Annotated in this window: 52 protein-coding genes, 1 tRNA gene and 1 pseudogene (2 of these 54 cut by a window edge); 16 read left to right on the top strand and 38 right to left on the bottom strand. The window is 55.1% G+C overall.

Features of this window, described 5'->3' with window-relative positions; all coding sequences use genetic code 11:
• Window positions 1-697, top strand: the 3' portion of a protein-coding gene (nac, locus tag SK58_RS10425; RefSeq protein ID WP_003859531.1) for a nitrogen assimilation transcriptional regulator NAC. 221 nt of this gene lie to the left of the window's left edge; the window shows 697 of its 918 coding nt (coding positions 222-918); its start codon lies beyond the left edge, outside the window; the stop codon is at window positions 695-697.
• A gap of 96 nt (window positions 698-793) precedes the next feature.
• Window positions 794-1,744 carry an HTH-type transcriptional regulator Cbl gene (gene cbl / locus SK58_RS10430; RefSeq protein WP_045142649.1) on the top strand — a complete coding sequence of 317 codons (951 nt, stop codon included), beginning with the start codon at window positions 794-796 and terminating at the stop codon, window positions 1,742-1,744.
• 154 nt (window positions 1,745-1,898) lie between these two features.
• Here the strand turns inward: cbl and SK58_RS10435 are convergent, their stop codons facing one another.
• From SK58_RS10435 to SK58_RS10445, 3 genes are all read right to left on the bottom strand, one after another.
• Entirely contained in the window at window positions 1,899-2,780 is an 882-nt protein-coding gene (locus tag SK58_RS10435; protein WP_048219826.1) for a nucleoside-specific channel-forming protein Tsx, read from the bottom strand.
• 84 nt (window positions 2,781-2,864) lie between these two features.
• Window positions 2,865-4,427 (bottom strand): bifunctional metallophosphatase/5'-nucleotidase, encoded by a 1,563-nt coding sequence (locus tag SK58_RS10440; protein ID WP_048219828.1) that lies wholly within the window; start codon window positions 4,425-4,427, stop codon window positions 2,865-2,867.
• 128 nt (window positions 4,428-4,555) lie between these two features.
• A complete protein-coding gene (locus SK58_RS10445; RefSeq protein ID WP_032648835.1) occupies window positions 4,556-6,109 on the bottom strand; it encodes a bifunctional metallophosphatase/5'-nucleotidase in 1,554 nt (517 codons plus the stop codon).
• 132 nt (window positions 6,110-6,241) lie between these two features.
• On the opposite strand from SK58_RS10445, the gene SK58_RS10450 reads away from it, so the two are divergent.
• Window positions 6,242-7,417: a cytoplasmic protein gene (locus tag SK58_RS10450; RefSeq protein ID WP_096159905.1), complete on the top strand. Its 1,176-nt coding sequence runs from the start codon at window positions 6,242-6,244 to the stop codon at window positions 7,415-7,417.
• Window positions 7,418-7,522: 105 nt separating this feature from the next.
• On the opposite strand, the gene SK58_RS10455 is transcribed toward SK58_RS10450, so the two are convergent.
• The 9 genes from SK58_RS10455 to SK58_RS10490 all read right to left on the bottom strand — a co-directional run bounded on the left by SK58_RS10455 (window position 7,523) and on the right by SK58_RS10490 (window position 18,534).
• Window positions 7,523-9,049, bottom strand: coding sequence for an aryl-sulfate sulfotransferase (locus SK58_RS10455; protein WP_017693119.1), 1,527 nt, complete (start codon window positions 9,047-9,049; stop codon window positions 7,523-7,525).
• 247 nt (window positions 9,050-9,296) lie between these two features.
• Window positions 9,297-9,686 (bottom strand): M15 family metallopeptidase, encoded by a 390-nt coding sequence (locus SK58_RS10460; RefSeq protein WP_048219830.1) that lies wholly within the window; start codon window positions 9,684-9,686, stop codon window positions 9,297-9,299.
• Window positions 9,673-9,999 carry a phage holin family protein gene (locus tag SK58_RS22290; protein ID WP_017693121.1) on the bottom strand — a complete coding sequence of 109 codons (327 nt, stop codon included), beginning with the start codon at window positions 9,997-9,999 and terminating at the stop codon, window positions 9,673-9,675. The genes SK58_RS10460 and SK58_RS22290 overlap by 14 nt, the downstream gene beginning before the upstream one ends.
• A 329-nt stretch (window positions 10,000-10,328) precedes the next feature.
• Window positions 10,329-10,404: transfer RNA gene (locus SK58_RS10465), tRNA-Asn, on the bottom strand.
• 163 nt (window positions 10,405-10,567) lie between these two features.
• Window positions 10,568-12,757, bottom strand: a complete 2,190-nt coding sequence (locus SK58_RS10470) for a TonB-dependent siderophore receptor (RefSeq protein ID WP_032654151.1) — start codon at window positions 12,755-12,757, stop codon at window positions 10,568-10,570.
• A gap of 26 nt (window positions 12,758-12,783) precedes the next feature.
• Window positions 12,784-14,109 (bottom strand): lysine N(6)-hydroxylase/L-ornithine N(5)-oxygenase family protein, encoded by a 1,326-nt coding sequence (locus SK58_RS10475; protein WP_048219832.1) that lies wholly within the window; start codon window positions 14,107-14,109, stop codon window positions 12,784-12,786.
• Window positions 14,106-15,848 (bottom strand): IucA/IucC family protein, encoded by a 1,743-nt coding sequence (gene iucC / locus SK58_RS10480; protein WP_048219835.1) that lies wholly within the window; start codon window positions 15,846-15,848, stop codon window positions 14,106-14,108. Before iucC ends, SK58_RS10475 begins: the two co-directional genes overlap by 4 nt.
• Window positions 15,845-16,792 carry a GNAT family N-acetyltransferase gene (locus SK58_RS10485; RefSeq protein WP_047728033.1) on the bottom strand — a complete coding sequence of 316 codons (948 nt, stop codon included), beginning with the start codon at window positions 16,790-16,792 and terminating at the stop codon, window positions 15,845-15,847. The genes iucC and SK58_RS10485 overlap by 4 nt, the downstream gene beginning before the upstream one ends.
• Window positions 16,792-18,534: an IucA/IucC family protein gene (locus SK58_RS10490; RefSeq protein WP_047728034.1), complete on the bottom strand. Its 1,743-nt coding sequence runs from the start codon at window positions 18,532-18,534 to the stop codon at window positions 16,792-16,794. The genes SK58_RS10485 and SK58_RS10490 overlap by 1 nt, the downstream gene beginning before the upstream one ends.
• A 138-nt stretch (window positions 18,535-18,672) precedes the next feature.
• Here SK58_RS10490 and SK58_RS10495 point away from each other — a divergent pair, with 138 nt between their 5' ends.
• On the top strand, window positions 18,673-19,881 hold the full coding sequence (locus tag SK58_RS10495) for an MFS transporter (protein ID WP_048219836.1): 1,209 nt from the start codon (window positions 18,673-18,675) through the stop codon (window positions 19,879-19,881).
• Here SK58_RS10495 and mtfA read toward each other — a convergent pair.
• Entirely contained in the window at window positions 19,878-20,675 is a 798-nt protein-coding gene (mtfA, locus tag SK58_RS10500; RefSeq protein ID WP_048219838.1) for a DgsA anti-repressor MtfA, read from the bottom strand. The genes SK58_RS10495 and mtfA overlap by 4 nt on opposite strands.
• 266 nt (window positions 20,676-20,941) lie before the next feature.
• Here mtfA and SK58_RS10505 point away from each other — a divergent pair, with 266 nt between their 5' ends.
• Window positions 20,942-21,844 carry an L-proline-binding transcription factor PsrA gene (locus SK58_RS10505; protein ID WP_048219840.1) on the top strand — a complete coding sequence of 301 codons (903 nt, stop codon included), beginning with the start codon at window positions 20,942-20,944 and terminating at the stop codon, window positions 21,842-21,844.
• Here SK58_RS10505 and SK58_RS10510 read toward each other — a convergent pair.
• From SK58_RS10510 to SK58_RS10520, 3 genes are all read right to left on the bottom strand, one after another.
• Window positions 21,816-22,604, bottom strand: coding sequence for a substrate-binding domain-containing protein (locus SK58_RS10510; RefSeq protein ID WP_048219842.1), 789 nt, complete (start codon window positions 22,602-22,604; stop codon window positions 21,816-21,818). The genes SK58_RS10505 and SK58_RS10510 overlap by 29 nt on opposite strands.
• Window positions 22,605-22,610: 6 nt before the next feature.
• Window positions 22,611-23,912, bottom strand: coding sequence for an MFS transporter (locus SK58_RS10515; protein WP_032654136.1), 1,302 nt, complete (start codon window positions 23,910-23,912; stop codon window positions 22,611-22,613).
• A gap of 260 nt (window positions 23,913-24,172) precedes the next feature.
• Window positions 24,173-25,468, bottom strand: a complete 1,296-nt coding sequence (locus tag SK58_RS10520; protein WP_048219844.1) for a serine hydrolase domain-containing protein — start codon at window positions 25,466-25,468, stop codon at window positions 24,173-24,175.
• Window positions 25,469-25,563: 95 nt separating this feature from the next.
• Between SK58_RS10520 and SK58_RS10525 the strand changes: the two genes are divergently transcribed.
• Entirely contained in the window at window positions 25,564-26,469 is a 906-nt protein-coding gene (locus SK58_RS10525) for a LysR family transcriptional regulator (protein ID WP_048219846.1), read from the top strand.
• Here SK58_RS10525 and fumA read toward each other — a convergent pair.
• Entirely contained in the window at window positions 26,458-28,107 is a 1,650-nt protein-coding gene (gene fumA, locus SK58_RS10530; RefSeq protein WP_047056229.1) for a class I fumarate hydratase FumA, read from the bottom strand. The genes SK58_RS10525 and fumA overlap by 12 nt on opposite strands.
• 52 nt (window positions 28,108-28,159) lie before the next feature.
• Window positions 28,160-29,668, bottom strand: a complete 1,509-nt coding sequence (locus SK58_RS10535; protein ID WP_017383327.1) for an anion permease — start codon at window positions 29,666-29,668, stop codon at window positions 28,160-28,162.
• Window positions 29,669-30,277: 609 nt separating this feature from the next.
• Between SK58_RS10535 and SK58_RS10540 the strand changes: the two genes are divergently transcribed.
• Together SK58_RS10540 and SK58_RS10545 are read left to right on the top strand one after the other, a co-directional pair.
• The gene (locus SK58_RS10540) at window positions 30,278-33,058 is read left to right on the top strand and encodes a flavocytochrome c (RefSeq protein ID WP_048219847.1); all 2,781 of its coding nucleotides are present in this window, start codon (window positions 30,278-30,280) and stop codon (window positions 33,056-33,058) included.
• Window positions 33,059-33,116: 58 nt separating this feature from the next.
• A complete protein-coding gene (locus SK58_RS10545; protein ID WP_045333372.1) occupies window positions 33,117-34,079 on the top strand; it encodes an FAD:protein FMN transferase in 963 nt (320 codons plus the stop codon).
• On the opposite strand, the gene dcuR is transcribed toward SK58_RS10545, so the two are convergent.
• Together dcuR and SK58_RS10555 are read right to left on the bottom strand one after the other, a co-directional pair.
• The gene (dcuR, locus tag SK58_RS10550; protein WP_003859556.1) at window positions 34,060-34,779 is read right to left on the bottom strand and encodes a two-component system response regulator DcuR; all 720 of its coding nucleotides are present in this window, start codon (window positions 34,777-34,779) and stop codon (window positions 34,060-34,062) included. The two genes, SK58_RS10545 and dcuR, sit on opposite strands and share 20 nt — an antisense overlap.
• The gene (locus SK58_RS10555) at window positions 34,776-36,392 is read right to left on the bottom strand and encodes a sensor histidine kinase (protein WP_023294962.1); all 1,617 of its coding nucleotides are present in this window, start codon (window positions 36,390-36,392) and stop codon (window positions 34,776-34,778) included. The genes dcuR and SK58_RS10555 overlap by 4 nt, the downstream gene beginning before the upstream one ends.
• A gap of 153 nt (window positions 36,393-36,545) precedes the next feature.
• Here SK58_RS10555 and SK58_RS10560 point away from each other — a divergent pair, with 153 nt between their 5' ends.
• A complete protein-coding gene (locus SK58_RS10560; protein WP_040117816.1) occupies window positions 36,546-37,409 on the top strand; it encodes an N-acetylmuramic acid 6-phosphate etherase in 864 nt (287 codons plus the stop codon).
• A 55-nt stretch (window positions 37,410-37,464) separates the two neighbouring features.
• Here SK58_RS10560 and ompC read toward each other — a convergent pair whose 3' ends face one another.
• On the bottom strand, window positions 37,465-38,628 hold the full coding sequence (gene ompC / locus SK58_RS10565) for a porin OmpC (RefSeq protein ID WP_040117815.1): 1,164 nt from the start codon (window positions 38,626-38,628) through the stop codon (window positions 37,465-37,467).
• 284 nt (window positions 38,629-38,912) lie between these two features.
• On the opposite strand from ompC, the gene SK58_RS10570 reads away from it, so the two are divergent.
• The 3 genes from SK58_RS10570 to SK58_RS10580 are packed head-to-tail and all read left to right on the top strand — an operon-like array spanning window position 38,913 to window position 41,563.
• A complete protein-coding gene (locus tag SK58_RS10570) occupies window positions 38,913-39,614 on the top strand; it encodes a phosphohydrolase (protein ID WP_047731043.1) in 702 nt (233 codons plus the stop codon).
• A 43-nt stretch (window positions 39,615-39,657) separates the two neighbouring features.
• Complete coding sequence (locus SK58_RS10575; protein WP_086524581.1) at window positions 39,658-41,091, top strand: DNA cytosine methyltransferase; 1,434 nt, start codon at window positions 39,658-39,660, stop codon at window positions 41,089-41,091.
• Window positions 41,072-41,563 carry a very short patch repair endonuclease gene (locus SK58_RS10580; RefSeq protein WP_047063130.1) on the top strand — a complete coding sequence of 164 codons (492 nt, stop codon included), beginning with the start codon at window positions 41,072-41,074 and terminating at the stop codon, window positions 41,561-41,563. Before SK58_RS10575 ends, SK58_RS10580 begins: the two co-directional genes overlap by 20 nt.
• On the opposite strand, the gene yedA is transcribed toward SK58_RS10580, so the two are convergent.
• Window positions 41,535-42,449 (bottom strand): drug/metabolite exporter YedA, encoded by a 915-nt coding sequence (gene yedA / locus SK58_RS10585; RefSeq protein WP_015572432.1) that lies wholly within the window; start codon window positions 42,447-42,449, stop codon window positions 41,535-41,537. The genes SK58_RS10580 and yedA overlap by 29 nt on opposite strands.
• Window positions 42,450-42,627: 178 nt before the next feature.
• Here yedA and SK58_RS10590 point away from each other — a divergent pair, with 178 nt between their 5' ends.
• The 3 genes from SK58_RS10590 to dgcQ all read left to right on the top strand — a co-directional run bounded on the left by SK58_RS10590 (window position 42,628) and on the right by dgcQ (window position 45,584).
• Window positions 42,628-43,539 carry a DUF808 domain-containing protein gene (locus tag SK58_RS10590; protein ID WP_017383336.1) on the top strand — a complete coding sequence of 304 codons (912 nt, stop codon included), beginning with the start codon at window positions 42,628-42,630 and terminating at the stop codon, window positions 43,537-43,539.
• A gap of 77 nt (window positions 43,540-43,616) precedes the next feature.
• Entirely contained in the window at window positions 43,617-43,799 is a 183-nt protein-coding gene (locus tag SK58_RS10595; RefSeq protein ID WP_003859574.1) for a YodC family protein, read from the top strand.
• 84 nt (window positions 43,800-43,883) lie between these two features.
• Window positions 43,884-45,584, top strand: a complete 1,701-nt coding sequence (dgcQ, locus tag SK58_RS10600) for a cellulose biosynthesis regulator diguanylate cyclase DgcQ (RefSeq protein ID WP_048219850.1) — start codon at window positions 43,884-43,886, stop codon at window positions 45,582-45,584.
• Here dgcQ and SK58_RS10605 read toward each other — a convergent pair.
• Together SK58_RS10605 and yodD are read right to left on the bottom strand one after the other, a co-directional pair.
• Window positions 45,569-46,369 (bottom strand): mannosyl-3-phosphoglycerate phosphatase-related protein, encoded by an 801-nt coding sequence (locus tag SK58_RS10605; RefSeq protein WP_023303925.1) that lies wholly within the window; start codon window positions 46,367-46,369, stop codon window positions 45,569-45,571. The genes dgcQ and SK58_RS10605 overlap by 16 nt on opposite strands.
• Window positions 46,370-46,663: 294 nt before the next feature.
• Window positions 46,664-46,891, bottom strand: a complete 228-nt coding sequence (gene yodD / locus SK58_RS10610; RefSeq protein ID WP_017383339.1) for a YodD family peroxide/acid resistance protein — start codon at window positions 46,889-46,891, stop codon at window positions 46,664-46,666.
• A gap of 128 nt (window positions 46,892-47,019) precedes the next feature.
• Here yodD and dsrB point away from each other — a divergent pair, with 128 nt between their 5' ends.
• The gene (gene dsrB / locus SK58_RS10615) at window positions 47,020-47,208 is read left to right on the top strand and encodes a protein DsrB (protein ID WP_003859583.1); all 189 of its coding nucleotides are present in this window, start codon (window positions 47,020-47,022) and stop codon (window positions 47,206-47,208) included.
• A gap of 99 nt (window positions 47,209-47,307) precedes the next feature.
• On the opposite strand, the gene rcsA is transcribed toward dsrB, so the two are convergent.
• The 14 genes and pseudogenes from rcsA to fliF all read right to left on the bottom strand — a co-directional run.
• The gene (gene rcsA, locus SK58_RS10620; RefSeq protein WP_017383340.1) at window positions 47,308-47,931 is read right to left on the bottom strand and encodes a transcriptional regulator RcsA; all 624 of its coding nucleotides are present in this window, start codon (window positions 47,929-47,931) and stop codon (window positions 47,308-47,310) included.
• A 290-nt stretch (window positions 47,932-48,221) separates the two neighbouring features.
• A pseudogene (gene fliR / locus SK58_RS10625) lies at window positions 48,222-49,014 on the bottom strand (flagellar biosynthetic protein FliR); the annotation flags it as partial.
• A 6-nt stretch (window positions 49,015-49,020) separates the two neighbouring features.
• Window positions 49,021-49,290 carry a flagellar biosynthesis protein FliQ gene (fliQ, locus tag SK58_RS10630; RefSeq protein ID WP_003859587.1) on the bottom strand — a complete coding sequence of 90 codons (270 nt, stop codon included), beginning with the start codon at window positions 49,288-49,290 and terminating at the stop codon, window positions 49,021-49,023.
• A gap of 10 nt (window positions 49,291-49,300) precedes the next feature.
• Entirely contained in the window at window positions 49,301-50,038 is a 738-nt protein-coding gene (gene fliP, locus SK58_RS10635) for a flagellar type III secretion system pore protein FliP (RefSeq protein WP_048219852.1), read from the bottom strand.
• Window positions 50,038-50,412: a flagellar biosynthetic protein FliO gene (gene fliO / locus SK58_RS10640; RefSeq protein ID WP_015572438.1), complete on the bottom strand. Its 375-nt coding sequence runs from the start codon at window positions 50,410-50,412 to the stop codon at window positions 50,038-50,040. Before fliO ends, fliP begins: the two co-directional genes overlap by 1 nt.
• Before the next feature lie 2 nt (window positions 50,413-50,414).
• Complete coding sequence (gene fliN / locus SK58_RS10645) at window positions 50,415-50,828, bottom strand: flagellar motor switch protein FliN (RefSeq protein ID WP_003859592.1); 414 nt, start codon at window positions 50,826-50,828, stop codon at window positions 50,415-50,417.
• Window positions 50,825-51,829: a flagellar motor switch protein FliM gene (gene fliM / locus SK58_RS10650; protein ID WP_003859594.1), complete on the bottom strand. Its 1,005-nt coding sequence runs from the start codon at window positions 51,827-51,829 to the stop codon at window positions 50,825-50,827. The genes fliN and fliM overlap by 4 nt, the downstream gene beginning before the upstream one ends.
• 4 nt (window positions 51,830-51,833) lie before the next feature.
• Window positions 51,834-52,304 carry a flagellar basal body-associated protein FliL gene (gene fliL / locus SK58_RS10655; RefSeq protein ID WP_003859598.1) on the bottom strand — a complete coding sequence of 157 codons (471 nt, stop codon included), beginning with the start codon at window positions 52,302-52,304 and terminating at the stop codon, window positions 51,834-51,836.
• Window positions 52,305-52,410: 106 nt separating this feature from the next.
• Window positions 52,411-53,625 (bottom strand): flagellar hook length control protein FliK, encoded by a 1,215-nt coding sequence (gene fliK, locus SK58_RS10660; RefSeq protein WP_048219854.1) that lies wholly within the window; start codon window positions 53,623-53,625, stop codon window positions 52,411-52,413.
• The gene (gene fliJ / locus SK58_RS10665) at window positions 53,622-54,065 is read right to left on the bottom strand and encodes a flagellar export protein FliJ (RefSeq protein WP_006811155.1); all 444 of its coding nucleotides are present in this window, start codon (window positions 54,063-54,065) and stop codon (window positions 53,622-53,624) included. Before fliJ ends, fliK begins: the two co-directional genes overlap by 4 nt.
• Window positions 54,066-54,086: 21 nt before the next feature.
• A complete protein-coding gene (gene fliI / locus SK58_RS10670; protein WP_017693144.1) occupies window positions 54,087-55,457 on the bottom strand; it encodes a flagellar protein export ATPase FliI in 1,371 nt (456 codons plus the stop codon).
• Complete coding sequence (fliH, locus tag SK58_RS10675; protein ID WP_032619386.1) at window positions 55,457-56,164, bottom strand: flagellar assembly protein FliH; 708 nt, start codon at window positions 56,162-56,164, stop codon at window positions 55,457-55,459. The genes fliI and fliH overlap by 1 nt, the downstream gene beginning before the upstream one ends.
• Entirely contained in the window at window positions 56,157-57,155 is a 999-nt protein-coding gene (fliG, locus tag SK58_RS10680) for a flagellar motor switch protein FliG (RefSeq protein ID WP_003859608.1), read from the bottom strand. The genes fliH and fliG overlap by 8 nt, the downstream gene beginning before the upstream one ends.
• A protein-coding gene (gene fliF, locus SK58_RS10685) for a flagellar basal-body MS-ring/collar protein FliF (protein WP_017383346.1) crosses the window boundary here: on the bottom strand, window positions 57,148-57,671 show its 3' end. Its footprint extends 1,159 nt past the window's final position; only the last 524 of its 1,683 coding nucleotides appear in the window; the start codon falls outside the window, past its right edge; its stop codon occupies window positions 57,148-57,150. Before fliF ends, fliG begins: the two co-directional genes overlap by 8 nt.

A 57,671-nucleotide genomic window follows, 5' to 3' on the forward strand; every position in this document is an offset into this window, starting at 1 on the left:
GTGTGAACAGGCGCAGCTGGCCGTGCACAATGTGGGTCAGACCCTGAGCGGCCATGTCTCCATTGGCCTGGCGCCGGGAACGGCCGCATCGTCTGTCACCATGCCGCTGCTTCAGGCGGTGCGCGCGGAGCTACCGGAAGTGCTGGTTTATCTGCATGAGAACAGTGGTTCCGTGCTCAATGACAAACTGCTCAACGGTCAGCTGGATATGGCGGTGCTGTACGATCGCTCCCCGGTTGCCGGGATCACCAGCCAGCCGCTGCTGAAGGAAGATCTTTACCTGGTCGGTACCCGTGATTGCCCCGGCCAGAGCATTGATTTAACCGCTGTGGCAGAGATGAATCTGTTCCTGCCGCGCGACTACAGTGCCGTGCGCGTGCGCGTTGACGAAGCGTTCTCGCTGCGCCGTCTGACGGCGAAGATCATCGGCGAGATTGATTCCATCTCCACGCTGACTGCCGCCATTGCCAGCGGCATGGGTGTAACGGTTCTGCCCGAGTCTGCCGCACGTTCACTGTGCAGCGCGGCGAACGGCTGGATGGCCCGCATCACCACGCCATCCATGAGCTTACCGCTGTCGTTGAATATGTCCGCGCGCGGCTCCCTGTCACCGCAGGCGCAGGCGGTGAAAGAGATCCTGATGTCTCTGGTCAGTAAGCCGTCGCTGGAAAATCGCGAGCTGCAACTCGTCAGCTGATATTCCAAATAAGCATAAGATGCTGGTTTTTATTATTTGTTCTCCCGCCCGCCTGACTCTAACAATAGCCTTATGTCAGATGCGCCGGAGTGAATTGTGAATTTCCAGCAACTTAAAATTATTCGTGAGGCGGCCAGGCGGGATTACAACCTGACCGAAGTCGCCAATATGCTTTACACCTCTCAGTCGGGCGTCAGCCGACATATCCGCGAGCTGGAGGAGGAGTTAGGCATTGAGATTTTTATCCGTCGCGGCAAGCGCCTGCTGGGTATGACCGAGCCAGGCAAAGCATTGCTGACCATCGCTGAGCGCATTCTCAACGAGGCCAGCAACGTTCGTCGGCTGGCGGATCTCTTTACCAACGACGCTTCCGGTGTGCTGACTATCGCCACCACCCATACACAGGCGCGTTACAGCCTTCCGACGGTTATCAAAGCATTTCGTGAGATCTTCCCGGACGTACGTCTCGAACTGATCCAGGGCACGCCGCAGGAAATTGAAGTGCTGCTGCATAACGGTGGGGCCGATATCGGTATCGCCAGTGAACGGCTGAGCAATGACCCGCTGCTGGTGGCGTTCCCGTGGTTCCGCTGGCACCACAGCCTGCTATTACCCGCCGAACACCCGCTGAACCAGGTTTCACCGTTGACGCTGGAAGAGATCGTCAAATGGCCGCTTATCACCTACCGGCAGGGCATTACCGGGCGTTCGCGCATAGATGAAGCGTTCAAGCGTAAAGGGCTCACGCCGGACGTGGTGCTGAGCGCGCAGGATTCCGACGTGATCAAAACCTACGTCGAGTTAGGGCTGGGGATTGGCCTGGTGGCCGAGCAGTCTGGCGGAGAATATGAGGACGGTAATCTGGTGCGTCTGGATACGCGTCATCTGTTCGATGCGAACACCGTCTGGCTGGGGCTGAAGCGCGGGCAGCTTCAGCGTAACTATGTGTGGCGTTTTATCGAGCTGTGCAATGCGGGGCTCTCCGTGGATGAGATCAAACGCCAGGTGATGGAGCCGGAAGAGGTGGCGATCGATTATCAGATTTAGTTTTTGCCCGGCGGCGCATTGTCTGCCGGGAACGGTAAGAGTGGCTCTAAGTCTTCCTGGGTGATGCGTGTACCGAGTTAAATAAAATAATGCCATCCATAAATGAATGGCATTATTATTTTATTCCTTAATGGCTAATTCCTTTTAGACATATTTAAAAAGTGTATCCGGCAGTTAAATAGTAGGCCCACCCCGTAGAGTCTATACGGGTAATCTGCCCTTTGCTATTATATGCTTTACTGCCTTCTTCAAATTGCCCACCATGATAGAAATAACGAAGGGTGGCGCCATAGCTCCAGTGAGAGTAAACTAAGCTGAGGATATGGGTAGAAACTATTGAGTCATTAGTACGGGAGTAAAAGGGTTGCTCGCCACCTGATTCGTCTTTTAAGTCTGAGCCAAAATCAAAATTGGTGAAACCGATGTAATTTAGCTTCCCGCCAAACAGTGTAGTTAAAGGAATAGCATATTTTAATTTAAAGCGATATCCATCCCATTCGTTTTCGTTGGCGGCGTTATAATTATTCCCCTGGTATTTAGCGTAGATGTTTGCAGATAAAGTTATCGGTAATCCCGTATCAATATCCGTCCCAATTCCCATATACCAGGTACTTTGACGCTGTCCTTCGTTAGTACCCGCATCATAAATATAGTTGTGAGCAAAATACCATTCTTTAAATGGACCAACGCTCAAATCAAGTCCCGTTAATTTGTCGATGCTAAAACGTGGCTCTATTTCTGTAAAGAATGGCGAGCCATTGTCCCAAATACCAATGTCGTTGTCATTTCCCAAACCAAGAAATTTAGGTAAATCCGCATAGCCGTAAAAATCAAACCAATCCACATGTGCCCACGCACGGTATTCTGGATAGAGATCGGACCTTTTTTGTGGCCCAAAGCGAGTAGAGTTGCTGCCGACTATATTAATGCTTTGATGCCACCAGTCTGATAGATATTCATTATTACCAGAGTCCGCAAACGCAATCAAGGGGAGCATTATCAATGCGCCTGGTAAAAGATATTTCATTTTTTTCATGCGTGTATTTCCTTTAATGGGAGTATGTTGAAAAGCGAGTGGTATTTAAAATACATGTCAGTATTTAATCACTTCTTGTTTAATTCATTTTGCTGCGCTTACATCAGTCACCCTCATTTCATGATCGGGTTTAACTGGGCTATGCGCCTTCACATAATCAATAATTGAATCGGCAGAGGTAGTGCTGTTAATAGTTTTAATATTTTTCCCTTTTAAAAATGCTTCAAATCCATCGCCACCTGTCGCACAAAATGAGTGTGTAGCAACCCGATATATCCTGGTCGGATCTATGGGTTGATTATTGACAGTGAATTTAATGAGACGTTTGCCCAGCGGTTTTGTACTGTCATAGACAACATGAACGCTTTTTGATACTTGCAAAATACCATTGGTGAGATTAGTCGCATGGATCATTAAATCGGTGAGATCTTTTCCGGTAAGATCCATTTCAACCAGGTCATTATTAAACGGGAAGGTGGTAATAACATCGCCGTAGGTTAAATTTCCCTGTGGGAAATCAGCACGTATCCCTCCGCTGTTTTGTAATCCAACGACGGCATCCGGCACTTTTGCCATCATGGCATCAATTATCAAATTACCGACGGGTGATGATTCCCCATATGAACGCGTAAAGTGCGCCGTTGTCGAACCAATAACCTGGCCAGTGATTTTTTTCAGACTGGCATTCCACTCATCAATTTTAAGCTGTACTTTTGGATCAGGTTTATATTCATCAGAAAATACAGTGATTAATTCACCTTTGTAACGCTCAATTTTCTTCGTCTGAGGGTTAAAATCCAATACTAATTTACCAATGTCAGTACCATAGGCATCCGTTGAAACAATGAGAGTGTCATTAACTTTAATCGGTTCTGGCGTCCCTACATGGGCATGGCCTGTGATTAATACATCAATACCCTTAAATTTCTTCGCGGTATCGATATCAGCTTGTAGCATTCTGGCTACGTCTTTGTTTCCATAGCTTGACTGGCGCGCTGGCGTACCTTCATGAATAAGCAGCACGATGATATCCACTTTACCTTTTAAGGCATCAAGCCCTTTTTGAATATAAGGCTCTTCATCACGCGCCTCTGAACCAGCGTAAGCCTTAGTTGCAATCGTGTCATAAAATGCAAATTTCTGATGTACCCCGATTACGCCAATTTTGATGCCATCTTTTTCGACAACCGTCCAGGGGGTATTCCAGACGGGCTTTTCACTGTTGGTATAAAAAACATTACCTAACAAAATGGGGAAGTGTGCTCTTGATAACTGCTTAACCATGTTATCAACGCCATAGTCAAATTCGTGGTTTCCCACTGACACAGCATCAAAGGGCATGGTGTTCATGATATCAATAATGGCTTCGCCTTTGGTCAGGGTACTTATATAGGGCCCGGTAAAGTAATCACCTGCATCAAAGAAAAAAACATCTTTACTTATTTTCTTAGCATCATTGACGATGGTCGCTATATTCGCAAAACCTCCTACCAGACGTTCTTTGTCAACGGTGGGTAGTTTCCCAGGAGAGACATGAGCATGTAGATCGTTGGTATAGTAAATTGTTACATCTTTTGCATGAACTGAGGCGGTTAACGTTGCGAAACAACATAACGTAATCAGGCTCAGCTTTATATTTTTCTTCATAATCAATTCCCTTGAAAAAAATAATAGCTTGAAAAGGGTCCATGTAGAGGTATGAACCCTTAAACGTTTATTTTATTTCAATGCATTCATCACCAATGCGGCGCCAAAAGCCTGTATGGTAAGAACCTTTACTTTTTCACATCAGCAACGCGCATGCCGTTGAGCTGCTCATCCGTAATAGTGTTGCCCGCTTTGAAGTAATCGATCACGGCATTAGAAACGTAGTAACCGCCTGTTGTATTACGCGCTTTACCCTCGGTAAAGGTGGTAAAACCATCGCCGCCGTCAGCAAGGAAGCTCTGAGTGGCAATGTGGTAGACTGTCGCATCCTCAATCGGCTTGCCATTAAGGGTAAATACGACGACCCGCTGACCGATTGGTTTACTGCTGTCATACTTCACCTCCAGGCCTTTTGAAACCTGCAAGACGCCATTACTTAAACTTGCGGCATGTTCCATCAACGTGCGTAATTGTTTACCCGTAAGATCCATCGTGGCCAGCTCGTTAGGGAAGGGGAACGTACTGATGACGTCACCCATCGTAATCGCGCCCGACGGGATCTCATTGCGAATGCCGCCCGAGTTGGTCAAGGCTAGCTGAGTATTTTTACCCGCAGCCACCAGTAGAGCGTCCGCAGCCAGATTACCCAGCGGGGCTGATTCACCATACGCGCGCGTCAACTCAACCGGCGACTGCGCCACCGTTTGTTGAACTACTTTATCCAGTTTCTTATTCCAGCCGTCTATAACCTGTTTCGTTTGCGGATCGGGCTTCCACTCATCGGCGTAAATGGTTTTAAGCTCAAAATTTTTCATCGTAAACTGATGCGGCTTCGTGTAGTCCAGTACCAGTTTCCCCACATCAATGCCGCCGCTGTCGGTCGAGAGGATCAGCGTATTGCCAACTTTAATCGGTTCCGGCGTACCGACATGCGCATGTCCCGTAATCAGAATATCCAGACCTTTCACCTGGCTTGCAGTTTGAATATCTTTATCCAGTGCACGTCGTACGTCGGTCCCTCCCATACTGGACTGACGCGCCGGTGTACCTTCATGGACCAGCAATACGGTCAGGTCGACTTTGCCTTTCAGTTCATCCAGATAGCGCTGTAACCACTTAATTTCATCCCGCGCTTCAATGCCTACGCGCGTTGCCGCGGAGACGGTATCATTGAAGGCAAACACGCCGTGCAAACCAATGACGCCAATTTTCACGCCATCTTTTTCGACGATGGTATAAGGTTTATCCCAGAATAATTTGCTGCTGTTCTCATAGAATATGTTGCCCTGTACGACAGGGAATTTCGCCTGGCTTAGCTGTAATAATGTATTATCCCAGCCATGATCAAATTCATGATTACCTATCGTTACAACATCAAACGACATGGTATTCATAATATCAATAATTGCTTTTCCCTTCGTTAAGCTACTAATATAAGGGCCAGTGAAATAGTCACCTGCATCAAAAAACCATGTCGCTTTACTTTTGGATTTTTCCTCTTTTACCAGAGTAGTGATATTCGCCCAGCCACCAATATCCCGTTTGCCGTCAGCAATCCATGGTACTTTATAAGGTTCTACATGAGCATGGAGATCATTGGTATAAAGGATGGTGACATCCTTAGCGCAGGCCCAAAATGGTAATGTCGTCAGAATACCCGCAGCGATTAACTTTATCTTCATAAGTCGTTCCTTTCAGTCATATAAAGATTCGCTACTTTACGTTCTGAAAGGGTTTTTTATGCGAACCTGCTCACACACTTATGCAAGAGTTATGCGGCAAAATCACCGACCCATTCAAATCGTTGGTGATTAATATTGATTCTGTTTACGATTAATACCTGTAAATCGTTTGGTTGCCGTAATTTAGGGCTGCCAGTATCAGCATCCGAAGATTACAGTTGGCCAGACTACAGGCTAGGATATCCAGCATTGCACTGCCGGGCATGTGGGAGTTATCCCCCTCTGTTTAATGAACAACAATTTAATGAATGGCTTTTTTCTTGCTTAAGCGCCTATGCCTTAGAAAACGGTTATTTTTGCCCTGAATGTTATTGCGCGAAAACTATTTGTTATGGTTATAACCCACGGGGGACACAGCGCGTTCAGTGCCGCGCCTGCAAAAAAGTCTGGACACCCAAACAGCAAAAGCAAAGAAAAATAGTGTATCCAGAACGTATTGAAACTGTGTCACTGGTTGTACCGTTCCAGGGGAGAATTGCAGAACAGAAATTGTATGTCCTGATCAGTTTTGATGCCATCCGCGGTAATATTATTCATCTCTCTACTAATTTTACTGAGCATCAAAGTGGGGAAACATTACGTTATCACTGGAAGGGAAATATCGAGCCTGATTTGCATCACGCTGATATTGTAAAACGCGTTGATATGCGAGAGACACAGTTTCTGCGTCGGAGCCAGTTCGATGAAATACAGTATGGAAGCGCGGCTCTGAAATGTAACGCCAGAGGTTCGATTGTGCGCCCGGTGATAGCGGCTCACGGGCATTTTCGAATACTGAATCTCCTCTTTCCTGAGGTAAAGATGCATGTTATTTCACACGAATGCTTTCTTCGGGGAGCAGTCATTACCGCCTGGGCAAATTTGTTTCGCCTGGGGCAAGGTGAAATGTGGTTTATAGAAGAAGAAATCAACGATAATGATAGTGATATACCCTGGAATTTTCAGAGAACGTCACAGCATGGCTGGTGGCAAAGTCAGTGGCAGCTTTGGGAGCAGGGAAGAAACCGTAAGATGGTTTGCCCATTAACAGGGGGGGATAGCAGTAACGCTAAAAGGCTCTCTTTAACGGCCAGCAGGTGCTTTATCAACTGGCTATATAAACAAACGCATTTTAGTCGCAGCGCGCAACTATCCGCAGGGCGGGTGACGCAAATACTACTTTCCCTGGCGCAAGACTATAACGATAAATTTACATTAGCGCCTTCAGGTATGAATAATGGCTCAATCTTTTCGGCGATGAAGTCATGACCTGTGCGCTTCGTATATAGCATCAAGGGGTCATGGCTCGACATGACCCCCTATTAACATATGCAGTGATCAATTGCATCTGTTCCAGATTGTTACATCATTTGATTAATTTGCATAAATAGATGCCGCAGTGATGACGTCAGTAAGCTCCGTTTCATTAAATAATCTTGCACGGTAGGCCTCCCCTGGGTATTGAGGAGCGCCATCAGATAAAGAAATCACATCATAGATAGAGGCAACCATATTACCGTCTACGTCACTGATAAAGAATGAGCGCGCATGGCAGGTAAAAATAGTGAAATAATCACCATGATCAAACACGCCTCCCATAAAGTCGGTCCATTGGAGGATAGGCGTCGTTGGGAGTTCAACAGGCGCATGAATCTCAACAGCGGTGCCTGCTGCTAAGTCGACCGCATAGAACAGAATGCGGGCTGGATCTGTTTGATAGGGGTCCGACGTCGCTGCGTCATTTATCGGACGAATAACGGGGTTGCCATTTTCATCTACGCAAGATCGGTTATCGAACACTGATAAGACAAATTTTCCTGCGGTAGGATCGATACTGGCAGAAAAAGCACTATTATTCGTAATGCACACCGTATGGGCACCATTTTCAAAATGAGTAATACCCGAATTATCAATATGAATAGTCGCTTGTTTTGCCGGGAACTGAGGGTTGAAATTACCTGTGTCGATTGCCCACAAGATACTGCCATCAACGATAGAGATACCAAAAGTTGTACTCGTTGTGCGAGAATGGACAATAATGGCTTCTTCGTTATTTGGGCTGCTTGCAATCCATGTAAGAGAGTTAAAATGGACATCATTAGGCGTATTGTTATTCAGAATTTGAGAACCACTATATTCGCTGGTATAGTTTTTCGCCCAAATCATTTTCCCTGTCTGATCGTTAAATTTCAGAACCAGCGCATCTTGCGCCATCGTGTTGGTTAGTCGGTTAGGGCTATCGGTGCCAAACATATAAATGTCGCCCGCGGAGTCCCAGACTACATCATGAGTATTTGCATAGTGATTGCCATCAGCATCACGCATGTCGAATTCAAGGACGACATTGCCCATGATATCAATTTTGAAAAAGCTACGGCCGTACCACGCCATATCTTCGTCGCTGCCGGTATAGAGGTAGCCATTGTGGATCCGCAGCGGTTGGAGATGATAAACCGATAAGAAGTTAAAACGCAGGTCACCATTTTGGTCATAACCTCGGCCAGTGGATTCCATTAACCAACTGTTTCCCCATACAGAGGTAAATAGTGCAGGATCGGTTTGCTCAATATCGAGGTGGAAGATGACAGATGTATCATATTCCTGATCTTCTGTACTGATGATAAATGGCTGATTGAAAACTTCAGTACCCGTGTCATCCTTAAATACGACCTGCACACTGTTTGCATATTGCGCATAAAGACCAATAACAGGGATTTTAATGGTTTGAGTAACACCATAAATGAGATCCGATGTATAGGTAAAATCTACGCTGGTTGGACTGGTCGTCCTTTTTGTAACAGTGTAAGAATAACTTACCGGGGTATCTGAGGTAAAATAAAGGTATGCAGCGAGCTGGTTGTCGGCTGGTGCAAGTTCAGTTTTAATATAAGTAATTGTCATGATGGTATTCCTTTTATTTCATTCAATAAGATATATGGTTTTTTTGTCAGCGCAATTAAGCATCGCCTGTATAAATAACGAGTAAATAAACGCCTGACGGATAATTTTGTGCTGTGATAATTAAAAGCGATTTTGTATTCTCATTCTCCTATTATAAAATTTATGTAAAAAGAACATGGTTAATCATCCGGAAAATAACGATGCGCTGTATTCTCTGCGGAAATATACATGTCAAAAGTGTTAGGTTCTATTCAGGATACATCTTTCGTGATAGCTGAAAATGAACGCCATCCTTTATTTCCGTCCAGTTGCCACCCCACTCAATATCAACTGATAACTCCTTAGCGGCCTGAAAAACAGCCGTTGCAATTATCTGATAATGTTTAAAATCCCATGAAACGGTACCGTTGATGACCGCGAATACATCGACGGCGTGCCCCGTTAAATGCCTGCTTTTAGACGTTAAGGATTTCCCTGATGCTAATAGCTCAAGCTGTCGTTTTTGGTTTCTTACCCCTTCAGAAATACCGAAGTCAACAGGCGATAATTTCAATGCTTTTCTCATCACCTCCGAAAGATCTTTATGTACTCCTTTAAGGTTCTTTTCAGTCTTTCTACTAAATTCATGATTTATCATTACTATCTCCAGAGATTTTCTTCCAGTAATAATTAAGAGCAACAACACCCATTGCACCTGATATACCGCTGACTGCAAGTGAAGTATGAAATACTGAACCAAGGCTTTGTGACATCAACCCAGCAAGTACACCGGTAAATCCTGATACAATAATTTGTGCTAACGCAGAAAATAAACTTCTTCCCGACTGGCCAGACTTAACGTCAAGGAGATATCTGACAAGTCCTCCCCACGCGCCAAATAATATTATGTAAAGCCAGCTAAAAAATGCATTTGATGATGGGTCTTTCCATGGCAAAGCAATTACCTCCATAGGGTATATAAGTAAAAAACTTTAGCTCTTGATGAGATTATTTTTCCTGGTCTAACGATTTGCTTTTGCTATGCGGTAAATAATAAACGTTGAGCAATCCCGTTTTGTGATGAATATCACACGGAATGTAATTAATAGTTTTTGCCGATCGATATTTGATGAATGATAGTTATGTGTTATTAATATTAATGATTCTATTTATTAGTGGAATATATAACAGGGACAGGTGAGGAGGTGGGGGTAAACACTAAAACGGCAACGGGCGCCGTCCTGCATTTCTCATGCGCTGAAAAGCAAAAAGCCTGCTTTAAAAGCAGGCTTTTCAAATTTGGCTCCTCTGACTGGACTCGAACCAGTGACATACGGATTAACAGTCCGCCGTTCTACCGACTGAACTACAGAGGAATCGTGTGAACGAGGCGCATATTATCGACCTGCGTGCGCCTTGTCAAAGGGGAAAACATCGTTTTTGTTCGTTTGCCGAGAATTTCAGCAAACCGATGATTTAATAGCAAATTTGCTTTCAAATTGCACAGCAAAATGCGCCGCCCGCAGGCGGCGCGCAGGATCAGAACAGAACGGAGTAGTTCAGGCCAAACGTACGTCCACGGCCTTTATAAGTATAAAGACCCGGTGAGCCATAGGTTGGGCTATACAGCCCCGGTGCGCGCTGGCCCCAGGCGGTGGTGTAGTCTTTGTCCAGCAGGTTTTCCACGCTGAAGCTGACTTTGCCCACCGGCAGGGCGTAGCTGCCCAGGAAATCAACGGTATTATAGCCATCAATCTTCTTACCGTCGGCGTCAGACACGTCGAAGGTTTGTGTGCTCTGCACGCGCAGGGCCCAGTCGCCCGGCGCCCAGTTAACCCATGCGCTGGCTTTAGACGGGCTGGCGCTGTCGACCGTCAGCTTCTCCCATTTCCCGTTTTCACGCGTTTCGGACTTGATGGCGTTAAAGTTCGCCCCGGTGCTCCAGTCGCTGTCGGTGAAGAAATAGTCCACCTGGCCTTCAACCCCGTAGATACGACGTTTGTCGTCCTCCAGGTTGATGGTCATGTCGCTCTTGTTGATGGTGATGGTTTTATCCGAGAGCGAGTAGTACGCCGCCACCTGGGTACGCAGGTTATCGCCGGTGAAGCGCCAGCCCAGCTCGTAGGCATTGACCTTAATACCGTCCAGCGTTGAGTCGTTCACGTTGACGCTGTTTTGCAGGCGATAGTGACCATCGACCAGCTGATAGGTGCCGGAGCCGTAGTACTTCGCCAGGTCCGGGATCTCGAAGCCCTGGGAGAAGTTAAACCACAGCTGCTGCTGTTCGGTAAGACGTCCAAGGATCCCGGCGTTAAACAGGAAGTTGTTGTAGTCGGTTTTCCCGCCCGGCACCGCGTCAGCGGAGGTCGCTTTGCCCGTGGCGATTGCCTGCTGCTGGGCGTAGCCGACAAAATCGTCCACCTTGTTTTCGGTGTACTGGTAACGCACGCCGCCGCTCAGGGTGATGGCGTCAATGTCATAGCTGGCTTGCAGGAACGGCGCGAGGTTGGTAATGCTGTAACCCGGATAACGGCCCACGTTGTAGGCATTGTCCAGCTCCATGCCGCCGCTCGCCGCCGCTTTGCTCAAGTCAAAGAACTGCTGGTTGGCATCGAATGTTTCGTGGTCGGCATCCACACCCCAGGTGAGGGTCAGGTCGTCCATCGGCTTGCTGTTTAGCGTCAGCTTGCCGCCGTAAAAATCGGTTTTCTGCTGGGACGCGCCAATGCTGGTCACCGCGCCTTTGCTCAGCGTCGGGAACGGGTAGTAGGTCAGGCTCTCGTCACGGTAGTAAATCTGCGCAACCAGATCCTGACCCCAGAAATCGGTGTTCGAGTATTGCAGGTTGATCAGGTGACGCTCTGTGCCCGGGATACGGTCAGAGTTCAGGTTATCTTTATTATAGGCTTTGGCATCGCCCGTGACCGCAGCGAAATTCTCCCCAAGGAACAGGCCGTGCTTGCCGTCGGATTCGCTCTTGTAGTACTGCGTGGTTAACTGGAGCTGCTGATGATCGTCGATGTTGATGGTGCCTGTCCCCATCACGTCGATACGGTCGGAATACTGCAAGCCGGTCTGGGTGTTATCGATAATCACCTCGTCGCCGTTGCCGTCATACCAGCCGCCGTAGCGCTGATAGGAGACCGACAGACGGCCAGAGGCGTTGTCATTGCCGCCGCTCACGGCTGCGGAGACGTTCTCATCATGGTCGTTATGGCTGTTAAACCCGCTTTTTGCCCCGGTCTGGAATTCCACTTCGGTCTCCGGCTGGCCTTTTTTGGTGACGATGTTCACCAGACCGCCGGTACTGCCGCCGCCGTACAGCGAGGTGGCGCCGGAGATCACTTCGATGCGGTCAATGTTGAACGGATCGATAGAGTCGAGCTGGCGGCTGTCGCTGCGGGAAGAGTTCAGACGTACGCCGTCCACCATCACCATCATGGAGCGACCGCGCAGGTTCATGCCGTAGTTGGTACGTCCCTGGCTGCTGACGTCCATGCCGGGGATCAGCTGGGCCAGCACGTCTTTAATCTCTTTCCCGCCCTGAACCTGCTGCTCAATTTCCGCCCGCTCAATAACCCAAGTGGTTTGCGCCATCTCTGCCACGCTGCGATGTGCCCGGCTGGCGGAGACCACAATATCTTCTTCCTTTTGTTCTTCCGCCCACGCAGAGGTAGAAAGCATGGCAAGCAAGCACGGATTTAAAACCCAAAGATGAGAACGTTTCATTGTTATGTTGATCCTGAATGTGTGTGTCAGTACTCGGTGGTCTTCATTAATGTTTTAAAAACCTGGCTGCTCTCCGGGCTGGTGGTGCTCCGCCAGTGGATCACGCCGGGGGTGGTTGCCAGCTCAAACGGCTCGTCATCGTGAGCGCGATTCAAAATTCGCGCCGCGCGCCAGGCCATCAGGCTGAGCTGGGGTTCGGCAATACCGAGACGGTGCATCCCGGCATTGACGGCAAACAGGCGGTTGCTCTGCGGGCCGTCCCATTCAAGGGTGAAATCGTTGTTGATGCAGAAGGCTTCATTCTCACCCAGACGCAGTCGGGAAGAGAGCGGGGCGAGAAACGCGGGCTGCACGGCGCGGTAGCCGGTGGCGAAAATCACCACGTCGCTCTCCAGCTGTTCGCGCCCGCCGTCCAGGTGATGCTGGATGCTGAGGCGATGTCCGGTTTCCTGGCGCGTCAGCGCCGTCACCGAGCGGGACGGCATCAGATGCGCCCAGGGTTTTTCGCGCAGCACTTCGAAGCGGTGATACATGGCGCGATAGATGGCCAGCAGCGACTCCGTGGTGATCCCGTCGGAGGTCATCTTCTGCTCCTGCAACATCTGACGTCGGGCGTCGTCACCAAAGGTCGAGAAGCTGTCCACGTACTCCGGCGTGAAATACTCGTTAGCAAACGCGGCTTCATCCAGCGCGTTGTAGTTGTTGCGGCGCGACACCCAGTTGAGGCTCAGCGGCTGCCCCCATTCCCCACGGAAGATATTTAAAAACAGATCCGCACCGCTCTGGCCGCCGCCGACGACGGTGACGCGCTTGCCCGCTAAATCCGGCGTGCGCAGCATCATTTCGCTGGCGTGGAAGCAGGTGTCGTCCTGCGCGGTGACGCAGTCTGGGAGATTGATCTGCTTCCCAATCCCCACGCAGACGTGGCGCGCCAGGAAGCGATCCCGCTGGGTCACGACCTCAAACAGGCCGTTTTGCTCATCAAAGCTGACCTGCTGTACCTGCTGGCTGAAGGCCAGGTTAGTGAGGTTATCCGCCGCCCAGCACAGGTAGTCGGCAAACTCCTCGCGCGACACGGTGCGCTGCTCGGTGGTGAGGAAACGGTAGAACTTTTTGCGCTGTACCAGATAGTTCAGAAAGCTGTGGCGGTTGGTAGGCTCCACGGCGCTGACCAGATCCTTCAGGAAGCTGGTCTGCATATGGCAGTCCGGCACCATCATCCCCGGGTGCCAGGAGAAGTGCGGCTTGCGTTCAAGAAACAGCGAGCTAAAACCGTCCAGCCCCTCTGCCAGCGCGGCAATACTGAGGTTGAACGGACCGATACCAATGCCGATGAAATCATAGGTTTTCATTGCGCTGACTCCTGGGAGACCAGAAAAAGAGGGTTATCAAGATCGCAGACGTAGTTCGGCAGCATGCGGCTGCCGCCGTCGTGTTCAGAGAAGGTCAGTTTGACCGGGTTGAGGATCACGCGAATAATCTGCGGCTTAAACAGGTCGAATTTGGCGAAGCGCGCCGCAAGATCCGGATGGGCGGCCATATAGCGACGTAACACCAGCGCCAGGATCTGATAGAAGCGGGTTTCGCTCACGCCGCATTGCAGGGTGAGGCGGGATATAAAGCGCAGTACCGTGACAAAGTTGCCGGTTTGCAGGTCGTGGATGATGTAATCCGCGCTGAGGCGCGCCGTCACCGCTTTTACCTGCTCCGGCAGGCTCTGCATCTGCGGGAAATCTTCATCCACCAGGCGCATGTCGCCCTGGAAATCCTTCAGCAAAATGCGCTGCGGAACGTAATCTTTCATCACCAGCGTGACGTTCTGGCCGTGGGCGATGAGCGCCACCCCGTAGCGGCAGAGCAGGTGGTAGAAGGGGATCACCGTCGCCTCAAACAGCTTTTCCAGCCATGCGTCAGCGGTTAACCCCGAGCGTTTTATCCACGCGTCAATCAGCGGGCGCCCCTGGTTATCGGTTTCCATCAGCGCCGCCATCAGCACCGCCTGTTCGCCATCCTGTAAATAGCAGGATGGGTTCTCGCGCCAGATCACCCCCAGCATCTCCTGATAGCGGTACGGCGCCTCAGGCAATGCGGCATAACCCGGATGCGACAGATATCCGGCTGCGGGTTCGCCAAGCACCTGCGCCCCGGAGTGAATCAGCGTGGCATCGCTGGCGAACTGCTGCTGTAGCCAGCGCGAGGCCAGCGGACCGGCGGCGATATACTTGCCCGGAATACCGCGATAGCAGGAGGTGTTGTAGATAGTCAGCGGCAGCTTGATGTCATACGGCGCGCGACGGCTGGCGTTGGTCAGCGTGCGCAGGGACTGCTGCGCCAGATACTCATCGCCGAACTCACCCAGCTCTACCATCTCACCGCGCGCGAGCTGCGCCAGGAAATGAATGGCAATTTTTTGCTGCCACTGCCACGGGTGCAGCGGCACCGGCAGCCAGCTGTCGTCCAGATCCAGCTCCTGCCAGCGGGCGTCGAACCGCTCGCGCTCGGCATCGTCCATGGCGCTGGAGAGCAGGGCGTTAATATCGCAATCGGCGTCGCTGCTCCAGACCAGACGCTCGCGCTGCACGGCGACCCAGTGCAGGCGGAAACGCCCGCGATATTCCGGCGCGTACAGGCGCAGGGCATCCAGCCCCCAGCCGCGGCGTCCCTTGTTGAAAATAAACTTCGGGTGACCGCGCATCAGGCACTGTAGTTCGTCCGGGTCGAGGTGGATCAGCGCATCGGCATCCAGCGTTTCACGCGCCTGCAACAGCTGCATGTCACCCCGCAGCGTGGCGTAGAGATCTTCCATGTGCTCCGCCGTTTGCGCGTCGCTCATCTCCAGCACGGTGGCCAGTTGCAGCAGCGCGTTTTCCGCTTCGACCGCCGCGCCGCTGGTGGTGGTCAGGGTATCAGGGTCAATATGCAGCCAGCCCCATATCCCACGCGTGGCGCGAAACTGCCAGCACGCGTTGCCTATACTGATGCGCCAGTTGTCCGCCGAAACCGGCTCGGCGCGCAGGGTGCGTTCATATTCCAGTTCGGCGAGGATCTTCGCCACCATCTCGCGGTTCACTTTCTGCCAGAGTGCGTTCACAGTTCCACCTCGTGGAAGAAGTGATGACGCTCGCTCATGATCAGACGGGAGCGTTTGTGCGGGAAGTCGAACTCTTTCACCGTGTCGAAACCGGCGGACGCCAGATGGCGGAACAGACGCTGGTTGTCGAAGCGCGGCTCGGCGACAATGCGCGTGGTGCGCGGTTCATCGAGATACAGATAGTGGCTCAGGCCGCGCAGCCAGCTGCGGATGTATTGCGCGCCGCGCCAGTTTTCTTCACCCACCAGCATGTGCAGCCCGCGGTCAAACGGCTGCCAGCGGTAGTGGCGGCCAATGCGATCTTCTGCCGCCCAGTAGAGTTCAAAATAGCCGAACGGCTGATCGTCAAAGCAGCCGATCACCGGGTAACAATAGGTCGAGTCGAGCTGGCGACGCAGGTAGTTCTCCTGCTCGGCCTGCGGTCCCGCCATCTCCCAGAAAGCGTTCACGCGCGGGTTATTCATCCAGCGGGTAAAGCGCTCGCCGTCCTGGGCCACATCGGCCACGCGGAAGCTCAGGGTGCGTTTAATTTGCGGATCGTAACGGCGATACACCTCACCCTGCGGGCGGCGAGGGCGCAGCGGGAAGTACAGCTGACGGCTTTCGTCAAACTGCATTCCGCCGCTCGCCTGCGGACGTTCGCCTTTCAGCCACAGCGGCAGCTGCCAGAAGTTTTCACGCGCCAGATAATCCCCGTGAACGAGGCTAAACAGTGCCTGCGCCTGAGGTTCATCCTGCCAGGCTGCCCACGGCAGGGTAATGCCGGTCAGGGCGGGCGCGGCAACAAACAGCTGGTCGAGGGCGTCCACCAGCCAGCCGTCCGGGAGCCCGGTCAGCCGCTCCAGCACCGCGCTGCCGTCGAGACCCAGCGTCAGCGGCAGGTTTTGTTCCGTGACCGTGCAGCGAAAGCCGTAGCCGGAATGGACGATATTCGCGTTTGCCATCACGCCTTCTCCTTATAAAACGGGTTGCTAAAGTCGAAATAGATCACCGCCGGATCGACGATGGTGTTTTCGTTGCGATCGTGCAGGTAGCAGAAGAAGTTGCCTTTGCAGTTCCAGGTCGGGCTGTCGAGCACGTAATCGAGGCAGCGGGTCTGCTTCGCCGTGGTGCGCAGTTCGGCCAGCGCGTCACGCACGCGGGACATCAGGTTCTCTTCGCTGTCGAAACCGGCGGCGGCGAGCGCGGCGGTGACGGCAAGGGTAGAGTTCAGCAGCAGGTAATAAGGGAAGTAGCGCAGCAGCTGGCTCTCACCGAAGCGGTTTTCCACCTCGGTTTCACCTGCCTCTTTCAGCCACGCGTCGGCCCCTTCGGTCCAGGCGCTGCCCTGGCAGTCGCGGTAGATCAGCCCAACGGGGAAATCCTGCTGCATCTCAACGAGGATATTTTGCTGGTGCGCCAGCAGGACCAGACCGTAGTCCGCCTCGGCGCTGAACAGCGGAAGCAATACCCGGTCGCAGTAAGCGTCCAGCCAGCAGCGCGCGGCCTGGGCGAGCGGGAGATCCAGACGCTGGCTCAGACGACGCACCGCCGCGGCGAGCAGGCTGTCGCCGCCGTCCGGCGCGGCCTGGGTCAGGCTCACCAGCACGTTGGTTTGCGTTTCAGGGGTATCGAACAGCAGGTTGACGCGCAGGGCCATCAGGCTCTCTTCCTGAATGACGCCGTGCTCATCGCGCAGCCCCGCCCAGCCATCCTCCTGCATCACGCGCATGGTCGGGTAGCGCGCCTGGAGTTCCTGCCAGCGTGCCGTTTTCGCCAGCCGTGCCAGGCGCATGCCGCGCTTAACCTCTTTCACCGACAGCGTGCGCACGGAGTTGGTCAGCCGCACGCTCAGGGAAAACTTAATCATGTCGCTGTTGGTTTCGCTGTACAGCGAGCGGGAAGAGCTGGTGGGCAGCCATTGCGCACCGGCTTCGCCCAGATCGCGCAGGGCGCCTTTTTCTACCAGACGCTGGCACCAGTCCTGCTCCAGCAGATAGTCGGCCTGCCACGGGTGCATCGGCAGCAGCCAGCAGGTGTCGGTGAAGTGACCGAGAAGGGCCGGCGCGCTCTGCGCTGCAAAGCGCAGCAGACGTTCCCGCAGGGAGACATTCAGGCTGTCGCCGGTAATCAGCTCATGCTCAACCGCAAACCAGCGCAGCGGGAAGCGGGAGGCGAAATCCGGCAGATAGCGACGCGCCTCGGCCTCGTTGAACGGCTCGTGCGACTTTGGGGCAGGATGAAAAGCATGGCCGACCAGCAGCGCCTGTTCCGCTTCGGCAAACGTCAGCGGCTTATCGCGCAGGTTTGCCCAGTTGTGGCGTAAATCAATGGCCTGCCAGGTGTGCGTATGGCTTTCCAGGACGCGCTGCTTAAAGCGAGCCAGCGTATCGGCATCCAGCTCGCCTTTTACCGTCTCTTTTTGAAGAATGAAATCAATCAGTTGATGAAATGTGACCGTGTCACCGCCGTCGCTGTCGGCCTGAATCAGCGTTGCCGGAAAACGATACTGGTGATGCTGCGTGGGGGAGAAATAGCGTACCGGAACCCGAATGGCCTGGGTTGGGGAGAGCGGGATATGAATCTGTGATAACTCATCCGCACGGGTTGCGGGAAGATAATGCCAGTCCTTCGTTTCGCGCAGCAGCGCGTTCAAAAAACACTGGGCCGCAACATCTGTACCGGCGGAGCGGGGCAGAGTACGCATAGTTGTACCTCATTCCATGACTGATAATAATTCTCGTTATGATATTCATTCTGTTTACAGTGGCAACTATTTTTGCAATATTTGTTTTCATAAACTTCATAATTTCCACACATTTATTGACATTATCTTCACAATTTTATGCGCACCCGTACTGAGAATCTCACTGACGTTGTGACCCCTAAAGCTAACTGGCCCCTGGCACTGGGCGCCGGTTTATTAGGTATTGGGCAAAACGGTTTGCTGGTTATGCTGCCGCAGCTGGTCTCCCTGACCGGACTGTCGCTCTCCGTCTGGGCCGGGCTGCTGATGTTCGGCTCGATGCTCTTTTTACCCGCATCGCCCTGGTGGGGACGCCAGAGCGAGCGGCACGGCTGTAAGATCGTTATGCTGGCCTCGCTGGGAGGCTATCTGGCGAGCTTTGTCGTGATGGCGCTGGTGGTCTGGGCGATGGCGAACGGCGCGCTGAATGCTCTCTGGGGAATGGCAGGCCTGGTGCTGTCGCGCATGCTGTACGGCCTGACGGTATCAGGGCTGGTGCCTGCGGCCCAGACGTGGGCCATTCAACGCGCGGGGCTGGATAAAAGGATGGCGGCGCTGGCGACGATAAGCTCTGGCCTTAGCTGCGGGCGTCTGCTGGGACCGCCTCTGGCCGCGCTGATGCTCAGCGTCAGCCCGGTCGCACCGCTCTGGCTGATGGCGGTGGCGCCGTTTATCGCGCTTCTGCTGGTGCTGCGCGAAGCCGCCGATCCCCCGCTGCCGCCGGTGGCGCACCAGTCGACGCGGTTACAGGCCTCCATGCTGCCTTTCCTGGTGCTGGCACTGCTGCTGGCGGCGCTGGTCAGCCTGATGCAGCTTGGTTTATCGCCGCATCTTCACCCGTTATTTAATGGCGATGCCGTGCAAATCAGCCATCATGTCGCGCTGCTGCTGAGCCTGGCCGCGCTGGCGACCCTGGCGGCGCAGTTTCTGGTAGTACGCCCGCAGCATTTTACCCCGATAGTTTTACTCTTAATTGCCGCGGTCTTGATGGTGGCGGGTCTTGGGCTGATGTGTCTCGCCAGTTTAGCCCTGTTCTACGTGGGAATTGTCATCACTTCGCTGGGGGCCGCCATGGCAACGCCGGGATACCAGCTTTTGCTCAACGATCGGCTGACGACGGGCAAAGGCGCAGGGGTGATCGCCACCAGCCATACGCTGGGGTACGGGGCCAGCGCGCTGCTGGTACCCGTGGTGACGCGCTTTTACGGTGAGCAGTTTTTGATTACTGCCGCATGGGGAATGGCGCTGCTGTTTCTCGCGGTGAGCGTGTGGGTACGATCGACCGATCGTACCTCTGCTGAACATTAGTGGAACGGATGAGAGGATGTGCTGGCTGCGTCCTCACTTTGCCGCAGACGCTGAAGCGGATCCTGCTGATAAAAATGGCAAAAACGCTGCCACAGCGCCGGGAAGCGCGGAGCGAAAAGCTCAGGTGCGCTAAAGAAATACTCGGACAGTACCGCAAAACACTCGGCGGGATCGGTCGCGGCATAGGCATCAATGCTGGCCGCGCTTTCACCCACCAGGTCTATCTCATCCTGAATGTTTTCCATCGCCGCGTGCAGGTCGTGCTCCCATCCCGCGACTTCACGCAGCGGGATCAGCGGCACGCCGCTGGCGCGATCGCCGTTGCGGGTATCCAGCTTATGCGCCACTTCGTGAATGATCAGGTTGAAGCCCGAGGCATCGAACGAGTCCTGAATATCCAGCCAGTTGAGGATGATTGGCCCTTGCTGCCAGCTTTGCCCGGACTGCACCATACGCTGGTTGTGCACCAGCCCGATGTCATCCTCCCACTCATCATCGACGATAAACGGCGCCGGGTAGATCAGCACTTCGTGGAAGCCATCCAGCCATTCGATACCCAGCTCCAGCACCGGCAAGCAGAAGAGCAGGGCGATGCGGGAATTTTTAAGCGGATCCAGTTCGAAGCCCTGTAGCGGTACCAGCCGTTTTTGCTGTAAAAAACGCTCGGCCAGCTGAATCAGCTTTGATTGCTCTTCAGGCAAGAGATTCGCCAGCACGGGGATCGCCAGAGCCTCATCCCAGGGCAGCACCATATTTCGACCAGCGTCGTTCGTTTTCCAGGGCCACTTAATCATCGCTTTGCTCGTTACTCGCACGTGAACAAAATGGAAAGGTCAGGGGCTGTTAGCATGCCAACATACTCTGTTAAGCAGTATGACACTCCTCTTCGGCTGCATGCAGACTGGCAGCCTGTTTAAGAGGAATCCAGCCCGCATAAACTATCACTATGTGCCGTCAGGTTGATAGCGCTTTAGGGGTATCCCCTTCATTTTGTGAAGTATGTCGTGCGCGACTATGATAAATCTCTTCTTACCCTACCGTGCTTAAGGATCCCGTCAGTATGCCCGTCAATTTTGACCTCAACGATCTCTATGCCTTCCGCGCTTTACTGGAATATGGCAATTTCCGTCTTGCGGCGGAGTCTATCTGCCTTTCCCAGTCGGCGTTGAGTCGCAGAATTGAAAAGCTGGAGGCGGCACTGGGGACAAAACTGTTCGACAGAACCACCCGGCGCGTCACGCTGACCCTGTATGGACAGACCTTTGCCGACCGATGCGGACAGCTGCTTGCTGATGTGGAGTCCATGCTTTCGGATATCGATAAGGCCAGCGAGGAGCGTACGGGGCTAATCACCGTGGCGACGGTGCCGTCCGCCGCCTGTTACTTTATGCCGGATGTTATCCGCCGCTTTCAGTCCCGTTACCCCCGCGTGCGCATAAAAATGATCGACAGCAGCGCCGGAAATGTTATCGAGGCCGTCACCCGCGGACAGGCGGATTTTGGTATCTGCTTTGCCCGGAGTTTGCAGCCCGACATCGAGTTTGTCCCGCTGGTGGAGGATGTCTACGTGGCTGCCTGCCGGCGCGACAGCCCGCTTGCAAAAAGAAAAAGCCTGACGTGGCAGGCTTTTTATCAGCAGGATTATATCGGTCTGGATAAGACCTCCGGCAACCGCAATCTTCTCGACCAGCGGGTCGGGCATATTCGGCCTGAGCGCCCCAGCATCTGCGAAACGCGGCACGTGACGACCATGCTGGGGATGGTTGAAGCCGGGATCGGCATTGCGGCCGTTCCCGCCATGTCAATGCCCCGCGCAGAGCATTCGCTGCTGACGTCGGTACCTTTAACCGAGCCTGAGGTCAGGCGAACCGTGGGGCTGATCCGCCGCCGCGGGCGGATCCAGTCCTATATTGCTGCCGAACTCGAAACGCTGATTACCGAGCAGTATCGCGAGGTGCACTGACGGGCGTTAAGCCCGTTGCCGTAATGACGCTGGCAGCCTGTGGCGAAGAGAGAAAGGCCAGCAGCGCTTTTCCATGTTCGGGATGGTCAGCCTTCTGCGTTACGGCTCCGGCGAAACGGGTAATGTACTGCATGTCGTCAGGCAACTTACCCACAAACATCACCCCCGGGACCGGCAGAAGCTCGCTCACCTGCTGAAAGCCGAGATCGTATTTCCCTTTTGCCACTTCAGACGCCACCGGGATGCGCTCAACCCGGTGCGCTTTATCGTGAACCTGGCCGTCGATGCCCAGCTTACGGAACAGCTGACTCTCTACATACCGGCCGCTGGCGCTGTCGGAATAAGCCATGGAATGCGCCTTCAGCAACGTTTGCCGCAGGGCAGGCACCGTACTGATATCCGGCACCGGCGCGCCCGCTTTGACGACCATCCCGACGGGCGAATCCGCCAGCTCCACGCGGGAGCCCGCCGCCGTCCTGCGATCCTGTTCCAGTTTCGCCAGCGCATCGCCCACCATAATCACCACGTCCGCTTTTTCGCCCCGGGCGAGCCGGGCCGGAATGGCCTGCGGCGTTTTGCCCATCGACGGGCCGGAGATCACAATGAGCCTGTCACCGCTTTGCGCTTCGTACTGCGGCGTCAGCTTCTCCAGCGCCGCTTTGAAGCCGCCAGAAGTCATCACCGTCACATCCTGGGCAAGCGCGCCCGCGCTGAGGGTGGCGAAGGTCAGGGCGGCAATCACCGTTCTGAATGTAAGCATGAGGGATCACTCCTTAACGGCAGTTTGCAGGATTAACGTGCGACGACGATAGAGATAAAGCGTTGCCAGCAGGGCGCAAACGGCGGCAAAGCTCATCCAGTAGCCCGGAGAGGCTTTGTCGCCGGTGTACTCAATTAAGGCAGTCGAAATCACCGGCGTGAAACCGCCAAAGACCGCCGTTGCCAGGCTGTAAGCCAGTGAGAAGCCCGCCACGCGCACCTCTGCTGGCATGATCTCCGTCAGGGCCGGGATCATCGCGCCGTTATACAGGCCGTAGAGGAAAGAGAGCCACAGCAGCACGGTCAGCATCATTGAGAAGCTCGGGGCTGCGGCCAGCATCGTCAGCGCCGGATAGCTGGTCGCCAGCGCCAGCAGCGTCATGGCGATCAGCACCGGTTTACGCCCGAAGCGATCCGACAGCGCGCCGCCCACCGGAAGCCAGATGAAGTTGGACACCGCCACCAGCAGCGTGACCAGAAGACTGTCCGACGCGCTGAGCATCAGGACTTTTTTACCGAAGGTCGGCGCGTAAACGGTGATCAGGTAAAACGCGGTGGTGGTCATCGCCACCATCAGCATGCCCGCGACGACTACCGGCCAGTTGGCGAGCAGCGTTGTGAAGACCTGACGCATTGCCAGATGGTGGCGACGGGCGCTGAATTCCTCGGTCTCTTCGAGCTTGCGGCGCAGGAAAAAGATAAACGGCACAATCAGACAGCCAAACAGGAACGGAATACGCCACCCCCATTCGCGAATGGCACTCTCTTCCAGCACCACATTCAGGGCGAAGCCCATCGCCGCCGCGATCATAATGGCGACCTGCTGGCTACCCGACTGCCAGCTGGTGTAGAAACCCTTGCGGCCCGGCGTGGCGATCTCCGCCAGATAAACCGAAACCCCGCCCAGCTCGGCGCCTGCCGAAAAACCCTGCAACAGGCGGCCGGTCAGCACCAGCAGCGGCGCCCACAGGCCAATGCTCTGGTAAGAAGGGATCAGCACGATCAGGAAGGTTCCGGTGGCCATAATTGACAGGGTGACGATCAGCCCTTTACGGCGACCCACTTTATCAATGTAAGCCCCCAGCACAATGGCCCCGATCGGACGCATCAGGAAGCCCGCGCCAAAGACGGCGAAGGTCATCATCAGGGACGCAAATTCACTGCTTGCCGGAAAAAAAGTATGGGCGATGTAGGTGGCATAAAAGCCGAACAGAAAGAAGTCGAATTGCTCAAGAAAGTTGCCCGACGTGACGCGGAAAATCGCGCCCGCTTTGGCACGAAGCGTTGCAGGTGAGGTTGAGGAAACCATGATTATCTCCAGTTTTATAGTGACGTTATGCTCGTCTGTTTCTGAAAACTGGATCAGGAAGTGGAAATTAATAAGCGCAAATAGCGCATGGACTGATGCGCGTGGTGCATTAATGACAATGCATTGACCAGTATTTACATACTCAACAATAACTTAACATTTCGGTGATCTTTTATTTACTCGATTTCGCTAAGTTGCTGATATATCAGTTTTGTGACATCGCGCAGGTGAGAAGCCAGGCGGGGCCTGGCTTGGGATTATCAGCGCAGCGCGTTCGCAATCGCGCTAAACATCAGCGACGCTTCCAGCGGCTGGGCGCTGAATGACGGCTCTGCCTGCGGCCAGGTGGACCACTGGACGATAACCAGATTTTCTTTCTGATTAACCATGATCATCTGACCAAAAATACCCAGCGCCCACAGGGAATCCTTCAGCGAATTTTCGACTTTCGGCTCCACGTGTGTGGCGGTGGCTGGTACTTCGTTGTTCCACCACTGGTAGCCGTATAACCCCTTCGGATGCGCGTCGGACACCGATCCTTTGGCCTGTGTCCAGGCTGAGGACTGTTTCACCCAGCCCTTGGGGAGGATCTGCTTCCCGTCCGGCAGCGTACCGTTATGCAGGATAAACTCCCCGAAACGCCCCCAGTCTTCCAGCGTGGCGTTGAACCCATGCGCACCCACGTCGTGCTGGCCTTTGCTGTAGGCATGCCACACGCCGTCGCTGGCCATGCCGTACGGTTGCCAGATGGTCTTCTCCAGATACGCCGCGAGCGTCATGCCGGTGGCGCGCTCAAGCACATCGCCTAACAGCCAGGCGCCACCCGAGGAATAGGACCAGTTTTCGCCCGCCGGGTGTTCACGGTGTAATCCCTTCACCAGGGTGCGCACGCAGTTGTAGGTGCCCGGCTTCGCTTCGCATTCGGTAAGCCGGGCGAAGTCAGATTGCGGGTTGGTGTAATCTTCGTTCCACGCCACGCCAGAGGTGTGGGTGATGAGCTGTTTTAGCGTTACGCCCTCCCAGGCGGTGCCTTTTAAGTCAGGTTCGTATTGGGTGACAAGGTCGTCCAGGGAGTGGATTTTCCCTTCTTTAATTGCAGCACCCACCAGCGCGGAGACCACCGATTTGCCCACGGAACGCGACGTCCAGAGCGTTGAGTCGGTATTGCCTTCACCCAGGTATTTATAGGCCACTTTGCCGTTTTTCAGCACCAGCATGCCGCTGACGTTCTGGCGTTTCAGGTAGTCCTGAAGAGTGTAACTCTTACCCTTCACCTGATAGCGGGCATCGGTGAGCGGTTTTTCTGCGGGCAGCAGCGGCGTAGCGTTGCCGTGGCGGAACACATCCCCTGCGTAGTTGCGGTAGTCATTGCGAAAGCCCACCACGCGATCGGCCTGGTTCCAGGTGAGCATGGTATGCGCGTCCGGGAGTCTGGCATCGAAAGGCGCCGGACAGGTGGTGAGGTCGGTACCGTTGCAGGCCGCCATAACGGCGGGCGAGAGCAGGCTGCTGACAACCAGCGCCGCGAGCAGCGTGCGGTTTGTTTTGATTTTCATATTTATCTCGTTTGGCTCAGGAAGGACTTCAGTTTAAGAACCTGCGGCCTATAATAAAAAACGCGTTATGGGGGAAAATCCCCCGTAAAAATTGCGTGGAGAATGGCGTGGCATCACTGATCTATTCCTTTGCCCAGCTTGAGGCGTTCACTGCCGTCGCTGAACACGGCAGCCTGATGAAGGCGGCCAGTAAACTCGGCAAAGATCGTACTACCCTGCGGGATCTGATCGATTTCCTTGAGGATGGGCTGGGCTATGCTCTGTTCCTGCGGGAGGAGCGCAGCCTGCGCCTGACGCCGGAGGGGGAGCAGCTTCAGCGGCAGGCGCACCTGCTGATGCGCCAGGTCAAAGCGTTTGAGGCGTTTGCCAGATCGGTACCGGACAGCGCGACGCAGGACATCGCCCTCGCTTACGATCCGTTCACCCCCAGAGCTTTTTTACAGGCGCTGATTGCCACACTGGCGACGAAAAAGATCCGCCTGAGCCTGACCAGCGCATCGCGCGATGAGGCGGAAGCGATGCTGGCAAACGGTCAGGCCGATCTGGGGATCTGCCAGGCGCGCAACCGCAGCGTGGGCAATGAGATGGAGTGGCGGGCGCTGGGGGCGATCGAAATGGATTTTTACGCCGCAACGGCGCTTTTTGCGGAGGTTGCGTCGCCGGTGTCGCTGCTCGATCTCTCTCTGGTGCCACAGGTGATTATGCATCCCGCGTCAGACGAGCCGGTTGCCCGTCGCCTGCAAATTTCAGGGCACACGCTTTTCACTAACGAACTGGAGATGCTGCGCGGCCTGCTGGAGCAGGGCTGCGGCTGGGGGTTTTTGCCGATCCATCTTCACGCAACGCAGTGGAAAAATGTAAAAAGGCTGCCCACCGAAGTGGGCAGCCAGGGGATAAGCCAGACGATGGTCACTATCTGGAAGCCGGGCAGCGACAAGCGCGGGTTGATCAACGATACGCTGTCGCTGCTTCCGGCGTTATGGAAACGTTCAGCGCTGTGAGCACCCTTTGCACTGTTTATTCTGGATCTGCTGGAAGAAGTCGTTGCCTTTGTCATCCACCAGGATAAACGCCGGGAAGTTCTCCACTTCAATTTTCCAGATGGCTTCCATTCCCAGTTCAGGATACGCCACGCACTCCAGGCTCTTGATGCTGTTTTGCGCCAGCACCGCCGCCGGGCCGCCGATGCTGCCGAGGTAGAAGCCGCCGTGCTTATGGCAGGCGTCGGTGACCTGCTGGCTGCGGTTACCTTTGGCCAGCATGATCATGCTCGCACCGTGGGATTGCAGTAAGTCTACGTAGGAGTCCATACGCCCGGCGGTGGTTGGGCCTAAGGAGCCAGACGCGTAACCTTCTGGCGTTTTCGCCGGGCCTGCGTAGTAAATCGGGTGATCTTTAACGTACTGCGGCAGTTCTTCCCCGTTGTCGAGCAGCTCTTTCAGCTTCGCGTGGGCGATATCGCGCGCCACGATGATGGTGCCGCTCAGCGACAGGCGGGTGGATACCGGGTGCGAGGAAAGCTGCGCCAGAATGTCGGGCATCGGCTTGTTCAGATCAATGCTTACCACGTCGCCTTCTCCCTGCTGGCGCAGGGATTCAGGAATGTACTGGCCCGGATTGTGCTCCAGCTTCTCAATCCAGATCCCCTCGCGGTTAATCTTCGCCTTGATGTTGCGGTCAGCGGAGCAGGAGACCCCCATGCCGATCGGGCAGGAGGCGCCGTGGCGCGGCAGACGGATCACGCGAATATCGTGCGCGAAGTATTTCCCGCCGAACTGCGCGCCAAGGCCGAGGTTTTGCGCTTCCTGAAGCAGTTCCTGCTCAAGCTGGACGTCGCGGAACGCCTGGCCGTGCGCATTGCCTTCGGTTGGCAGGCCATCGTAGTAGCGCGCAGAGGCGAGCTTGACGGTTTTCAGCGTGGCTTCCGCTGAGGTGCCGCCGATAACGAAGGCGATATGGTAAGGCGGGCAGGCCGCGGTGCCGAGGGTCCGCATCTTCTCAACCAGATAATTTTTCAGCTTCGCCGGGGTGATCAGCGCTTTGGTTTCCTGATACAGATAAGTTTTATTGGCGGAACCGCCGCCTTTCGCCATGCACAGGAATTTATACTCGTCACCATCAACGCTGTAGAGGTCGATCTGCGCGGGCAGGTTGGTGCCGGTGTTCACCTCTTTATACATATCCAGCGCCGCATTCTGCGAGTAGCGCAGGTTGTCTTCAATATAGGTGTTATACACGCCCTGACTCAGCGCCGCTTCGTCACCGCCGCCGGTCCAGACGCGCTGGCCTTTTTTGCCCATGATGATCGCGGTGCCGGTATCCTGACAGGTTGGCAGCACGCCTTTTGCGGCAATTTCAGAGTTACGCAGGAACTGGAGGGCAACGTATTTGTCGTTCTGGCTGGCTTCCGGGTCGTTGAGAATGGCGGCAACCTGCTTCTGGTGGGAAGGGCGCAGCATAAACGCGGCATCGTGGAAGGCCTGCTGTGCCAGCAGGGTCAACGCCTCTGGCTCGACTTTCAGCACTTCCTGACCGTCGAACTCGGCAACGGAAACGTGCTCTTTGGTCAGCAGATAATATTCGGTGTCGTCATGCGCGAGGGGGAAGGGGTTCTGGTAGATAAAGGGTTTGTTTGACATAGCTTGCTCCACAAAAATTTAACCGCCGGAGGAAATATCCGGCGGTCAGGAATCAGAACATCATGGACATCCACGGGTAACCAATCAGCAGCAGAGCTGCCAGGAAGATGGCGCCGAAGATGGTGCCGAGGCGCCAGTAGTCTTTGGTTGGCAGGTAGCCGCTACCGTAGTAAATCGGGCTTGGACCCGTACCGTAGGGGGTAATGATCCCCATCACGCCCAGCGAGGTCACCATCAGCAGAACGAACACTTCCATATTCATGCCCGGAATGGTGGAGGCGATGGTCAGCATCGCAGGCAGCAGCGCCGTGGTGTGCGCGGTGGTGCTGGCGAACAGGTAGTGCAGCAGGTAGAACGCCAGCAGCAGCACGATGGTGGCGACACCCGGAGAAATACCGCTCATCAGCAGGCCGCCTTCTTTACCCAGCCAGCTGATAAAACCGGTGGAGGAGAGGCCATCCGCCAGCGCCACCAGGGTGGCGAACCAGACGAAGGTATTCCACGCGGCTTTGTTACCGGTGATATCGTTCCACTCCAGCACGCCGGTCCACAGCATCAGGCCAACGATCAGCAGGGCAGCCATGGCCGGTTCAATCCACGCCGCGGCGAAGATCCACATCAGCAGCGCACAGCACACGAACACCAGCAGCAGGATCTCATTGCGCGACAGTTTGCCCAGTTTTTCCAGTTCACGGGTCGCCCACAGCGGTACTTCGTTGTTTACCTTCACTTCCGGCGGGTAGAACCAGTAAGCCAGCAGCGGCATGGTCAGGATCAGCAGGATGCCCAGCGGCAGGAAGGCGAGGAACCAGGTCCCCCAGGAGATATCAATTCCAACCGTGCTTTTTACCAGCGCCAGCGCCAGCAGGTTAGGTGCCAGAGCGGAAAGGAACATCGAGCTGGTGATACAGGCCGCGGTGATGGCTACCCACATCAGATACGAACCGATTTTGCGCGCGCTTGGGTCATTGGGTTTTGAACCGTACAGCGGCGGCAGGTTGGCGATGATCGGGTAGATGGTCCCGCCGCTGCGCGCGGTGTTGGACGGGGTGAACGGGGCCAGCAGCAGGTCCGCAAACGTAATGGCGTAACCGAGCGTGAGGCTGCGACGGCCCAGGTACTTCACCAGAATCAGCGCCAGACGGCGGCCGAAGCGGGTTTTGTCGTAGCCTGCGGCGAACATAAAGGCACCGAAAATCAGCCAGACGGTGGAGTTACCAAACCCGCTGACCGCCCATTTAAAGGAGGCGCCCGCCAGCTTGAATTTTGGGTCAGCCAGCTGTTCCGGGCTAAAGAGCACCCACTGGCTGCACAGCGCAATCGCCACGACGCCGGTAAGACCGATCACGGCGCCCGGCAGCGGTTCGAAAATTAAGCCGACGATGACGCCGACAAAGATGGCGAAGTAGTGCCACGCATAAGGCGGCAGCCCTTCCGGAACGGGGACAAACAACAGCAGGACGGCAACAATGACGGGCAAAGCCATCATCAGCAGTCGTTTTGCTGTTCCATTTGATGCCAGATTCGCCGCAGGAGGCGTTACAGCAGTTTTTGTATTCATAGTTTCACGTCTTAAGTTGTCAAAAATTCGTCGCCGGGCGAAAACACAAATTCGATTGAAATATCCTTTTTGCTTTTTTTAGTTATTTAAGGTGCGGGTTTGTGTTTTCACTAATAGCGATTTAACGCATTTTGGTTTGCGCTAAATAAAAAATGATGATGTTTTTATATTGCTCTTTTGAATGCCATAACTATTGATCGCGATCAAAAAAAACGGAACTGAATGGCTATTTTTATATTTTTTATAATAACCACTCTGAGTAGTGTGGTTATTCGCTAATTTTACGCATTTTATGTATCAAAACTATAACATTTAAATTCTGGTGCTTTTGTTTATTGTTGTTTTATAGGGGTTTTTGCTATATTTGGTGTATTGGTTTGACCTTTTATAATTTAACTTTTTTTAAATTCTTGTGAACGAGTGAAACATTCCCGCTAACACCAATGTGTTATTAATGTTATCGAAGGGATTAAATAGTTTATTAACTAACGTAATGACTTTAGAAACTAAAAAAAGCTTTATATTACTATCATGACATCGGCAAAAAACACGAAATAAAAAATCATTCCGATAACGAATTCTTAATTTTTAAAGTTTGGAGTTTCTATTATGAGCACTAACGAACGTATTTTAAGCCCCTTCACATTACCGAATGGTACTGAACTGAAAAACCGTTTGTTAATGGCCCCGATGACAACCTGTACCGGTTATTACGATGGCACCGTGACCAGCGAGCTGGTGGAGTACTACCGCGCCCGCGCGGGCAGCATCGGCACCATCATCGTTGAGTGCTGTTTTGTTGACGATCTCGGCCTGGCGTTCCCGGGCGCAATTGGTATTGATAACGACGAGAAAATCGCCGGGCTGGCAAAAATCGCTGACGCTATCAAGTCCAAAGGCTCCAAAGCCCTGCTGCAAATCTACCACGGCGGCCGCATGGTCGACCCAAAACTGATCGGGGGCCGCACGCCGGTTGGCCCAAGCGCCGTTGCCGCGCCGCGTGACGGTGCCGCCACGCCGGTTGCCCTGACCGCGGAAGAGGTGGAAGGCATGATCGGCAAGTTCGGCGAAGCCGTGCGCCGCGCAATTCAGGCCGGGTTCGACGGCGTCGAAATCCACGGGGCGAATACCTATCTGATCCAGCAGTTCTTCTCCCCGAACTCTAACCAGCGCGACGACGAGTGGGGCGGCAGCCGCGAAAACCGCGCGAAATTCCCGCTGGCGGTGCTGGACATTACCCACAAGATGGTGCGCCAGTACGCGGACGACGCGTTTATCATTGGCTACCGTTTCTCTCCGGAAGAGCTTGAAGTCCCGGGCATTCGCTTCGAAGACACCCTGTATCTGCTGGAAAAACTGGCCGCGCGCGGGGTAGATTATCTCCACTTCTCCCTTGGTGCCGCCCTGCGTTCATCTATCGTCGATACTCAGGACCCGACGCCACTTATCGAAAAATACTGCGCCATGCGCTCTGACACGCTGGCGCAGGTACCTGTAATGGGCGTTGGCGGCGTGGTGAATGCCACGGATGTGAATGAAGCGCTGGATCACGGTTACGACCTGATTGCCGTTGGCCGCGCCACCATCGCCTATCCGGACTGGACCGATCGCATCGCGGCGGGCGAAAGCCTGGAGCTGTTTATGGACAGTACCCGACGCGAAGAACTGAGCATCCCGGAACCGCTGTGGCGCTTCTCGCTGGTGGAAGCGATGATCCGCGACATGAGCATGGGCGAATCTAAATTCAAACCGGGCACCTTTATTGAAAAAGTGCAGGACGATGCTAACGAGCTGGTGATTAACGTCAGCCTCGAAACCGACCGCATCGCCGATATCGAACTGGCCTCCGGCCCGAGTGAAGACGTCGAGTTTGTCACCAGCTTCGAAGAGATCCGTACCCGTATTCTGGATGCCAACACCCCGCACGTGGACGCGATTACGGGCGCGACCAGCCAGAGCGAGGCGGTGAAAAAAGCAGTCTCGAAGGCGATGCTGAAATCCAGCAAAGCGCTGGCGGCGGAAGAGGGCGCAGACCCGAATGAGACTAAAAGCGTGGATGTGGTGGTGGTCGGCAGCGGCGGCGCCGGTCTGGCAGCGGCGATTCAGGCGCATGACGAAGGCGCGAACGTGCTGATCGTCGAGAAAATGCCCACCATCGGCGGGAACACCATTAAAGCCTCGGCCGGGATGAACGCGGCGGAGACCCGCTTCCAGCGCGTGAAAGGTATTCAGGACAGCAAAGAGCTGTTCTACCAGGAAAGTCTGAAAGGCGGTGGCAACAAGAACGACCCTGAACTGCTGCGTCGCTTTGTCGAGAACGCGCCGCAGGCCATCGAATGGCTGGCCACGCGCGGCATTATGCTGAACGACATTACCACCACCGGCGGGATGAGCATCGACCGTACGCACCGTCCGAAAGACGGTTCCGCAGTGGGCGGGTATCTGATCAGCGGCCTGGTGCGTAACGTCAACAAGCGCAACATCGAGGTGATGCTGGATACCTCCGTGAGCGACATCATTTTCGAAAATGGCGAAGTGACCGGCGTGCGTCTGACCACCGAAGAGAACGATACCCTCACCGTGGCAACCAAAAGCGTGATTGTGGCAACGGGCGGCTTCAGCGCCAACAGCCAGATGGTGGTGAAATACCGTCCGGATCTGGCAGGGTTCGTTACCACCAACCACAAAGGGGCGACCGGAGGCGGTATCGCGCTGCTGGAGCGTATCGGTGCGGGCACCGTGGATATGGGCGAAATTCAGATCCACCCAACCGTTGAGCAGAAAACGTCGTATCTGATTTCCGAATCCATCCGCGGCGGCGGGGCGATTCTGGTAAACCAGCAGGGCAACCGCTTCTATAACGAAATGTCGACCCGCGACAAAGTCTCGGCGCAGATCATCGCGCTGCCGGAGAAATACGCTTACATCGTCTTTGACGAGCATGTTCGCGCCAAAAACAAAGCCGCGGATGAGTACATCGCAAAAGGGTTTGTTACCAGCGCCAGCTCGCCAAAAGCCCTGGCGGAAGCGCTGGGGATGGATCACCACCAGTTCCTGGCAACGCTGGAACGCTACAACGGCTTTGTGGAGAAACAGCACGACGATGATTTCGGCCGCACCACCGCGCTGCGTGCGCCAATCAACGAAGGGCCGTTCTACGCCATTCAGATTGCACCGGGCGTTCACCACACCATGGGCGGCGTGACCATTAACACAGAAACCTGCGTGCTGGACAGCAACCACAACGTATTGCCGGGAGCGTTTGCTGCGGGTGAGGTTGTCGGGGGCATCCATGGCGGTAACCGCATCGGCGGTAACGCGGTGGCAGATATCATTATTTTTGGTACGCTTGCAGGACATCAGGCGGCTATGCGTTCGAAAACACGGTAAGGCTCCTGTTTCCCCGGCGGCGCGGTGCCTGCCGGGGCTACATCTGAGGACTCATGAAATGCCTGATAGCCATCGCGTTTACAGCTACTCCGCCGTTCTGATGGGATCGCCCATCCTCCTGAAACTCTTTTCCCATGACGAAGCGCTTGCCTCTCGCGTGTTTCGCCTGATCAAACAGTACGAAGATCTGCTCACCGTTAACCGAGCGCACTCCCAGGTAATGGACATCAACCATGCGGCCGGTCAGCATCCGGTTGCCGTCAGTCGCCCGGTGTTCGAGCTGATCCGCTGCGCGAAAGCGGCCAGCCTGCTTAAAGACAGCGCCTTTAACCTGGCGATCGGCCCGCTGGTGAAGCGCTGGAAAATTGGCTTTAAGGGGGACGTGGTACCGCCCGCGGACGAGATCGCCGCCTTGCTGGGCATCACGCATCCTGCGGACGTGGTGCTGGATGAAGCCAACAGCAGCGTGTTCCTTACTCGCCAGGGAATGGAGATCGATCTGGGGGCCATTGCTAAAGGCTATATCGCCGACAGGGTGCGGGATTACCTGCATAAAGAGGGCGTTGAACTTGGGCTGATCAACCTTGGCGGCAACGTCCAGACGTTAGGCTCGCCGGAGGGCGGCTGGCGCGTTGGCCTGAAAAAACCGTTCGCCGGTGACGCGCTGATTGGCGCCATGACGGTCGAAAACCGGTCGGTGGTGACGTCAGGCACCTATGAGCGCTACTTCGAGCTGAACGGCAAACGTTATCACCACATACTTGACCCACGCACCGGCTACCCGCTGGATAACGAACTGGACAGCGTGACGATTATTTCGCCAGACTCCCTCGACGGCGATATCTGGACCACGCTGATCTACGGCATGGGCGTGGAAAAGGGCTGCGCCGCGCTGCGTTCGCGCCCCGATATTGAAGCCATCTTTGTCACCAAAACAAAAGAAGTGGTGATCTCCTCGATGCACCACTTCCGTTTTACCCTTCTGGACGACAGCTACCGAATTACTGGCAGTACTGTTTGAGTAGGCCGACCTGTTCCGGCTGCAAACGGTAGCGATATACCGGCCGGCCGGTAGCGCCGTAGTGAATGCTGGTGAACAGGATATTAATTTGCGCCAGCCAGATCAGGTATTTGCGGCAGGAGACGCGGGAAATGTTGACCGCATTCGCCAGATCGTCGGTGGAAAACTCTATCTCCGGATGGCTGTCGATCCACTGGCAAATGGTGCGCAGCGTCTGCGGCGTCAGGCCTTTCGGTAATTTTTTGCTGTCGGCCAGCTCCGGCGCGCCGCCGTGGATCAGCCTGTCGACGTCGGCCTGTTCATAATACTGATGCGATCCCATCAGGCTGCGCTTTGCCTTCCAGCCGTTCAGCGCCTCTTCAAAACGCGGGAACTGGAACGGTTTAATCAGGTAATCCACCACGCCATAGTGCATTGAGGTCTGGATCGTTGCGGCGTCGGAGGCCGACGAGATCATGATGACGTCAATCGGGCGGCCCGACGCGCGGATGATGGGCAGCAGATCCAGCCCGTTATCCTGCTGCATATAGACATCCAGCAGCACCAGATCGATCGGCTGGCCTGGGTTGGCGATCAACGCCTCGGCCTGGTTGAGCGTGGAAGCGACGCCGCAGCAGCTAAAACCCTCAACGCGGTTAACATACAGACGGTTGAGGTCGGCTACCATGGCGTCATCATCGACAATTAACACATTTATCACGCGATATTCCTCTCGCTATCCCAGGGGATCTGAACAAAAAATTGGGTAAATACGCCAGGCTCCGACTCGACGGTAATATCTCCGCCCAGATTCTGGATCTGCTGACGCGCAAGGAACAGCCCAACGCCGCGGTTTTCACCTTTTGTTGAGTAGCCCTTTGTAAAAATAGCCTCCAGCCGCTCGGGATCAATGCCGGGACCGTCATCGCTGACCTCACCGCTCAGCCAGCCGTTCTGATAATGCAGCAGCAGGCCGATCTCGCCTTCCGGCTGGCCTTCCATCGCATCCAGGGCATTTTCGATTAAATTGCCCAGCACGGTGATCAGCACCGCAACCTGCTCTTCATTGGCGGTGTCAGGAAGCTGACTCTCCTCCGCCAGCGTCAGGGTCACTCCGGCCTCTTTAGCGCGGTTAATTTTACCCAGCAGGAAGCCCGCAATGACCGGCGATTTAACTTTGCGCTGTATTGCGCCGATATCCGTCTGATAATTCTGCGCGGTCTGGATGATGTACTCCTCCAGCTTATCGTAGCGCTTCATGTGCAGCAGGCCGAGGATCACGTGCAGCTTGTTCATAAACTCGTGCGTATGAGCGCGCAGGGCATCAACGTAGCTGACCATGCCATCAATACGCTGCATTAACTGGCTGATTTCGGTCTTATCGCGGAACGTGCTGATCGCCCCGATCACCTGATTCTGGCTTTTCACGGGGACCATGTTGCAGAGCAACAGCCGCCCGTTACAGCCGATCTCCTGATCCTGGCGGGCAATGCCGGTCCTGGATACTTCGCGCAGGCTGGCCAGCAGCGGTTCACTGCTGCTTTCGGAGTGCTGGCCTGAGGTCAGGAGTAATATTTCTCTGGCGGTGTGGTTAATCATCGTCACGCGCCCGTGCATATCCACGGCCATCACGCCTTCGCGCAGGGACTGCAACATGGCCTGGCGCTGCTCAAAGAGAGCTGAGATTTCGTAAGGCTCCAGCCCAAAGAGGATACGTTTCAGAACCCGGACCAGACCCCATATCGCCACTGAGCTCATCAGAACGCTGAATAAGATGGTCCACACGGCGTTGAGCCGCCCGCGGGCAATCTGATCTTCAACTTTATTCAGCGAAATACCCACCACCACCACGCCGATCTGGTCGTGCTGGTCGTCATAGACGGGCGTAAAGACGCGCAGCGCTTCCGCGAGCGCGCCGCGGTTAACGGAGACATTCTCTTTCCCTTCCAGGGCGGGCGTCAGATCGTCGCCAATAAAATGCAAACCTAACAGCGCTTCGTTTGGATGGGAATAGCGGATCCCACGCAGGTCGGTGACCACGGTAAACAGCAGGTCGTTGCGCTTCGTCACCGCCTCGGCAATCGGCTGGATGATGCCAGCCTGCGGCGATTCCATCAGGCCACGCTTGATCTCCGGGCTGTCGGCCAGCGTCCTGGCGATACCCAGCGCGGTATCTTTCACGTCATCACGCGTGGCGCGGGTGATCTGCACAGAGTACAGCGCGAAGACCACCAGCAGCACCGAGCCGATAATCGCGCACACCATCAGTGTAACCAGCGTATTCAGCTTCATAGGGCGCTTGCGCGTCGGGGGGAAGGGCTGCAAATCGCTCATTAACACTCCGCGATGAATAAGAAAGGGCTAATTATCGCTGATGACGGGCGTTTCATAAAGCCATGTAAAGAGAGGCGTTTCGTGAGCCTCCTCTCAGGTGACCTATATAAAACACTTTATAGTGTGAGGGTACTCATAATAAGGAGGCAGTTTATGAGCATTATGCTTACCGGTACGGCCAGGGAAAGACGGCACGCCAGCACGATGAACATCGACAGATTATCGACGCTGGATATGCTTAACGTCATACACCAGGATGACGCGCAAATCTCTTCTGCACTTACCCCTCACTTAAGTATGCTGGCCCGCGTGGTGGATAACGCGGCGGCGACGCTTAGTCACGGCGGACGTCTGGTGCTGACCGGCGCGGGCGCGTCCGGACGCGTGGCGGAGCAGGCGGCAGAAGCGTTTGCGCCGGGCAAACACCCCGTCATTGCGTTAACAGCAGGTGATAACGCCGGAAGCTACGCGAGCGGCGTTGCCGACCTTCAGACGATAGAATTTGGCGAGCATGACATGATGCTGGCGCTGTCCGTCAGCGGCAAAACCCCATGGGTATGGGGCGCGATGCGTCATGCGTGGTCTCTGGGCTCAACGGTTGCGCTCATTACGGAGGATGCGCAAAGTGAAGCGGCGCAGCTGGCGAGTATGGTCATTGCTCCCGATCTGGGCGCGGATGTGGTGGCCGGGTATACCAACGCTAAAGCAGGCATTGCGCAAAGCATGATCCTGCATATGATCACCACCGGCCTGGCGGTACGTTCCGGACGGGTGTACAGCAACCTGCGCGTTGATCTGGAGGCAAGCAACACCAGATGGGCCGAACGTCAAATTGCCATTGTGATGGAAGCAGGGGGATGTAACCGGGCGCAGGCGAAGGCCGCGCTGGAAAGCTGTAACCACCAGTGCAAAACGGCGGTACTGATGGTGCTGACGGGGCTGGATGCCTGGAAAGCGCATGAATTGCTGGCGCAGAATAACGGGTTTGTTCGCCTGGCCTTGCAGGAAGCGCCGTAATATTTCAGCGTCAAATAAAAAAAGCCCGCATCGCGGGCTTTAATATTGAGAGGGATTAGAACTGGTAGGTCATGCCTACGCCAACGATGTCATCGGTAGAAATACCGTTTGCTTCGTAGAAGCGTTCATCGTTGTCCAGCATGTTGATTTTGTAGTCAACATAGGTGGAGAAGTTCTTGTTGAAGCTGTAGGTCATGCCCACGTCGATGTAGTTAACCAGATCCATATCGCCTTTCTGACCCTGCGGGTTGCCAGCGTAGCCTGGATAAGTCATGTCCTTACCTTTAGAGTAAACCCATGCCAGGGATGGACGCAGACCGAAGTCGAACTGGTACTGTGCCACTGCTTCGAAGTTCTGAGTCTGATCCGCAATACCATAATCGCCGTATGGGGTCATGTTGCGGGTTTCAGCGTACATCATCGCCAGATAGACGTTATTGGCATCGTATTTCGCGCCAATGGTCCATGCTTCGGCTGTTTTACCGCCGGCGTAGAGTGCATTGTTTTGACCTGCACCTTCTTGTGCGTTAGTACGGTCGGAAGAAGAGTACGCAGCACCCAGGCTCAGACCAGACAGATCGCCAGAGAAGTCATAGGAGGTGGACATACCGAAGCCGTCGCCGTTCTGGAAACGTACGTCGTTATGGCCGTTTTTGGTGCCTTCCTGGTTTTCATTTGCGTTAGCACCTTCGTTAGCACCCTGATATTGCAGTGCAAAGTGCAGGCCGTCGACCAGACCGAAGAAATCGTTATTACGGTAAGTTGCCAGACCGTTAGCACGACCGTTCATGAAGTTATCGGTCCAGGTGTAAGAATCTCCACCAAATACAGGCAGCATATCGGTCCAGGCTTCTACGTCATACACGACGCCGTAATTACGGCCGTAATCAAATGAGCCGTAGTCGCCAAATTTCAGGCCAGCGTATGCCAGACGGTTGAAAGATTTATCCCCTGCGCCTTCGGTGTCGTTAGCGTAGGTTTTATATTCCCACTGGCCATAGCCTGTCAGGTCGTTCGTGATCTGCGTTTCGCCTTTGAAACCCACCTGTACATAGGTTTCATCGCCGTCGTCGCCTGGGTTGTCGGAGAAGGTATGACGCGCATCAACCTTACCGTACAGGTCAACTTTGTTGCCATTCTTGTTATACATTTCCGCCGCATTTACTGCGCCAGCCATTAATAACGCGGGTACGAGAATTGCCAGAACTTTTCTTTTCATTATATATTCCCTTTAAATATAAATTGTCTGAATATATGTAATTACCCTCCGTAACTACATGGCTGATACTATTCTATGGATTATTATTTAGGTTCAAAAATAAATGTAATTAAAGTGGTAAAAATTTTACAAAATATTTCTTTTTATCTCTTTATTTTTCATATGAATTAATTCGTTAAAAATATAGCGGGTAATTATTATTAAGTATTTCGTAATTCTATTTATAAAGGATTTTAATTCGGGTGTATTATAATTCACTCACTTTTGAGCAACAGGACAGGATGATGGAACTTGCGCAGTGGCAACACCGTTTTGAGCGCTGGCTCGACGAAAATCATTTTACTGATGATGCGGCGCACGATATCGCCCATTTTCACCGCGTCTGGATGACGGCGCAGGGTATTATGGCTGACGAGGATAGCGATCCGCTGGTTGTGCTGACCGCATGCTACTTCCATGACATTGTCAGCCTGCCGAAAAATCACCCGGAACGTAGCCACTCCTCGCGGCTGGCAGCGGGAAAAACGCGCGAGATCCTCAGTCGCGACTTTCCTGATTTTCCGCCGGATCGTTATGCAGCCGTTGAGCATGCTATTGAAGCGCACAGCTTCAGTGCCGGTATCGCGCCGCAAAGCCTGGAGGCCAAAATTGTGCAGGATGCCGACCGGCTGGAGGCGTTAGGCGCTATCGGCCTGGCGCGCGTCTTTGCCGTCTCCGGTGCGCTGGGCGCCGCGCTGTTTGATGCCAACGACCCGTTCGCCGGAACACGAGCGCTGGATGATAAAGCCTTCGCGCTCGACCACTTTCAGACCAAACTCCTGCGCCTGCCTGACACCATGCAAACCGCGCGGGGGCGCGAACTTGCGCGTCACAATGCCGATTTTCTGATCCAGTTTATGGCGAAGCTGAGTGCCGAATTACAGGGCGATTACCTCGGAACCGACAGCCAGATATTGACCCATTTCCGTCGCAGTGTGCGATCCTGAACTGTGGTACTCTGTTTTCTGTCTTTATTGTCCGGTTAAGAGAATGCAGGAAAATCGATCAGTGACTGTGCCCGCGCCTGAGCGGGTTGAGAAATCAACGGCAGCCGTGCAGGCACTCCTGCGTCAGCTGCTGGAAATGTATGATGCTAAAACGCTGGCAAACCAGCTGGTGGCCCATGGCGAGAGCCACTGGAGCCCGGCGATACTCAAGCGGCTGCTGATAAGCGACAGGGCAGGTCACCGCCTGAGCGATGGTGAGTTCCGCTATCTGCAAAATTTGCTGCCGCGTCCGCCTGCTGCGCATCCAAATTATGCCTTTCGCTTTATCGATCTCTTTGCCGGTATCGGCGGCATTCGCCATGGCTTTGAAGCTATTGGCGGGCAGTGTGTATTCACCAGTGAATGGAACAAACATGCCGTCCGTACCTATAAAGCCAACTGGTATTGCGATCCCGACGCGCACCAGTTCAACGCGGATATTCGGGATGTCACGCTGAGCCACAAAACCGGCGTCAGCGATGAAGAGGCCGCCGAACACATTCGCAATACCATTCCGGCGCACGATGTGCTGCTGGCGGGCTTTCCGTGTCAGCCGTTCTCGCTGGCTGGCGTGTCGAAGAAGAACGCGCTGGGACGCGCACACGGCTTTGCCTGCGATACGCAGGGCACACTGTTCTTTGATGTTGCCCGGATCATTGATGCCCGCCGCCCGGCAATTTTTGTCCTGGAGAACGTCAAGAATTTAAAGAGTCATGACGGCGGCAAAACCTTCCGCATTATCATGCAAACGCTGGATGAACTGGGTTATGACGTGGCGGATGCAGAGGACATGGGGCCGGACGATCCGAAAATTATCGACGGCAAACACTTCCTGCCGCAGCACCGCGAACGCATCGTGCTGGTGGGCTTCCGCCGCGATCTCAATCTGAAAGGCGATTTTACGCTGCGTGATTTGCCCTCGCTGTATCCGGCGCGCCGCCCGACGGTGGCCGATCTGCTGGAGCCCGCCGTCGATGCGAAATTCATTCTGACCCCGGTGCTGTGGAAATACCTCTATCGCTATGCCAAAAAGCATCAGGCCAAAGGCAATGGCTTTGGGTTTGGCATGGTCAATCCGCTTAATCCTGACAGCGTGACGCGTACGCTGTCGGCGCGCTATTACAAAGATGGTGCGGAAATTCTTATCGATCGCGGCTGGGATAAGGCGCTGGGCGAAAAAGATTTTGACGATCCCCAGAACCAACAGCACCGACCGCGGCGCTTAACGCCGCGCGAGTGCGCCCGCTTAATGGGCTTTGAGACGCCGCAGGGCTACAGTTTTCGCATCCCGGTATCAGATACCCAGGCCTATCGTCAGTTTGGCAACTCGGTGGTGGTGCCAGCCTTTGCCGCGGTAGCTAAACTGCTGGCCTCACGCATCAGCAAGGCCGTTCAGCTTCGTCAGAGCGAGGCCGTCGATGGCGGACGTTCACAATAAGGCCACGCGCAGTAAAAACATGCGTGCCATCGGCACGCGTGATACCGCGATTGAAAAACGGATCGCGGGCCTCCTGACCGCCGTCGGGTTTGAATTCAGGGTTCAGGATGCCACGCTTGCCGGGCGTCCTGATTTCGTCATCGACGCGTACCAGTGCATCATCTTTACCCACGGCTGTTTCTGGCATCATCACGACTGCTATCTGTTTAAAGTCCCGGCGACACGCACCGACTTCTGGCTGGAGAAGATTGGCAGAAACGTCGAGCGTGATAAACGCGATGTTTCTCAGCTTTACGCTCAGGGCTGGCGGGTGCTGATTGTCTGGGAGTGCGCGCTGCGTGGAAGAATGAAGCTGAATGACTTGGAACTGACGGAGCGGCTGGAAGAGTGGATCTGCGGCGGCGGTCAGGCCGCGCAGATCGATACCCAGGGCATTCACCCGATCACGGTTTCTCCACCTCACACCTCGTGACAATCGGTTTCGCGGGCAGCAAATATTTACCCAGCGTGACCAGTACCACGGCAAAGACAATCACACCCAGCGCCAGCCATTCAATCGTCGACAGCACTTCGCCCGCAAAACCGGTACCCAGCAGCACGGCAACCACCGGGTTAACGTAGGCGTAGCTGGTGGCAACCGCCGGTGAGACGTTGCGAATCAGGTACATATAGGCGTTGATGGCGATAATCGAGCCAAACAGCGCCAGATACCCGACGGCCAGGAAACCTGAAAGGTCTGGCATCGCCGTCAGTTTTTCACCCGTCAACGCGGAGGCCATCAGCAGCACAATGCCCGCCGCGAGCATCTCAATCGCACCTGCCATCATCCCGGAGGGCAGCTCGATGCGTGAACCGTAGACCGAGCCGAAGGCCCAGCTCATGGAGCCGATCATGATCAGAACGGCAGCCCAGGGGTTCCCGCTCAGGTTACCGCCGCTGTTCAGCAGGATGATACCCACAAGCCCAATCGCGATGCCCAGCCATTCGAGCTTACGGGTGCGGATCCCGAAGAGGCGACTAAAGCAGAGCGTAAACAGCGGCACGGTTGCGACGACCACGGCGGCGATGCCCGACGGCACGTTCTGGTGTTCGGCGACGGTTACCGCGCCATTGCCCACCGCCAGCAGCAGCAGGCCAATCAGGGCGGCGTTAAGCAGGGGACGCCGCGGCGGTAGTCTGTGGCCGCGCAGCAATAAAAACGCCATCAGCAGCACGCCGGCCGTAAGGAAACGAATACCGGCCATCATCAGCGGGGGCCAGCTTTCCACGCCTATACGAATGACAAAATAGGTGGACCCCCAGATGATATACAGGGAAAAGAGTGCTCCAATGAGCGGTAATAAATGCCGGAAACGCATAGTCCCTCACGACGAAATAAAAAGTTCGCTCATAGTTAACGCCAAAACTATCAGCCTGGCGAGTGCTTTAATTGTGTTGTTGATGTGAAATTTTTGTTGACGTGAGGTGCCAGTTTCCGGGCGGTGAGTTTTGTTCCATACTATTCACTTAATTAGCAAAAAAAGAAGGAAAGAGATTTTGGCAGGAAGTAGCTTATTAACATTACTGGACGACATCGCCACCTTGCTGGATGACATTTCGGTTATGGGAAAACTGGCGGCGAAAAAGACCGCCGGGGTACTGGGAGATGATTTGTCGCTTAACGCGCAGCAGGTCAGCGGCGTGCGGGCGAACCGTGAGTTGCCGGTGGTGTGGGGCGTTGCGAAAGGGTCCTTTATTAACAAGGTGATCCTCGTTCCGCTGGCGCTGCTGATTAGCGCCTTTATACCCTGGGCCATTACGCCCCTGCTGATGATTGGCGGGGCGTTCCTGTGCTTCGAGGGTGCCGAAAAAGTGTTGCATATGTTCGCTGCACGCAAAGAGAAAGACACCCCGGAAATGCGCCAGCAGCGTCTGGAAGCGCTGGCCGCACAGGATCCAAAAACGTTTGAACGCGATAAGGTCAAAGGCGCGATCCGCACGGACTTCATCCTCTCAGCCGAGATTGTGGCGATTACGCTGGGGATCGTCTCAGATGCCCCTCTGATGAACCAGGTGCTGATCCTGTCCGGCATTGCGATCCTCGTGACGATAGGGGTTTATGGCCTGGTCGGGCTGATCGTCAAGCTGGACGATATCGGCTTCTGGCTGGAAAAAAAATCCAGCGCAATTGCGCGCGGCATTGGGAAAAGCCTGCTGGTGCTGGCGCCGTGGCTGATGAAAACCTTGTCGGTGGTGGGAACCCTGGCGATGTTCCTGGTCGGCGGCGGAATTATCGTGCACGGTGTTGCTTCGCTGCATCACATGATTGAACATTTTGCGTCAGGCCAGGGAGCGGTAGTTGCTGCAATTCTGCCCACACTGCTTAACCTCGTACTGGGCTTTATCGTCGGTCTGATTGTGGTAGCCGTTGTTAAGCTGGTTGAAAAAGTACGCGGGAAATCGCATTAATTATTGCTGACCCCGGATGCAAAAAGACCATTCCTCGTCTAAATTGAAAACGTTTCACCCTGATACAGGAGGCAGGTATGGTCTTTTTGATCAGTGATGAAGTTAAGCCCAAAAATGGTGGTCCAGGTATGATCGTCACCGGGTATTCCAGCGGAATGGTGGAGTGTCGGTGGCATGATGGATACGGCATTAAGCGGGAGGCTTTTCGCGAAGACGAGCTTCAGCCTGCTAATAAAAGGCAAAAACGCGACAAGGCTTAATCACACAACGCCCGGCCTTGCCGGGCGTTTTTACTGGCAGAAGACTTATCATATCGGATGGTGAGCGACAATCAGGGAGTGTGTGTGCAGCACGATACCTTTGTTGTAAAACAATCTTTTTTGCAGTGGCTGCATAAGCGTAGCAATCCCCGTTTGATTGTTAACTTCTGTTTTATCGTTGTCCTGATCTTTTCCACCCTCCTGACCTGGCGCGAGGTTGTGGTACTGGAAGATGCTTATATCTCCAGCCAGCGTAACCATCTGGAAACGGTTGCCAGTGCGCTGGACAGACAGCTTCAGTTCAGCGTCGATAAGATATTGTTTTTTCGCCACAGCATGCGTGATGCGCTGGAAACGCCGCTGGCGTTTGGCGTGCTGCATGATGCGGTAAAGCGTTTTGCGCATTTGCGCACGTCCCCCAGCTGGCAAATTGCGGTTGATAAACAGCGCACGTTACCGATCAACGGTGTTTCGGATGCCTTCGTTGAAAAGACGACCCTTCTGAACCGTGATGATGAGTACCTTGATAATGAACTGTCCGCCGCGCTTGAAGTGGGGTATTTGCTGCGTCTGGCATCCAGCCCTTCCCGCAACGAAGAGCGCGTGATTTATGTCTCTCGCGCCGGATTCTTTCTGGAAACGGATACGCCGGGAAATTCCAGCGATATCGTGCAGCGCTATTACCATCTGGTCACTCAGCCCTGGTTTACCCAACAGTCCGAGCGTGAAAACCGTGCGCGTGCCGTGCGCTGGTTTATCTCGCCGCCTTCCACCTTTGTCGGCAAAAAGCCGCTGATCACCGCCAGCGTGCCGGTTTATTACAATCACGTCTGGTATGGCGTGGTGGCGATGGATTTCACCTTTGCCACCCTGCGTCGCCTGCTGGTGGAAGCCGTGGGCGATAACCCGGAAGGGGAATACCAACTGTATGACAGTCGGCTTACCCAGCTTGCAACGTCTGAATCACCGGCTGCGGACGTTAATCATTTTGACGCGCGCGAATTAGCGCAGATAGCGCACGCGATAGAATCGGATTCCGAAGGCGGCATTCGCCTGGGGAGTCGTTTTGTGAGCTGGGAGCGTCTCGACCATTTTGATGGCATCGTCCTGCGCGTGCACACCCTGGATGAAGGGGTGCGCGGTGATTTCGGCAGCATCAGCATTGTGCTGGCATTGCTTTGGGCGCTGTTCACCGCGATGCTGCTCATCTCATGGCTGGTGATCCGGCGCATGGTCAGTAATATGTATTCGATGCAGAACTCGCTGCAATGGCAGGCCTGGCACGACCCTCTGACCCGGCTGAATAATCGTGGGTCGCTGTTCGAGCAGGCGAAAATGCTGGCGAAGCAGTGTGAACAGCAGTCGCTGCCTTTCTCGGTCATTCAGATCGATCTTGATTGCTTCAAGAGCATCAATGATCGGTTCGGGCATCAGGCGGGTGATAAGGTGTTGTCCCATGCCGCGGGTCTGATTGCCAGCACCCTCCGGACTAAAGATATTGCCGGACGCGTCGGGGGCGAAGAGTTCTGTGTGGTGCTACCGGGCATGACGCTTGAAGAGGCGGCGGACGTCGCAGAGCAGATCCGCGAACGTATCGACAGCAAAGAGATCCTGATTAAGAAAAGTACCACCCTGCGCGTAAGTGCGTCGTTTGGCGTCTCTGGCGCGCAGGAGAAGGGCAATTATCACTTCGAAAATCTGCAATCCACCGCCGATGCCCGTCTGTATGAGGCGAAACAGCGCGGGCGTAACCGGGTCATCTGGCAGGATCACGTCAAAAAGTAATCAAGCCCCTCGCACCAGCCGGTCGGCCCAGTGTGCTGAGTGTGATAAACCCGGGCGGGATCGTTGTTCTTAAGGCTGACGCCCTCCCGGTTGAAGCCTTTCACCACGACGGCAAAGCCTACGCTGTCCAGCAGCGGGGCATCATTCGGGCCGTCGCCCAGGCCCAGCGTCGTCGGTTCGGAACCCTCGTGCAGGCGATACTGGTCCACAAGCCAGTGAACCGCCGCGTCTTTGCCGCAGCAGGTGTCCAGGATATGCCAGAAGCGTGCTCCCTGGACAATCTTCAGCCCCTGCCGGGCGAGTTCGGCGGCAAAGCGTTCCATTTGTTCATCACTGTCACGCCAGATCAGCGTCACGGAAGCCTCGTGTTTACGCGCAAGCACTGAGCGGGGACAACTCAGCCCAGTCCATCCGGCGACCACGCGCTCATCTACGTCATCGAAGGTGGTGAATTTAAGATGCATTTCCTGACGTACCCGGGCAATACACTGCCGGATATCGTCATGCTTCTTTTCTGAGATGAACCGTGCGGCGTTTTCCCACCGTACGTCAGGCTGGATCACCGCGCCGTTTTCCGCAATATAGGGCAACCCGCCAAGCCCCAGCTCCTGCTGGATGTCATCCATCTCGGACGCGGTTTTGCTGCTGCACAGAATGACCGGTACCTGTTCATCCATTAACTTTTCCAGCCAGGGGGCCGCAGGCCGCCAGTCGAGTGTGTGAAAATCCAACAGCGTGCCGTCGAGGTCGGTAAAAACAAGCAGAGTCTCCTCAAACGAAGGCATAACGTCTCCCGGGTGATGATTTCACCTAAGATAAATCTTAAAAGAACAGGCATTGACGCGCCGTTGAAGTGGAAACGATCCCGACAAACCCACAGGCGGCGCATGTTTATACTCATAACCAAAATTCACATGTATAAAATATAATATTCGCTAAGAGAATATATGCTTGTAAGACTATTCCGTTGGGGATAATGTCTTACCTGCATCAGATTTCCTGGTGTAACGAATTTACAAGTGCTTCTTGCATAAGCAAGTTTGATCCCGGTCATCCCCATGACCGGGATTTTTTTCGCCTTAGCGGTTCGTCTCCGAGACGCTAAAGTCATGGATATCCAGCTCGAATGCTTCAGCCAGTTCACGGTAGGTATGGTAATCCCTACCATTGACCACGACACGGTCGGAATTATCCTCCGCGCGATGAACTTCGGACTCACTGATTTCATTGATGGCGGCAAGCAGGGCATCGACATCCACTTCAACCTCACGCTTAATGGTGTCGCTGTACTCTTTGTCGGTCTTCATGGCGGGTTCCTCATTTAATCGTCTCAACAGTTAAGTATAGACCGCACACAAAAACGCCATTCGCGCCAGGTGGCGATGCCAGGCAATGCAATTTGTTCTACACTGGCTCAAAACCACAGGAGGAATGTATGAAGGTCAACGATCGGGTAACCGTCAAAACGGACGGTGGGCCGCGCCGCCCGGGCGTGGTGCTGGCTATAGAAGAGTTTAATGAAGGCACAATGTATCTGGTGTCGCTGGAAGATTACCCGCTCGGCATCTGGTTCTTCAACGAACTGGGGCACCCGGATGGGATCTTTGTGGAAACGGCGGAATAGGGCGGCGTCGGGGGCGTCTTCTCCCCGGCTCCGGCTACTGAAAAGCAAAATCTCTGGCCAGGCCAGAGATCAAGGTAGGGTACAACATGGCCGTGCAAATTAGCGCATATTAACGAAAATCCCATTCGTCACATTATCTGTCAGGCGTACGACATGGTATATGACTTGCTTATTATGCGTTTTAATTTTCCTTTTAATATTTCCTTTGTGTGACGATACTGTTTTTGCCTTGATATTCATCTGGTCTGAGATCTGAATTGTCCCTTGTCCAGCCATCCACATTCTTAGCATACTTGATTCAGTTCTGCTTAATGATAGGGTGGGTAAGTTAACCGCCCCTACATTCTTAACTTCTTTATTCAAATAATCGCCCAGGATATCATCAAGCGACTCTGGTTTAATCGATTTCGAACTGATTAATAAGTTTTTACGCACCAACAAATACTCATCGAAATGAATATTGGCGATCGCCATAAAAACAATAAACAGGGTCTTAGGATGCTGATTAATGATCTGCTTAATGTGCTGACTGTTAGCGGGGTCGTGAATGAAACAGTCCTCATTAATAAACACCACGCCGGGCTTGTGGGCGTCACAAGCGGCTGCGAGTTCTTCAACGGTGTGTGCATCGTTGATGTCTCTCTTTCTTACCCCTCTGCTTGCTAAGTACCCGGTTAACCCTAGCCGGGTGTAGCTGCATAAATCCATAATGATCGTTGACATGGCATACCCTCACTCAATGCGTAACGATAATTCACCACCTGCCTGAGAGCTCATAAACAGCCATACGGGATGGAAAAAATCTAATAAAACCTGTGAGCATGACAAAGACTTTCAGGCGAACTCACTATCCCGTAAAGTTACGTATAATTTGCCAGGAATCATCTTAAAGTAAAGTAAATATTAAGTATTGTGAGGTGGTTAGAAACATTTAAACCGCGTCAGATATATCCTGGTAGATGTTTTTCGAGATTATTTTTAGGAATATCCTCAGAAAGACATTGCAAACACTGGGGGTTATTATTTGCGTGGAAGTTCGCTGACAATATCCGCTAACAGATTGAATATCTCGCTGAATAAATGCTCGCAGAAGGGGGCTATAAGTGGCATCAATAATGACATTAATAAAAGGCCAACCGTCAAAGTCACCGGAAAGCCGATGACGAATACCGACAGCTGCGGAGCCATTCGGTTGAGTAAACCTAATGCGAGGTTAACGGTGAGCAGCAGGGTAATGATCGGCAGCGCCAGCATCAGCCCGTTGAGGAAGATCAGCCCGGCAGCCCGCACCAGCGCCAGAAACGCGTTGCTGTTTACCGGGTTGTCGCCAATCGGCAGCGTGTGGAAGGTGTCCACCAGCATCGAGATGAGCCACAGGTGGCCGTTGAACGAGAGAAACAACAGCATCGCCAGCAGGTCGATAATACGCGCCAGCACGGGCATATTCAGATGGCTGCCCGGGTCAACGAACGTCGCGAAAGACAGGCCCATCTGCAAACCGATAAGTTCACCCGCCGTTCGTACCGCGGCGAAGGCGAGCTGCATCGTAAACCCGACCGCCACGCCAATCATCACCTGTTGCAGGGCAATCCAGATCGCATTCGGGGAAAAGATCGGGATATCCACCGCTGGCAGGGTAGGGGCAACGATAATCGTGATAACCATGCCCAGCCCAATTTTGACGCGTTTAGGCACCGACTTTTCACTGAGTATGGGGGCGGTGGAGATCAGCGCCATGATGCGCAGCATCGGCCAGAAATAGATCCCGAGCCACTGAACAAACTGATCGCTGGTGAAATGCAGCATCGTCCGTCAGCCGATGATGTAAGGCAGATTGGTGAACAGGTTGCGCATATAGTCCAGCAGCAAATTGAGCATCCATGGCCCGGCAACGATAATCGCCACGAAGACGGCAATGATCTTCGGGATGAACGACAGGGTCATTTCGTTAATCTGCGTGGCGGCCTGGAGAATACTGATAATCAGACCGGTGACCAGCGCAACCAGCAGCAGGGGCGCGGCGACGGCAATCGCGACTTTCATCGCCTCCGTGCCCATCATCATGACCGACTCAGGCGTCATTGCGCGCTCCTCAACTGTAGAAACTCTGCGCCAGCGAGCTGACCAGCAGCTGCCAGCCGTCGACCAGCACGAACAGCATGATCTTAAAGGGCAAGGCAATGGTTGCGGGCGGGACCATCATCATCCCGAGCGCCATCAGGACGCTGGCGATCACCAGGTCAATAATCAGGAACGGAATGAAAATGGTGAAGCCAATCTGGAACGCCGTTTTCAGCTCACTGGTCACATACGCCGGGAGCAGAATACGCATCGGCACCGCTTCCGGCCCCTGTAACTCACCGGTGTTAGCGAGACGGGCAAACAGGGCCAGATCCGCTTCGCGCGTCTGGCGAAGCATAAATTCACGTAATGGCTGCGCGCCCTTTTCCAGGGCAACCTGCATGGAAATTTTATCTTCGCTGAACGGCTGGTAGGCCTCGGTGTAAATCTTGTCGATCACCGGCGACATAATGAAAAAGGTCAGGAACAGGGCTAAACCCAGCAGTACCTGATTGGGCGGCGCGGACGGCGTGCCGAGCGCGTTGCGCAGCAGGCCAAACACAATGATGATGCGGGTGAAGCTGGTCATCATTAGCAGGATCGCCGGGATAAAGGTCAGCGAGGTGATGAATACCAGCGTCTGCACGGACAGGGACCAGCTTTGTCCACCGTTCGCCAGCGGCGCGGAAACCAGCCCCGGCAGTTGCGCATACACAGAGGGCGCGAACAGGCCCAGGCCTGTCAGCGTAAGGAATAACAAACGGCGCATCAGGATCTCCCGGGACGCTTGAGCAAACTCTTCATTACGGACTGGAAATCCGCAGGGGCCTGGGCGTTAGCCTCCACCGTGACAGGCGCAGGGGGGAGCGTGTGAAGGACGTTAATGCTGGAGGCGGTCACGCCCAGCACCAGTCGTGCATCTTCCACCTCCACAATGACCACGCGCTCGCGCGGTCCTAGCGGGGTGCTGGCGCTGACCTTCAACCCGCGGGTACCGGCCGTTTTCCCCGCCAGACCGAAACGCTTTGCCAGCCAGGCGGCGATAAGGATAAAGGCAATAATACCGAACAGCGCGCCGCTCACCTGGAGCAGCGGTGAGCCGGGTACGGCGGAGGGCGCGGACAGTGTTGCCTGGGTTTTCATACTTAACGACTCAGACGACGCATGCGTTCGGAAGGGGTAATGATGTCGGTGATACGTACGCCGTATTTATCGGCCACCACCACTACTTCGCCCTGTGCAATCAGGTAGCCGTTGATCAGAATATCCAGCGGCTCACCCGCTAAACCGTCAAGCGCCACCACGGAACCCTGCGTCAGGCGCAGCAGCTCTTTAATGGTCATGCGGGTGCGACCCAGCTCAACGGTCAGCTTGACCGGAATGTCCATAATCAGGTCGATGTCCTGCAACGTGCCGCTGACGTCGCCGCCGCCTAACTGCTGAAAGACCGCGTCTGCCGCGCTTTTCGTCGGCGTCGTTTTCTGCTCGTTTAACGCGTCAGCCCACAGATCGTCCAGTGCTCCGCTGTTTTCATCGGACGGATTGTTCATGTCACTCATTTGGGCTGTTCCTCATTCAGCGAATTCAAAATCGGGTTGATCAAGTGCTCAACGCGTAACGCATACTGGCCGTTAATCGTGCCGTACTGGCTTGTCAGCACGGGTACGCCATCCACATGGGCAATAATGCGGTCAGGTTTATCTATCGGCAAAACGTCGCCGGGTTGTAATTTCAGGATCTGCGATAACCGCATGGAGATGTCGGCGAAGTTGGCCACCAGCTCCAGCTGCGAATGCTGCACCTGACGCACCAGGTTTTCACGCCAGTTCTGATCTTCGTGACGTGAGTTCTCCAGCGGCGGGTTCACCAGCAGTTCGCGCAGCGGTTCAATCATGCTGAACGGCAGGCAGATGTTGAACTCGCCCGTCAGGTTGCCGATCTCGACGTGGAACGGGGTGTTCACGACGATGTCATTCGGGGAGGTGGTGATGTTGGTAAACTTCACCTGCATCTCGGAACGCACGTACTCCACTTCCAGCGGGTTAATCGCTTTCCACGCGTCGCTGTAGGATTCCAGCGCCAGCTTCAGCATGCGGTTAATCACGCGCTGTTCGGTATGGGTAAACTCGCGGCCTTCCACTTTGGTCGGGAAACGGCCATCGCCACCGAACAGGTTATCCACCGCGATGAACACCAGGCTTGGCGAGAACACAACCAGGCCGGTACCGCGCAGCGGTTTCAGATGGATCAGGTTAAGGTTGGTTGGCACCGGCAGGTTGCGGGCAAACTCATGATACGGCTGAATGCGGATCGCACCGACGGTGATATCCGGGCTACGACGCAGCAGGTTAAACAACCCCATACGGAATTGACGTGCGAAACGTTCGTTGATGATCTCCAGCGCCTGTAAACGCTCGCGCACCACGCGACGCTGGGTATTGGGATCGTAGGGACGAATATTATCGTCGCCGGTCAGACCCGGTTTCGGTTCGTCACTTTTATCGCTGTCGCCGTTGAGCAGCGCATCGATTTCTGCCTGAGAAAGAATACTGTCGCCCATGTCGTTACCGCAGAATGAAGGCTGTATACAGAACGTCAGTGACTTCCTGCTTAGGTTGGCCGTTTACCAGCGGGGTCGCCAGCGTCTGTTTGATGGCATCGACCAGCTTTTGCTTGCCCACATCGGTGGCGAGCGCGGAGGCATCCTGACGAGAAAACAGCAGCAGCAGACGGCTACGCACTTCTGGCAGGTAGTCGTTCAGGCGTGCACGGGTCGCTTCATCTTTCAGACGCAGCGTAATACCCACGTAAAGCACGCGATCCGCATCGCCCAGGTTCACGGTGAACGTATCCAGCGGGTAGAAGACCGGCGCCGGCGGAGGCGGCGCTTCAGCTTTGGCGGCCGCGCTGGAGGGTTCCTGCTGCATACGCCAGTAACTGTAGCCTGCGGTGGCGCAGGCCGCGAGGGTAATCAACACCAGCAGCGGGATCCAGATGGAACGCTTGCTTTTTTTGGTGATAGCGGAGTCTGTCATCTGATACGAGCTTCCTGTTTCGGTACAGCTTAATACGGTGATTATCCCGTGTCCGGCTTAGGTCAAAGCGTGGAAAAGACAGGGATAATCACGTTACCTCTGGCGTTTAGGCAAAGATGTCTACGGCACGGCTGCCGCGCGCGGCGGATTGCAGGGCGGCAGGGGCAGGCAATAACTCTTCGTTCTCATCGTTAAACCCGCCATGCTGGCCGGAACGCGAAGCGTGCTGTTGCTGCCCGGATGAGGACTGCTGTTGCCCGGCAAAGCCCTCGCTGCTGACGCTGCTTTGGGAAAGCTGAATGCCGTTTTCCGCAAGCTGCGTGCGCAGGATCGGCAGGGCCGCTTCCAGCGCCGCGCGGACGTGGCTGTGGGGCGAAACCATCTGCAACTGCGCCTGGTTGTCATCCAGCTTAAGCGAAATTTGCACCTGACCCAGATCCTCCGGGTGCAGACGCAGCTCTGCGGTCTGCTGTCCCTGCTTTGTGAACAGGGTGATGTGCTGGCTCAGATTCTGCTGCCATTCGTGCGTGCCCAGCGGCTGGCTTAACACCGGCGCTGTCGCAACGGTAGCGGCAGGCTGTGAAGGCGCCAGGTGACTGACGATCGGGGCCAGCGTCGCGGTTGGGCTGGCGGCAGACGACGCCGCGCTCGCTACGTCCTGCTTCTCTGCGACGGCGGCGACGGCTGGCGTAACGGCTGCCGTGGCGGGCAGCGATGTGTCGCTGTCCTGAACCGGCATTTTTTCCTGACCCGTTAACGCATGGCTAAGCGGCTGATGCTGGCCGTTGTCCGTCTGGGCTAGCGCAGAGGGGAGGGCGGCACGGGGGGCGATCTCCCCGGTGCTCGCAGGTTGCGTCGCTACCGGGATGGTGGTCTGCTGGTGCGGTAACATCGCCATCAGCGCGCTTAACCCGGCCAGCTCCTCTTCTTCAGTCGTGGTCTCGCTGTTTGTTTTCGCCTCCGGCTGGGTCAGCGTCTTCAGCGCATCCGTATTCGCTGCGGGTTTCAGGCCGGAGACGAGGCTTTGCAGGGAGACGGCGGTATCTTCACCAGTCAGGGTCTCCTGACGGGAGAGCAGCTCGGCAATTTTGGCCTGGAGCGTGGTATCACCGTTTTTTTCCTTTGCCGCTGTCGACAGCTTGCTGCCCGCCGCTTTCAGGTCCGCCAGCGTCAGCGGGGCATCTTTGCCTTTGCCGGTGGTCTCGGTCAGCGCGCCCGCCAGCAGAGAGAGAAAATCTTGCGCGCCCTCAGCGCCTTTCCCGGTCAGCGTGCCGCCGGACGGGTCGCTGTCGGTCATCAGCAGTTGTTGCAGTGTGATCATTCTGGTTTCCTCATTGATGCGCGCTGGGCAAACTCATCCATTTTTTTCTGATCCAGACGGTTTTCCGCCAGGGTCGAGGCTGCAATCTGCCGGTCCTGTAAGGTTTGCCAGGCCTGCAACCGCTGTTTTTTCTCGCGCCAGAAATTCAGCGCGGTATCGACTTTTTGCGTCCACTGGTTAAGCTGCTGGCGATGCTGCTCAATCGCCTTTTCCAGCGTCTGGATAAACTGCTGATAGTTAATCCAGCGCTGGCTACCAATGCCCTGCGTCATGTCGGTGTTAAGGTTGGTGCGATATTCATGCTGATAGTCGATTAACATCTTCAACTGTTCTTCAGCCTGCTGGCACCCGCGTCGCATTGCGCCAAGCTGCAATGCGGCATCATCAACTTCTTTTTCAGCCAGATCTTTCAGCGTTGATAACGCACTGTTCTGCGCCATGACCTTCGCCCTCCACCTGTGTTACACCTGCGGGAAAATCAGCTCCAGTGCCTGGAGGGAATCTTCCCAGTCGGCGCGTTCAAAAATACCCTGTTGCAGAAATGCCTCCAGCTGCGGCCACAGGGCAATCGCTTTATCGAGCATCGGGTCGCTGCCTTTGGCGTACGCCCCGACGCTTACCAGATCGCGGTTGCGCTGGAAGCTGGAGAGCAGTTGTTTGAAGTTACGCACGCGGGCGTAGTGTTGCTCGGTGATCAAGGCCGTCATCGCACGGCTGATCGAGGCTTCAATATCAATTGCCGGGTAGTGCCCGGCTTCGGCCAGACGGCGCGACAGCACGATATGGCCGTCGAGAATCGCTCGCGCGGAGTCGGCAATCGGGTCCTGCTGGTCATCGCCTTCGGTCAGTACCGTATAGAACGCGGTGATGGAGCCTCCGCCGCTGATGCCGTTCCCCGCGCGCTCAACCAACGCCGGGAGCTTGGCGAAGACCGACGGCGGGTAGCCTTTGGTCGCGGGCGGCTCGCCGATGGCCAGCGCAATCTCACGCTGCGCCATCGCGTAGCGGGTCAGGGAGTCCATAATCAGCAGCACGTGCTGGCCCCGGTCGCGGAAATCTTCCGCAATACGCGTGGCGTAGGCGGCACCCTGCATACGCAGTAGCGGCGACACGTCCGCAGGCGCGGCGATCACCACCGAGCGGGCGCGGCCCTCCGCACCCAGAATGTTTTCGATGAAATCTTTGACTTCGCGACCACGCTCACCAATCAGGCCAACCACGATAACGTCCGCCTGGGTATAACGCGCCATCATGCCGAGCAGGACCGATTTACCCACGCCGGAGCCGGCAAACAACCCCATACGCTGGCCGCGTCCCACGGTGAGCAGGGCGTTAATCGGCCGCACGCCGGTATCCAGTACGTGCTCGATTGGCGTGCGTTGCAGCGGGTTGAAGGGTTGGGTGATCAGCGCGCCGGTTTCGGTGGTATCAGGGGAGGGCAGGCCATCGAGCGGTTTGCCGCTTCCGTCCAGCACGCGGCCCAGCAGCGCCGGACCGAGCGGGAGCTGTTTGCCGCTTTGCAGGCCGTCACCGCTGATGTTTTTCGCGTAGACGCGGGCGCCGGGCAAAATCCCTTCCACTTCTTCAAGGGGCATCAGAAATAGGCGCTGACCGTTGAACCCGACCACTTCGCTTTCCACTTCACGCGTCTCCCCCCCGTCCTGACGCTCAATCACGCAGGTGGCGCCGAGCGGAAGTTGCAGCCCCGTGGCTTCCAGGACCAGACCGGTGGCGCGGGTCAGGCGTCCATAACGACGAACGGATGGCAGCTGCGCCATCTTCGTTTCAAAATTATCGAGCGTGTTAAGCCAGCGCGTAAGGCGAGCGGTCATCAGATGACTCCCGGTGCCGCCAGGCGGCACAGTTCCTGCCAGCGGGTCGCGACGCTGGCATCCAGATCGCCCTCATCCGCCGAGACCTTACAGCCTCCGTGATGGAGCGACGGATCGCCGCGCAGCCGCCAGCCGTGCAGGCTCAGCGTCGCGCCGAGGCTCTCTTCCACGCGCTGCAAATCATCAGGATGAACGCGCAGCTGCGGTTTGCCGCTGAACAGCGGCTCCTGCTGGAGCAGCCCCTGGATCTGCTTAATCAGCGCGGCGTTATCCACTACCGGCGTCTGGCCGATCACCTGACGGGCCGCCTCCAGCGCCATCTGCATCAGGCGCGAGGCAATCACGCTGTCGAGCGCATCCAGCGTGTGCTGAAACTCGCTCACCAGCTGCTGCATGCGGGCATGCAGCGGCGCCTGCTGCTGGCGCGCCTGCTCGATGCCCTGCTCTAAACCTTTCGCCAGCCCTTCCTGATAACCCTGTGCGTGCCCGGTCTGACGGCCTTCGTTCATCCCGGCGTTGAAGCCCTGCTCGTGCGCCTGCATTTGCATCTGGGCCAGCATCTGGGCGCGCTGTTCCTCTTCACTCAGCTCGGGGATACCCGCCCCGGCGTCGCCCTCGTCGGACGACACAACGGCAGGGGTGAACTCTGCGGTGGGAGGGGAGAGGTCGTCAGGCGTCCAGCGCTTCCACGACAGTTCATCAGACATAGGTGTCGTCTCCGCTGCCAATCACCATCTCGCCGGTTTCTGCCAGACGACGAACAATAAGCAGGATCGCTTTCTGTTCGTTTTCCACCTGAGACAAACGCACCGGGCCACGGTTGGCCAGGTCGTCGCGCAGGATATCGGCCGCACGCTGGGACATGTTGCGCAGGAATTTCTCGCGCAGCGGCTGCTCGGCGCCTTTGAGGGCGATAAGCAGCGATTCGGAGTCCACCTCCTGAAGCAGGCGCTGGATACTGCGGTCGTCCACTTCGACCAGGTTTTCGAACAGGAACATCTCGTCGATAATTTTCTGCGCCAGCTCGCCGTCGAACTCGCGTACCGCCGTAATAACCGCCTCTTCCTGCTGCGTTTTCATCAGGTTGATGATTTCCGCTGCCGTTCTCACGCCGCCCATTTTGCTGCGCTTGAGGTTCTGGCCGTCGAGCAGGTTGTTCAGCACTTCGGTCAGCTCCGCCAGCGCGGCTGGCTGGACGCCGCCGAAGGTGGCGATACGCAGCATCACGTCGTGGCGCAGGCGCTCGTCGAACAGCGCCAGAATATCGGCTGCCTGACCCCGTTTGAGGTGGACCAGAATGGTGGCGATAATCTGCGGGTGCTCGTCGCGAATAAGATCGGCGGCGCTTTGCGGCTCCATAAAGTTGAGCGTTTCGATCCCGCTGGCGGTGTCGCGCGTTTCGAGAATATCTTCCAGCAGGCTGGCGGCGCGCTCTTCGCCCAGCGCCTTAACCAGCACGGAGCGCAGGTATTCGTTGGCGTTGACGTTGAGCGCGGCAAACTGCTCGGCTTCCTGCTCAAACTCCGCCAGCACTTCTGTCAGCTGCTTGTTGGAGATCTGGCGCACGTTGGCCATCGCCGCGCTGAGGATCTGCACTTCTCGCTGGGAGAGGTGTTTAAACACTTCCGCCGCGCGATCTTCGCCAATGGTCATCAGCAGGATGACGCTCTTATCGGTGCCTGTAAGCGTATTACTCATGTTCGTTACCCATCCAACCGCGGATGACCAGCGCGACGACGCGCGGATCGTTATCTGACATTTCGCGAATGCGCTGGCTCATCACCTCTGCGCCCATACGCTGGTTAGCACGGCGCTGCTGCATCTGTTCATCTTTGCTGAGACGAACTTCAACCGCTTCTTCCTCGTCCGGACGCGCGTTCTTCTGTTCCAGCGCGGCTTTCTCGGCTTCAGCACGGCGCTGTAGCTGAGGACGAACGCCCTTACGCCACAGCAGCCACGCGACAATCAGCACCAGCAGCCAGCGGCCTGCGGACATCAGCTGATCGAAGAACGCCTGCTGTTGCCAGAACGGCAGTTCGCCACCGGTCTCATCCACCGGGTTGAACGGTGAGTTCACAACGTTGAGGGTATCGCCACGTTTTTCAGAGAAGCCCATCGCTTCGCGGGTTAAATCTTCGATCTGCTTCATCTGCTCCGCTGTGAGCGGCAGCGGTTTACCGTCCGGCAGCGTTTTGTAGTTCACCACCACGGCAA

Origin of the sequence: Enterobacter sp. BIDMC93, from assembly GCF_001037805.1 — a bacterium.
GTDB lineage: Bacteria > Pseudomonadota > Gammaproteobacteria > Enterobacterales > Enterobacteriaceae > Enterobacter > Enterobacter hormaechei_C.

Coding starts and splice junctions, on each gene's coding strand:
- SK58_RS10435 (WP_048219826.1), bottom strand. CDS start 2,780: ATGAAAAAAATGAAATATCTTTTACCAGGCGCATTGATAATGCTCCCC.
- SK58_RS10440 (WP_048219828.1), bottom strand. CDS start 4,427: ATGAAGAAAAATATAAAGCTGAGCCTGATTACGTTATGTTGTTTCGCA.
- SK58_RS10445 (WP_032648835.1), bottom strand. CDS start 6,109: ATGAAGATAAAGTTAATCGCTGCGGGTATTCTGACGACATTACCATTT.
- SK58_RS10455 (WP_017693119.1), bottom strand. CDS start 9,049: ATGACAATTACTTATATTAAAACTGAACTTGCACCAGCCGACAACCAG.
- SK58_RS10460 (WP_048219830.1), bottom strand. CDS start 9,686: ATGATAAATCATGAATTTAGTAGAAAGACTGAAAAGAACCTTAAAGGA.
- SK58_RS22290 (WP_017693121.1), bottom strand. CDS start 9,999: ATGGAGGTAATTGCTTTGCCATGGAAAGACCCATCATCAAATGCATTT.
- SK58_RS10470 (WP_032654151.1), bottom strand. CDS start 12,757: ATGAAACGTTCTCATCTTTGGGTTTTAAATCCGTGCTTGCTTGCCATG.
- SK58_RS10475 (WP_048219832.1), bottom strand. CDS start 14,109: ATGAAAACCTATGATTTCATCGGCATTGGTATCGGTCCGTTCAACCTC.
- SK58_RS10485 (WP_047728033.1), bottom strand. CDS start 16,792: ATGGCAAACGCGAATATCGTCCATTCCGGCTACGGCTTTCGCTGCACG.
- SK58_RS10490 (WP_047728034.1), bottom strand. CDS start 18,534: ATGCGTACTCTGCCCCGCTCCGCCGGTACAGATGTTGCGGCCCAGTGT.
- SK58_RS10495 (WP_048219836.1), top strand. CDS start 18,673: ATGCGCACCCGTACTGAGAATCTCACTGACGTTGTGACCCCTAAAGCT.
- mtfA (WP_048219838.1), bottom strand. CDS start 20,675: ATGATTAAGTGGCCCTGGAAAACGAACGACGCTGGTCGAAATATGGTG.
- SK58_RS10505 (WP_048219840.1), top strand. CDS start 20,942: ATGCCCGTCAATTTTGACCTCAACGATCTCTATGCCTTCCGCGCTTTA.
- SK58_RS10510 (WP_048219842.1), bottom strand. CDS start 22,604: ATGCTTACATTCAGAACGGTGATTGCCGCCCTGACCTTCGCCACCCTC.
- SK58_RS10515 (WP_032654136.1), bottom strand. CDS start 23,912: ATGGTTTCCTCAACCTCACCTGCAACGCTTCGTGCCAAAGCGGGCGCG.
- SK58_RS10520 (WP_048219844.1), bottom strand. CDS start 25,468: ATGAAAATCAAAACAAACCGCACGCTGCTCGCGGCGCTGGTTGTCAGC.
- fumA (WP_047056229.1), bottom strand. CDS start 28,107: ATGTCAAACAAACCCTTTATCTACCAGAACCCCTTCCCCCTCGCGCAT.
- SK58_RS10535 (WP_017383327.1), bottom strand. CDS start 29,668: ATGAATACAAAAACTGCTGTAACGCCTCCTGCGGCGAATCTGGCATCA.
- SK58_RS10540 (WP_048219847.1), top strand. CDS start 30,278: ATGAGCACTAACGAACGTATTTTAAGCCCCTTCACATTACCGAATGGT.
- SK58_RS10545 (WP_045333372.1), top strand. CDS start 33,117: ATGCCTGATAGCCATCGCGTTTACAGCTACTCCGCCGTTCTGATGGGA.
- SK58_RS10555 (WP_023294962.1), bottom strand. CDS start 36,392: ATGAGCGATTTGCAGCCCTTCCCCCCGACGCGCAAGCGCCCTATGAAG.
- SK58_RS10560 (WP_040117816.1), top strand. CDS start 36,546: ATGAGCATTATGCTTACCGGTACGGCCAGGGAAAGACGGCACGCCAGC.
- ompC (WP_040117815.1), bottom strand. CDS start 38,628: ATGAAAAGAAAAGTTCTGGCAATTCTCGTACCCGCGTTATTAATGGCT.
- SK58_RS10570 (WP_047731043.1), top strand. CDS start 38,913: ATGGAACTTGCGCAGTGGCAACACCGTTTTGAGCGCTGGCTCGACGAA.
- SK58_RS10575 (WP_086524581.1), top strand. CDS start 39,658: ATGCAGGAAAATCGATCAGTGACTGTGCCCGCGCCTGAGCGGGTTGAG.
- SK58_RS10580 (WP_047063130.1), top strand. CDS start 41,072: ATGGCGGACGTTCACAATAAGGCCACGCGCAGTAAAAACATGCGTGCC.
- yedA (WP_015572432.1), bottom strand. CDS start 42,449: ATGCGTTTCCGGCATTTATTACCGCTCATTGGAGCACTCTTTTCCCTG.
- SK58_RS10595 (WP_003859574.1), top strand. CDS start 43,617: ATGGTCTTTTTGATCAGTGATGAAGTTAAGCCCAAAAATGGTGGTCCA.
- SK58_RS10605 (WP_023303925.1), bottom strand. CDS start 46,369: ATGCCTTCGTTTGAGGAGACTCTGCTTGTTTTTACCGACCTCGACGGC.
- yodD (WP_017383339.1), bottom strand. CDS start 46,891: ATGAAGACCGACAAAGAGTACAGCGACACCATTAAGCGTGAGGTTGAA.
- dsrB (WP_003859583.1), top strand. CDS start 47,020: ATGAAGGTCAACGATCGGGTAACCGTCAAAACGGACGGTGGGCCGCGC.
- rcsA (WP_017383340.1), bottom strand. CDS start 47,931: ATGTCAACGATCATTATGGATTTATGCAGCTACACCCGGCTAGGGTTA.
- fliQ (WP_003859587.1), bottom strand. CDS start 49,290: ATGACGCCTGAGTCGGTCATGATGATGGGCACGGAGGCGATGAAAGTC.
- fliP (WP_048219852.1), bottom strand. CDS start 50,038: ATGCGCCGTTTGTTATTCCTTACGCTGACAGGCCTGGGCCTGTTCGCG.
- fliO (WP_015572438.1), bottom strand. CDS start 50,412: ATGAAAACCCAGGCAACACTGTCCGCGCCCTCCGCCGTACCCGGCTCA.
- fliN (WP_003859592.1), bottom strand. CDS start 50,828: ATGAGTGACATGAACAATCCGTCCGATGAAAACAGCGGAGCACTGGAC.
- fliM (WP_003859594.1), bottom strand. CDS start 51,829: ATGGGCGACAGTATTCTTTCTCAGGCAGAAATCGATGCGCTGCTCAAC.
- fliL (WP_003859598.1), bottom strand. CDS start 52,304: ATGACAGACTCCGCTATCACCAAAAAAAGCAAGCGTTCCATCTGGATC.
- fliK (WP_048219854.1), bottom strand. CDS start 53,625: ATGATCACACTGCAACAACTGCTGATGACCGACAGCGACCCGTCCGGC.
- fliJ (WP_006811155.1), bottom strand. CDS start 54,065: ATGGCGCAGAACAGTGCGTTATCAACGCTGAAAGATCTGGCTGAAAAA.
- fliI (WP_017693144.1), bottom strand. CDS start 55,457: ATGACCGCTCGCCTTACGCGCTGGCTTAACACGCTCGATAATTTTGAA.
- fliH (WP_032619386.1), bottom strand. CDS start 56,164: ATGTCTGATGAACTGTCGTGGAAGCGCTGGACGCCTGACGACCTCTCC.
- fliG (WP_003859608.1), bottom strand. CDS start 57,155: ATGAGTAATACGCTTACAGGCACCGATAAGAGCGTCATCCTGCTGATG.